Source organism: Leptospira soteropolitanensis, from assembly GCF_026151655.1.
Taxonomy (GTDB): Bacteria; Spirochaetota; Leptospiria; order Leptospirales; family Leptospiraceae; genus Leptospira_A; species Leptospira_A soteropolitanensis.
Genome location: NZ_JAMQPN010000002.1, coordinates 461,073 through 518,743, shown reverse-complemented (window position 1 = coordinate 518,743; position 57,671 = coordinate 461,073). Strand labels below are relative to the sequence as shown.

Sequence of the window (57,671 nt, the reverse complement as noted above, 5' to 3'; positions counted from 1 at the left end):
TCGCAAGAACTATTCCTGCATCTTTAGGAACAGGTGCTTCGTGTTTATGAAATTCTAAATCAGGTAAATGGCTAAGGTCAGGGAAAACTTCACGGATGTGTTTTCCGTTTACTTGATTGGAGGTAACATGCACCAACTCAAAACCAGGATGGTGAAAAAGAAGTTTCGTAAGTTCTTTACCGGTAAGACCACCAGCACCAATGATTGCAATTTTTGTTTGTTTCATAGAGGGAACTAAGGTCAAGATTTTGAGATTGATACGTGTTGTCAAACGGCTCTATTCTAGAATTGGGTTGATTTTTGAAAAACTTCCCGTCTGATCAAAGAGTTTTTTGAAATATCAGAACTATCGTATTTACAGTTGCAGAAAAGAAAAAAAGGACTAAGATTTTGGCGAGGGTTTTTTAAGGATGAATGAAATTTCGAAAATAGCCGTGGGCACTATCATACCGGTTTTATCTCTTTTGGTAAACTTGGGTTGTCGAAAAGCGGATTATGAAGGAATGGCTCTTGAGATCACAAAAGAAGCCAAAACCAATTTGGTCCAGAAATTAACGAACGCAATTGCCGAAGGTGGGACAAAAAATGCCATCCCATTTTGTAAACAGAATGCAATGTCTTTTACTAGTAATCTTGGATCGAAAAAAGGTGTTCTCTTGCGTCGAATTTCTGATAAACCAAGGAACCCTATGAATTTTGTTTCGGAAGAAGAAAGGAAAATATTTTTAGAGATCAGTGAAAACCCTACAAAGGAAGGTGAGTATCCAGTGAAGACTGTTACTACTCGTGATACGGTAACCGTTTATGTTCCGATTCCCACTGCAGGTTTGTGTTTACAGTGTCACGGGGAACCCAATGTGGACATCAAAAAAGAAACCTTAGAAGTTTTGCAAAAAGAATATCCGGATGATCAGGCCCGAGGGTATCGAGTGGGAAATTTACGAGGTCTTTTTTCTGTACAGTTTGCACGGTAAAATTACTTTCAAATAAAGAACACGATGAATCCAGTTTCATTAATTTCGGATAAACAAGAATTATGCGACCTTGTATTGGAATATGGTTTGCATGGATTTTTGGTGTGGGATACATCCATTGGAGTGGTTTATCCAAGTCCCGTAGCTTCTCGGTCAATGGGACGATTCAATGAACAATCTTTTCCTGTGGAATGTATTCTGACTCATTCAGGTTTTTTATTAAATACCGCTTCCGTAAAAAAAGAAACTTTTTTGGGTCGGATTTGTTTTGATCCCAGTAATAGTGCAGGTTTTCCTTTTCGGTTCCATTCCAAAGAGTTTATAGAGTCTGGAAAAAAATACATTCTTCTGGTTTTGGATACAACCATTGATGATTCTATAGGCCAAGATCCTCATATCATACAATCGACCGAATTTTCTAGGGATTTGTTTTCATCTTCTTTTCGTAATTCTAGTATCGGTATGGAAATCGAAAACCCTCATGGAGAAGTGGTTGAGGTAAATTCAACTTTCTGTCAATGGCTTGGTTATACGGACAGAGAGTTAAAAACAAAATCAATTTCCGATATTACTCATCCTGAGGATTTAGATTTAGAACTATCTCATTTAGAGAAGCTGAGTCGAGGATTGATTCATAATTTTCAGATTAAAAAACGTTACATTACTAAAGACAATCGTTTGATTTGGGCTGTGTTGAATAAATCGATCATTCGGGATCATTTAGGAAATCCTGTTTATTACCTTTCACAAATTCTAGATATTTCGGAATCCTTACAAGCTGAGATGGAGTTACAAAATATATCTAGGTTACTCGATCAAGTTGCGGGCATTGCAAGGATCGGTGGTTGGGATTTGGATTTAAGGACGAAAAAAGCAAGTTGGACAAATGTAACAAAACAAATTCACGAGGTAGATGATAATTTTATTCCAAGTGTGGAAGGTGGACTTCAATTCTTTCCATCAGAAGTAAGCAAACAAAAGATAACAAATGCAATTTCCCTACTTTTAGCGGAAGGAAAAGAATATGATTTAGAATTGGAAATGGTCACTGCGAAGGGAAACCAAACTTGGGTAAGAACCATTGGCCGTGCTGAATATGAAGAAGAAAAAATAGTTAAAATTTATGGTATCATCCAAGATATCAATGAACGTAAAAAATGGGAAATGACGTTAGCTGCACAAACATCGATTTTGTGGTCTTTTGTGGAGCATGCTCCTGCGGCCGTAGCTATGTTAGACCAAGAAATGCGTTATGTAGCCCTCAGTCAGCGCTGGATTGAAGATTATAAAATTCCCTTTTCCAAAGAAGAGATCATCGGAAAAAGCCATTATGAAATCTTCCCAAATATTAGTAAGGAATGGAAAGAGATTCACGCACGTGGTTTGCGGGGTGAAGTTTTAAAAAGAGATGAGGATGTATGGAGGCCCCCTGGTTGGGATAAAGACCAAGTGATTCAATGGGAAATTCGGCCTTGGAGCCAACTGAATGGTGGTATCGGTGGGATATTGATGTTCACAAGGGATATTACCGAGGCTTATGAAACCAAACTAGAATTAAAAGCAGCGAAAGAATTTGCAGAAAAAGCATATAGCGCTAAGTCAGAATTTTTGGCTAATATGAGTCATGAAATTCGAACTCCTCTTAATGGGATTATTGGTTATTCCGATTTACTTGCTGAGACATTAGAGGATTCCTCTTATAACGAATATGCGCAAATAGTAAAACAGTCTGCACATGCCTTGTTAAACATAGTCAACGACGTTTTAGATTTTTCGAAAGCAGAAGCTGGTAAGTTAAAACTAGCAGAAGAACCATATAATTTGAAAAAATTAGTTTTAGAGGCAATCAAAATTATGAATATCCAAGCGCTCATTAAGGGACTAGATATTCACTTTCACATCGATGAAAACATTCCTCCTCTTTTAATGTTTGATTCAAATCGATTAAGGCAGATCCTCTTAAACTTACTCGGAAATGCAATCAAATTTACCGAATCAGGTTTTGTTGAATGTGATGTAACGAAACTAGAATTTACAGATGCGAAGTCGGTGAAAATTAGAATTTCAATCAAAGATACGGGGATTGGTATCGCCAAAGAAAGCCAAGAAAAGGTATTTGATTCCTTTACACAAGAGGATTTTTCCACCACACGAAGGTTTGGTGGCACAGGTCTTGGTCTGGCAATTTGTAAACAGTTACTTGCCCTGATGAAATCCGATTTACAATTAAAAAGTGAATTAAACCGGGGAAGTGAATTCTTTTTTGAAATTGAACTTCGGGTTCCTGAAATTGATCCGCAACTAAAACCAAATGAGTCGTTTACAAATGATCAAGGTATGAATTTACAGGAACAAATTGTAGGAAATTCAAAAATCTTGGTTGTGGAAGATAATCCGGTGAATCTTGGACTTATGCGAAATTTTATTAAAAGAATTCTCCCTGAAGTAAAAATCTTAGAGGCTCAAAATGGCGAAGAGGCCATTCAAGTTTTTTTAGAAGAAAGTCCTGCGCTCATTCTTATGGATATACAAATGCCTGTTATGAATGGATACGATGCAACCAAAGAAATTAGAAAACTTCCTAGCGGTAAAGATATACCAATCATTGCCGTTACTGCAGGGATTATTGCAGGGGAAAGAGAAAAATGTCTTATGATGGGAATGAATGATTACATTAGTAAACCCGTACAAAAAGAAAATTTAAAGCAAACTCTCTTAAAATGGATAGGAACTTAAATAATCTTTCTGGCTTAAAAATAGAAGTTTAAATCAACGCAAGGACAAAAGTTTCTTTTGTTCAGAAGTTAAATCTTTGGCTAAAAAACATTTGTCGGTTTGGTAAATTACGACAAAGAAATGACACAAATTCCTTTGAGGATACCGTGTTTACTTTTGTTTCGACCCTTTATGTTCAGAAATTCCTATCCATACAACAAAATCTGTTGTTTTTCCTCTGTTCCAATAAAAACTGACTAGTTAGTCAACATTTTTGGGAAGTAGCGAATGCAGAACATTGCCAAATTCATTACCGATAAAACTCTTATCGTTCAGTTCATTTTAGTCCTCCTCGTTTTGATCGGACTTTCACGTTTAATTTCCATGCATAGGGAAGCTTTCCCAAATGTTGCGCTTGATAAAATTGTTATCGAAGCACCACTACCTGGTGCCACTCCTGAAGAGATTGAGAGACTAGTTGCGATTCCCATTGAAAAGAAGTTACGTGCCGTTGCCAAAATCGATAAAATCAGAAGTTATAACTTAGAAAATGTTAGTGTGATTATGATCTTCATTGTAGAAGGGACAAAAAACACAAAAAAAGTTTTGGATGATGTGAAAGACGCCGTAGATTCTGTGCGGCTTCCCGATAACGCACAAAAACCTAAAGTGCGAGAAATTACCACTGAAAAACAGGAAGTTATCAGCCTTTCACTTACTTTAAAAGATAACTCCAAAGATTCAATCGCCGATTACCGCGTGTTACGTGATACAGCCAAGGCTTTTGAGGATAGATTTTTCCAGGTAAAAGAAATCGCCGAAATTGAAAAAATTGGATATCGGAACCGTGAGTTCCTTGTAGAAGTAGATCCAAAAGTTTTAAACGCAAAAGAAGTTGGTTTGAATACGGTTCTGAATGCCTTGGGTTCACGGAATATAAACATTCCTTCTGGAAGACTTAAAGTGAATGGAACCGAATATCTTTTGCGTACCCGAGGGGATTTTGAAGAAGCGAAAGATATGCTTTCTGTTCCGATTCTTGGAAATGAATTTGGTTTTGCTACCGTTTTAAAAGATATTGCTAAAGTCGTAGATGGTTTTGAAGAAGAAAAAACTTATGAAAAACTAAATGGAAAACACAGTATCATTTTGAGGGTTTGGAAAACAGACCAAGCGGATATCATTACCACTGCCGATACAGTAAAAACTTTAGTAACTTCGATGCAGGGAAACTTCCCAGATGTAGATATTCAAATCTATGATGACAAAAGTAAGGACGTTCGTCGCCAACTTGGAGACTTAATTTTAAATTTTGAGACAGGTCTTGTTCTCGTACTTTTATCACTGATTTTTATTTTAGGAATGAGATTAAGTTTAATGATTAGCGTTGCGATCATATTTATTTTTCTCATAGCATTTATTTTTTTGAAACAGTTTGGTTTTACGATCAATACGATTACGATTTTTGGAATGGTAATGGTTTTGGGTATGATGGTAGACAATTCCATTGTTGTAGCTGAAAACACATACCGGCTCATGCAGGAAGGAAAGGAAAGGCGAGAGGCCATCTTACAAACATTTAAAGACGTACTCGTGCCTCTTTTAGTATCGTTTTTAGTCATTTCTGCTGCTTTTTTCCCACTTTTGTTTATGAGTGGGGTGATCGGAAAGTTTATTTTAGGAATTCCAGCCGTTGTTCTTGTAACGCTTGCTAGTTCTATACTTTTTGCTCTAGTGTTTTTACCAAATTGGCTGAATTTATTTTTGCCGAAATCATTTCAAGGAGCCGTCAAAAAGAACGAATCAATCGAAGAGAAGGAAGGGGCATTTGGATATGTCTTTTCTGCTTACAAACGAACTATGGGTTTTGCTCTAAAACATAGAGTTTTTGTTCTTGCTATTTTTACTTTTATCTTTTTCTTCACTTTGTTCCTTGCGGGAAGATTTTTACCTTTTGTGATGTTTCCGTCTGGTAGCGAAGAAGATATCGAAGTTAAAATTTGGATGCCAATCGGAACCACACTTCAGAAAAACCTTGATATCATTGAAAAAATGGAACCTGTGATTACTACAATGGCAGGTAAAGATTTTGTGCATCTTCGTAGTCGAATTGGAATTCATGAAAATCCGATTACAGATCCAAAACCTGGACAAGAGGTTCATAGATCTCACCTAACAATGAAACTAGTCACTGCTGCAGATAGGAAAGAATGGGAAGATGCAAGGGCTCTTGTAAAAAAAATTCGCGATTATATTGAAGAAAACAAAGTATCGGGAAACTTCCCTAAAGACATGATTTATGATGTGAATGCCAAAATCAAAGGACCACCCGTTGGAAAACCTGTGAGTTTGGAGATTCGCGGTGCTGAGTTTGGTGTCATTCAGGAGATTGCAGATCTTTATACCAAAGAACTTAAAAAAATGGAAGGCGTTTCTGACATTCGGATCGACCTGGAACTTGGAAAAGAAGAATACCGATTCTTTGTTAAAGATGAAATTGCTGGTAGAACAGATGTAAGTGCAAGAGATATTGCAAGATCGGTTCGCACTGCCTTTAACGGTGAAGTTGCCTCTACGATTAGTAAAGGGGAAGATAGAATTAATATTTTAGTGAGGTTCCCTGAGAAAGAAAGACAGTCGGTTTCTAGTTTGAATTCAGTAAAAGTGGAAAACCGAAACAGAAGGTTGATTCCTCTAAACCAAGTAGCCTATTTTGAAAAGGATCGCGATTATTCGATGATCAACAGACAGGATTTACAACGTGTCGTTCGTTTGGAAGCTTCTGTTGATACAGATAAAACGACTTCACTCTTTGTGAACCGACAACTAAAGAATCTTGTGAATATAGATAAATATACTGCGAAATCTTATTCGGTGATTTTTGGTGGGGAACAAGAAGATGCGGGTAAGTCATTTCGTGATTTAGGAATTTCCATGTTACTTGCAGTGGCTGTAATTTTTGGAATTTTTATCGTGTATTTTAATTCCATAGGAACAACGACAGTGATCATCGGTTCCATTCCTTTTGGAATTGTGGGAGTTCTTTTTGCTCTTATGACACATGGAATGCCACTTAGTTTTATGAGTACTTTAGCCATTGTGGCACTTAGTGGATCGATTGTTGCCAACACTCTTATTCTCATTACCTTCATCGAAGAACTTAGGTTACAAGGAATGTCGATTGAAGATGCGATCATCAATGGTGGAGCCATTCGTTTGCGTCCCATTTTTTTAACTACCATTAGTACAGTGATTGGTCTTGTTCCAAGTGCTTACGGAATTCCGACTTTGGATCCATTTGTCCAACCGTTATCACTTGCTTTTGGGTGGGGATTGTTTTTTGCCACAGGTGTGACTTTGATTTTTGTTCCGGTGTTGTACAGAATCAAAGAGGATTTTAAACATATTTTTTCTAAGATTTCTTTTGCTAAGTTTGTAAGAAAAGTTTAGAATCTGATTGGTAAGAGAAAATGACTTAGAGAACTAGTCCCTTGTTTCTTTTCTTTGGTGAGAAGAAAAGGGGACTATTACAATAGAATTTATTTTTCTTTATCTTCCGAAAGAGCTTGGTCTGCCTTCTCATAATGTTCGGGTTTTAGTTGGGATTTGATGAGTAAAAGTGTACTTGCAATCACTCCTGCATCGTCCGTATAACCTAAAGCCAAAATGATATCGGGAATGGCATCCACTGGGGAAATAAAATATAACAAAGCGAAGGCTATGGATGCTTTGGCTGTGAGTGAAGTTTTTTCATCTAACAAACAATAGTACATGGCGATCACATCTTTTACAAAGGGAATCTTTTTTCCTGTGTCTTTCACCTTTTTCCAAAAATTGGCTTTGATGAATTGTAGTTTTTGATTTTCGTCCATAAATTCCATTTATGAAATTGGCTTCTCGTTTGTGAAGGAAATTCGGTAATGAAAAAAATTCAAAAAAGAAGGAAGCTTCGAAACGAAAAAAAATCTTTCCATTTGATTTCGGTTCCATGGAAATTTTTGCAAGAGGGATACGGAGGGCTTTAGGTCTGCCTTTAGGCAGACGGGAGCGAACGCGGACCCCGAAGTAGCCCGGTCCCCGCTTGGAAGATTTTTTATTTAGTCAAAGGCTATGAAAAGTTTTCTAAAGGAAACGAATCGGGGACTTGCCCAGAATTCAGAAAAATAGTGTAGAAAAATAATTTTCCAAACAAGGTCATTCAAAGAAAGTGGTGAGGTAGAAATTATATTTTTTGCAAATGAAAAAAAGCGAGGTAGGTCGGAACTTATCTCGTTTCCGCATAAATTCCTCTCCGAATCTCTCACCTGTAGAAAGTCTACTAGCTTCATTACAAAACCCTTCACAAGTAGAGGCTATTAATCATACTAACATTCTAGAGACGCATAAAATAATAAGTGACCACTATAATAATCTCACTTATAACATCTTAAAATCCTTCTATCCTAAGTTCTGTAAAAATCATCCCGACATACACTTAGAACCTTCCAAAGTAAAGGGTAGGCAGTTAATGGGAAAGTGTCCTATCTGCCATAGCCAAAGATCATTAGCGAAGAATACACCACTCCAAGGTTTACATTTACCCCTTAGCTACTTCTCATATATCTTACATGAGATAATACTTTCCTATCCTAATGTTATTACTTCAAAAGCAATTCAAAGAAGGTTAAATCTAAAATCTTATCCCTCAGCGTGGTTATTGAAAAAGAGAATACAAGCTTTTATGAGCCAACTTAATGACAGTTTCTTAAGACAAACTAAAGAAGCCTTAGAGCTTGAAGCTAAACAAAACAATAATGAGAAAATGCCATTTAGAGGAGATGTATCTAAGGCAATAAAACAAAGGGTAATCGTTAATATAGATTCACTTGCTATCTTTTCTGTAGGGGTCTCGGCAAATAAATATAGGTCACGTTATAGACATGGTGGAATTACTTCCTCAATATACAGGTCTGTTAAAAGTGGAGGGGAACAAGTAGGCTCACTAGCTTCTAACATAACGATTAAAGGGTGTCTTAGCTTCTATGAATCTCACCCTCTCACTACTTCAGATTATGCAATAAGTCACCTCTCTAAAGTTCTTTCTCCTTATAATGTGTTAATGGCAGATGAGGCTTATAGTTCTCTTTTTGGGAAATATAGAAACGTAAGGTTAATTAATCACTCTCTAAAAGCTAAGAGGAAAATACATACTTTCTCAAGGGAGAGGTGGAGTAAAGAAGGGGTTAACAGTAACGCTGTAGAAGGTGCTAATGGTGTCTTAAAAACAGCCATGAGGCAATACAGATGGTTTAATTGTAAGTACTCTCAGTTATATTTGAATGAATTTGCGGTGGCTAAGAATCTAAAGTTCTTCAAAATGGAAAAAAATATAATTTTCGGTGTAAATTCTGAGAGGGATTTTTGCGGAAATAGGATAGGAGAGATAGAACATAAAAATAGAAAAGAATTACTGAAAAGCTTCCTTTATACACCAATTAATTATTCAGAACGAAAGTATCTCGAATCTTCAAACCTTAAAAACTCACTCACTCAAGACGAATTAAACAAACTTCCTAAAGTATTACAGTCAGCGATTAAATTAAATGATTATTCAGTTAATTACTTAAGAGGTCATAGGCTAATCAGAGAACGGAAATATAGATTTATTTATAGAAAGGTATATAACTACCTCAATAAAAACCAATGGACTGACTTAAATAATGTATCAGATGCCATTGGAATATCTAAATCTGAATGTTTACATATCATTAAGAAAATGACTCTAGCGAATTTATTGGAGACAATAGTATACGATGAGAAGGGTAGGGATAAGGTAAGAATTAAATTAAGATATGAATCATTTTACCAAATTCTATTAACCAGTGAAAAAGAAGAATTAGGAATCATAGAAAGTAAGTTTAAGAATAAAGCGAAATTTAGGAAGAAAAAATCCAATTATACGGGATTTAAAAGAGGATCAAAATATGAGTAAGAAAGTTCAAACTAAAAAATTTACGACAAAGTTTATAAGGGAAAAGTTAGAGGAACAAGATTTTAAATGTTTTCTTTCGGGTTTACCTTTAGAACCATTTAACACGGAAGCCTCCCACCGAATCCCATTAGGAGAAAAGCATAGAGGGAAACATGAGCCTGAAAATATCGTTTTTATTCGAAAAGAATTGAAATCACTAAAACGAGAATGTTCAATCGAAGAGATAGTGTCAATATGTAAGGCTATAATAAAAATTCATGGATAAGAAAGATTTTCATGTTCAAATTCTGAAAAGGCAATTAGATATTCGATCCTATTTAATTCGTCGAGGTAGGGTTCAGGGATACTATACTGATTGGAACGAGTTTATTAATAAGAAATCATTTACTTTGAGCAATTTTAAACCTTATTCCAAAGTAGATGAATTTACTACCTTTGTAAGATATGCAAGGACTTGGTATCTTAACCAGGGATTACAATGGGAGAATCGATTATATGAGTTTTTTCATTCCTTAAATTATCCAAAAAAGAGGAAGGAAAAGGTAGGGTATATGTCCTCACTGCGATCATTAACAGATTACTATAGGAATAATCATGATTTGGAGATTCTTCTATATTCTAAACTTAATAGAAATAGAAACGTAGAATAGATGCTATTTTTTCTTAAGCTTCTTTAGAAAGTCATCCATTGATTTTTGTATTTTTCTACCGTCGTCACCTGAAAAAACAATGGTAGCATTACAATGAGGGCAAGTCATACTTTTCCCTGGAATTAACTTTTCTACTTTGGTTTTGGTCTTCTTTTTGCAATTTGCACACGTTACATCTACATCTAGTTTCATAAGCAATTAATGGCAGTTAGATTGAATTTTGTGAAGCATTTTTTTGACTTACTTTCCATATTAATGATAATGTCTCGTTATGTCTCTGTGTTAGGTGTTGACATTTTAGTTAAATGGAGTATAATCTAAAGTTTTAAGAGGTGATCTATGTCCGAACTTTTACGAACTGATCTTCAAACTATTATAAGTGAAATTGAAAGTAAATTTGAAGTATATGATAAGATAGTAATTTTCTATTTAATTTTAACTCCCGATTTAGGAATCTTTAACGGTAACTATATTTTTTCAAAGTCTATTTTTAGAAAAATACCTTCGTTTATAAAAGCTATTGATACATCGAATGCAATGGTTAGAATAAATGTAGAGTATTTCGTTCGAGGGAATAATTACATTGAGTTATCAGAGCAATTTGAAAAAACCATTACTTGAAATACATCTTGTTAGAGTCGATAGAGAAATACATCTCTTTAGTTTATTGGAGGAGGGGGTTATACGTTCCTACTGTGGATTAAATTCTACTCCAGATTACACCAAGAAAAATCTTAAAAATATATTCTATAATAAAGTAGAACTTAGTTACTTTATTGAAAACGGACAAAATATAGTATTATGTGACTTTTGTAGAGTTAAGTATTATAATGAGCCATAAACTATACGCTATAACTCATTAATCGACTTTTTAAAAAGGTGCCCCTTTTTTTCGTGGTTTTTACCTCCCAAAATAAAATAGTTAAACCGTCAAAAAAAAATTGATACACATTCAGAAATCCCTCATACTGACGGTTAGAACGGAGGACATTATGTCACAAGTTTGAAAATTCAGTATAAGGAGGAAGTGAAAAAATGGTGCATAGAATCAAAACTAAGACCAGACGGATCACTTTGAACCTGGACAAGTTGGTGGATTTTGCTACAAAACTACTTGCTTTTCTGGTTCAAATAACACCCCTAATTCTAACCCACTGCTTCAAGTAGGCTAGAATTAGAGCAAATGAGAACCCTTCAGAATCGCTATCTTTAGGATGGGATGCGGTTCTGGAGGTTACACACCCATAGATGTATAACAATGTTTTACAATGTCAACAGATTTTAAAAAAATTTAAAATCAAAAATCGGTATAGATTTTCGTTTCTAAGCTCGTTTTTTGATCTCAATATCAAATGGGTTAGGTTCTGGAAAGGTCTTTCCTAAGCGATCTTCAATTCTAGTGCCATTCGCCTGTATAATATCTTATTGGTTCATAATGTGAATCAATACAGAGCCGATACCCTATCTCTATAAGAGATGTATCTTTTAAGACTAACTAGAGCTGTATCGAATTCCGCATCGTCATAGAAATCGTCCCTAAAGATATATTTTTTGAATTTTCCCTTTAGAATCCATCCGATCCGTATCCAGGAAAGCTAATAGCTGGAAAATCAGTAAGAAGAATGTTTTTGAAATAATAGTAGGTGGCATTCATTCCGCTATAGAAACAAGGAATCCAAGCAAAGGATTGATATTTCATTCTGATAGAGGATCTAATTATTGTTTTGGTGAAGTCCGCAAAGTATTAGCAAACAATTGGATTAGGAGAAGTAATAGCCGTAAGGGAAATTGTTGGGACAAGGCTGTTACAGAATTCTTCTTTTCTACTTTAAAGAGAAAAATCGAATTCAATGTATTTCAAAAACTAAAAGATGCCATAAACAATCTCTCTGAATACATTGAACTATTTTATAATCGACAGAGATCACATTCTCTTCTAGGTTATGTGAGTCCTGAAAAATTTGAGTTAAATTGAATTAGTAAAGTGCCCGAAAAAACGTGATCAAGCTAAATTAATCATTAGTCGATATTCTCGATTATTCTCATTGGCAAAATTTCCTCTGCTTTAATAAAAATTCTGCTTGTCTGGCAATGCTCTTCGTAGGCATCTGTTTTACAAAAAACTGTAGTTTCAAAAATTAGTTCAACTTAGATTACTTTTCAAATTTAATTCAAGTTTTAATTATGCTGTTTTCTTCTTCTCTTTCCATCTAGGCTCTATGTATTTGCGGTAGATGAATTTCCTAATATCATCAATTTCATCTTGAACGAAATCCAATTCATACGTAAAATCGACTATTGATTTCCAGTAATATTTTATTCCATTTTCATCCACTTTCACAACTTCGCTTGCGAGATAATTATCTATTTGAATTTTATAAAAACCTTTTGCCTTTGCATATTCTTCAGTTACCAATTCGTCCTCATGGTGACCCTCTAATACATGAATAAAACTTCCCATCAAATGTTTCATATTTTCAAATTATTCCTTTTTCCATATGCTTATTTTGACGTTTGGAAAATTATAAAAAACTGAAAAAACTTCGATTTTATTAGGAAAATATGAGTTTTTTCTAATTTAGTCTTTGTTTCTGTAAATTTGTTCTTAGATAGCACGGGTTATGTTGTTTATGTCTCAACTGTTCTACTTCGTCATGAATTCTATTCATTTTCATTTGGTTAATTTATTGAATTCACAAAAGGAAAGGTTATATTCTTTTTTGTAACCCTTATTTCTTCGAGTAATTGGCTTCTCTTATGGTTTTAAAAATCCTTCAAAAACTAGAATAGAAGTTTAATCGAATTTTTGATATGCAGATACTGTTGTATATTGAAGAAATTTACTTGGATGCGTTTAAGTAAGGAAAACTCTATTAGACTTCTTCCAAATTTTGATTATCAAAATCTAAATTATTCTGTCTTGCATAAGATTACAAAATTATATGATGAGGCAGAATTTGCCTCATTAATCCTAGATATTCATTATGGTTAAGTAATTTTTAATTACTATTTTCTCTAAGTGAATTTTCATATTGCTAAGCCCATTTGACAGTTTGATTCAAGTGATTTGATTTCTCTTGAATGTTTAGATTCGAGTTTCTGTTGTAGTGAGTTATCTATTTTTGATTTCTTGTAAATAAGATATTTGCGTACACCTTTTTCTCTCATTTGAAAGAAGCCTTTTTTCTTCATAATTTTTCCGACTTTATCTATCGTTAGCAGTCTTTTAACGGTTTCGCTTTCAATCTGGTCGATAATTTCAGAAGCTCCCAAAATTTCCTTTGTATCGAAATTTACGTCTTGTTTATTACTAAAAAATTCATCGACGTATTCTTCAAATGCTTCTATTTTTCTGAATTCTTCGTTTATCTCCTCAAACATTCTTACTTCTTCTTCGCTAAACGTAGTTGGCTCTTGGATTATTTCCGTAATGAATTTTATTTCACCCCAAATTTTCACGGTATCTAGAAGAAGGAGTTCATTTAACATTATTGATTTAAGTCTAAATGTTGGAAATCGTCTGTTTCCAGAATCGTCCATCAGAATTGATGTATCAGTATTGATTGAGGCAATGAACGAACATCGACGTTCTAATTGAGTATCAAGACGACCATAAGGGAGGCGATCAGTAAATTCTTTGGAAGTGATTAAACTTTTTAGGGACGATGTATCACTTTTTCCAGTCGTACTGTCGAATTCATCCAGGTGGATTACTGCCATGGTAGCCACCCGTTTTCTTGAGTCCTTGTTATCCGCTTGAATTGCACCTGTATAAAAATATTCTCTAGGTATTGTCTCGAAAAGTTTATCCAAAAATCGATTTTTTCCTATTCCTTGCTTGCCTGAGAGAACTGGGCAGATTTCGTTATGCTTGGTTCTTTTTGCCAATAAGGAATAGGTTGCGACTAGCCAGCGTCTTATAACCTTTTGAAATAGATGACTTTGTTCTGGTTTTTCTAAAACAAAATAGGAAAGGAATTTTTCTAATTCGGATTCCTCGCCTTCTTTTACTTCAATGACAGGAATGTTCTGTGTCCAGTCAATGAACGGGTCATAATCATTACCTGAGATTGACTCCATAGAAGCTTCAAGAATATCTTTCTTTATTAATCCAATTGAATCGTTTAGATTTTGGTTAATTTCCTTCCATATTGTTAAAAATAATCGATCAGTAACTGGTAACCATTCTTCTGAATCTAATTTTCTTATCTCAGCTCTATTAAGCACAACATTATAACGTTTTTTGTATATATGCTCAAATACAAGATCCAAGGCAGTGAATTTATCCATTCCTATAGTTAATTTTTTAATATTCTTCCAGGTTAGGGAAGAGTCAGAATTTTCAAATTCCTCTGATTTCTGTTTTTCAATGTTACATGCACTTATTAGGTCTTCGAATGATTTGCCTGATTCGATCCAGTTTTTCACATCTTGTTTTTCTGAAATTAATTTTCCATTCTTGATTATTGCAAGTTCCTTTAATCCTGGCAATTCGACAATATATGAATCGATTTTTGCTTTCCGAAGAGATTTTAAAACTTTCTGAGAGAATTTGGAACCTGCATCATCATTGTCTGGAAAAATATATACTGTTTTGTCTTTTAGAAAACTAATAGATTGGGCTTCAATTTTGTTTGTCCAGGACTCCGCACCTCCACTTGTTGTTGCAGAATAGTCTGAGTGAATGCATATATTTTGTACACACTCTGCATTCCCCTCACCCTCGCAGAAGAAAACGATTTTGGATGGAACCACCTTGTGTAGATTATAGAGGGTAGGTTGAATACCATTCTTCCCTTTTTCCCATGTTGCACCATTATCTTTAGAATGTTGCCAAATGAATTGTTTATTCTCCGTAACGTTTCTATTTCTTACTAAGCGTAACCCTAAAAATTTCAAATTTTCGTCATACCATTCATCGTAATAAAATATATTGCTCTCCAAACTTTGAGGAAATGATTCACCGTAAACTATTCTACAGGCTTCCTTCTTTGTAAAACCTTTGTTTACAAAAAGATCAATTATGCTTCCGCCTTCACTCGTTGCGTGATCTATGTAGCATCCTTTTGAAGCAGAAATATGGAATGAGCCTATGTTTTTATCGAGACGCAAGGGATTCAATGTATAATACTCATCTTCTCTCCAGTATGAATTCGGAGTGCTGAAATATTGTTCTATAATATATTTATCTATTTCAGGCATTTTGATAACCCTCTTTTGATGCATTTTCTGGAGTTATCTTCAAATAGAGTGAAGATTTGGATTTATCATTCTTTAACGTCTCGATTCTGATTCCAAAACTGAAATCGAATGCATTTAAAGTCCCAATCCATTGGTTCTTGATTTTGGCTAACTGCATTATCTTTGTTTCGTTATCCATTCCCAATTCGATACAAGGATGTAAAAGGATATCCCCTAAATTTAAGTAATCTTTTACTAATGTCTCATCTAATTTTATTTGTCCTATAGTAATGGTTTTACCATCGTCTATAAGCTTATATTGCAATCCTTCCATTGAGGCACCGCCTAAAGTTATTAGCCAAAAGTCTGAATTTTGGCTTAATTAGTTAGTAGAGGCTCAAAAAACTATTTTCACTTTAAGTGACAGGGATTATCCCATCTATATATTCATATTAGGTTTCATATACTTTTTGGGTGAAAATACCACCTTCTTCCACGTCTGGCAGGGATATCGGTAATTGATTTGAAGAGTATCATAACGAAGTTATGAAGTAGATATATACTTTTTAATATTAGAGAAAAGGTGGTAAAGGTGGTATATTATAATGTAACCTTCGTCTTAGTACTAAATAATTGAGGATATCAAATTATAAAGTTATTCCTTTCTACATAAATTTACAGATTTTCTTTAATCTCGACCCTTCGTTTAATTTCTGATTCCTAAATAGGTTACACAACTAGTAATTATGTAACCTTAATATACAATAAGAATTAGATAAATTCTTGACAAATGTTCAACATTTGATAAAAACAAGTCATCGAAACATTAAGAAAACAATCTATAAAACTTCCTGCTACATATCAATATCGTGTTGGAGTAATCAGATTCCAGGAATGGATTGGTAGCAAACCAGTCACTGAAGATATCCTAAGGGAATATTTCCAAACACTAAAGAAGCAATACTCTCCAGCTACGATTCGACTAACAAAAACTTCCATCAAGTTGTGGATACTAAAGAATCATCCACAGAAAACGGATATTATCTTCAGGAATGGTATAGAGAGCGTATTTAGAGACATTAAAGTTCCAAAACCTAATATATCTATGACAGATTCCAAATTTTTAAGTGAAAAGGAGGTTAAAATACTAATCGATAAACTACCAGGCAAATATAGTCTGATTCTACAGGCACTTTATGCTTCTGGTTGCAGGATTTCAGAATTGTTATCCATAAAACTAAAAAATTGCAAGATATTGAAAACCCATATTGAGGCTAAAGTTTTAGGTAAGGGGGGGAAAGAAACTAGTCTAATTCTCTCGAAGGTTCTTTATGCTAAAATAAAGACACAATTCAATGGAGATGTGTATTTGTTTGAAAATACAAATACTGGGAAGCCTATTACTAGACAGTTAGTACATAGAACATTGCAAAAGATCGGGCAGTCTGAGTTAAACAGAAATGTTCACCCTCACCAGACTAGGCATAGTCGTATCTCTCATCTATTGAAAAATGGTAAGCCATTAGATGCCGTCTCTCGTTTTGCTAATCACTTTGATCCATCATTCACTGCAAAAGTTTATGGGCACAACAGACTAAGCTCAAAGGAAATCTTGGAATCATCGATAGATTAGAAAATTAATTTTTTAAAGTTTTTTTCACATCGGCTTATTTGCTCCAGATTGATATTTTTATTATCCATTTCATTTACCCCGAAATCCTAGTTTAGATTTTAAATCCTTACTTAAATTAGTAGTATTCTGAAAAAATGTTGACAAACGCCTATTGGTGATATATTGAGCCACAGAATTAAATTTTGTTTATAAGAGAGGTGATGCTGTATGGAAATAGATTGGGATGAGGCGATCAGACTAGATAATGAAATGAAGGCTACGGAATATTATAGGAGAGTTCAAGAAGCTCGCCAGAAGAGATTGGCTGAAGAAAAAACTGAAGATAGACCTGATAGGGAAGAAAACTAAAGTTCGTATTAGTATTGAGACTATCAGAAATAATGAATTGTTAACAATTGTATGCGGGGAGATATAGCGTTTTTATAGTTTAATTAACAAATTGTACCGTTTATACGTTAGGAGGTGACACCTATGAAAAAAATTATTACATCTTATGGTTTTATTAATTCAATAAAATGGAATGGAGAATGGTTTTCTGATCAGGAGAAAGGCTTCTCACGTGTAATTTTACCCCAACAATTGATTAAGCAAAGATCCCTTGATGAGTTAGGTCTTCTCTCGATTATTATAAAGAATTGTATTTTTTTAAAAACCCATAAGGAAGATTCATATATTTTTGATTCTTCTTCCTCTGTTTTGAATTTAAATTCAAAATTTCTTGTGCTTGATAAACCAGAATTTAAAGACTTGGGATTTCTTTGGGCATTTAAAGAAGGGAAAATATCATTCATCAAATATTTCACTTTAGAGGAGGTAAGTAAACTATCAAAGAACTAAATAATACTGAAAATCTCTGTGAAAAAGATGATTTGAAATATGAAAAAACAATTGCAATTGGCGATGTCCATGCTTGTTCAATTCAACTTAAAGAGCTATTGTTTAAATTAGAAATCATTCCTGACGCACTTCTTCTCTTCATGGGCGATTATATTAACTATGGAACGCAAAATAGAGAGACTATAGATATCTTGCGGTCTCTGAACAGAAAAGCAATATTTTTGTTTGGTAATCATGAGGAATGGCTCTTGAAATTGTGGGAGGAAAATGAAGCTCATCCAATCAAGAGAAAGCAGATACTAAAATATTACAATTTTACTGAAGTTCATTTGAATTGGTTCAAAGAAAACTTAGTATATTCCTATGAAAATGATTATGCTTTCTTCAGTCATGCAGGTATTGACGATCGAAATAGTTTAAAAGAGCAAACAAAATACGACCTATTGAATTCAGCATTTCGAGAAAATTTAGATCATGTGACCTCCAAATTAATCATTCAGGGGCATATCCCATTTAATAAAGTAGTAAATTATGGAAATCATTGGTTTTTAGACACCAAATGTGGGTTAGGTGGTAAATTGAGTGCTCTCGTTGTGCCTAGTATGCAGGTAATAACAAGTTGAAATAATTAAGTGAAGAGGTAGGAGCTTATGGAAATAATAATAAATAATAGTGCAGGTGTATTGCGAATATTCGTTACGAGAATAGATCCAGAATATAGGAGAATAGAGTATTTTCTAGATTTGAATCAGGACATAGATTGGGAGAAGGTTTTTTTGAAGTTGGAAGACGTTCCTCGTAACGATTTAATTTATCACTGGGTGAAAGGCTATCAAGAAAAACTTGGCATAATTCGATTTGACAATGGGAATACAGTGTTTTCGGGATTGAGAGATCTTGCGATTTTCACAAAGAATCTTAAAGGTAATATTAGCGAGGAATTCGGGGATGAGTATTTTCAAACTTATTTGGATTCATACATACATCGAATGATCTATTTAGAAGAAATTATAGATTCTTTAAATTTAGAATGCTAAATTCGAGGAGAACAAATTATGCAAAAACTTAGAATGAAGACTAAGAACCTGGATGTATTAATCAGATACATTGAGTCGGCAGAAACTAGGGTCAAGGGGCAGTGGGAAACATTGTTTAACGGAATTATTACCTTTAAATTAAGGTATCCCTATTTAAATGATAAGCTTTTGCAGAAATATAAAGAGAAACTTATTATCGAATTTCAAGAAAATCAAAACTCTGTATATTTTGCTTCTTCACCCAATATAATGCTAGCTTCTCGAAAAGGGGGGGAATATAAGTCAACATTCGTTCATCCAACGTATGAGGATGATATTGTTGATAATATGAAAAGATATGTTGATCTTCTGACAGATCTAGATGACCTAATTAATAAAGGATTTATGGAACTTTCAGCTAGTGAAATTTCATTTTGAGAATTTGTCTTTTAGGTAATTCAAATAATCAATTCGTAAAGTATAGGGAATGTTCGTCTGTGTAAGATTATCGAAAAACTGTTTTTCATGGGCGAAAATTTCATATTCTAAGTCCTTAATAAGTTTATTGATTGGCGTTATAGTTCTTTGGTATTCGATCGGACTTATGATATGAGATTTCATTTTTCGCTTCTCATCAGCTAATGATCGCTTGCAATCTATAATGCGGGAATGCAATTCGTTTCGTTCTCTTATGAATGCGGGATAAAAACGGTCAATCTCATCAGATTTACTCTCTAGGTTACTCAACTGCTCGTATAATTCGATTAATAATGATTTGGCATAGTCCAATCCTTCTTCATCCAAATACGAAGTTCAAGGATCAGCAAAGTAGGGTTTATGAATTCCTGTTTTAAGACCATTGTATGGCGAGTTCATTTCAATCACCAAATCTCGTTTTGTTCGAATTAAGATTTTGCCTATTTTTTGATTGCCTTTGTAGTTACACTGGATCGTGTCGCCTGCTGGTTCAATGTTAGAGTCTGATTGGGTAAGAGAATTCATCAACGCCTCCGTTTTAGCAGTTTATTTAATGACGTCTGCAAGTAGGGGGGTAATCCCATAAATCACGTCTAGCTGTAGGATATTAGACTATGAATTATACAAAAAAAGAAAATTACGATATTTTAGTTCGAATTTATTTCTAGTATATTCATTGCGTAGCAAATAATCAGAAAATGATTTGAGATACTAAGTTTTCTTTTGAAATAAGACTCTGTTATTTACTAGACCAATTTTGTTATGAAAAGAGTCTTTTAATAATTTTTGCAATCATTAATTTATCTAGGCTTATATATTTGAAAATGGAAAATTTTAATACTATTAATAAAAAAAAATTCTTCGAATGTAAAAATTTCAAAAAAAAATGTTTTTTACCTTTTATCAAAAATATTTCGTATAACGTAAACAAATGGTTGAAAATTTATTCTTTATATTTTATACAAAATAATTAACTAAATACCAAGTATATCATGATATTGCTTATATACATTATTTATATTGATTTAGGCTAATTTTAGAAAAAGTATAAATTGTAGAAAATTGTTTTTTTGAGAATAGGGGAACAGGATGTCTGAAAAAGTAAGAATGACACTTTTTAGCGAAACTACAGGCAAAATCATTACCATTTTTGGATTTGCATGTATTATTGCCTCCATCGTTGTATTTCTTAGTTTTGGCAGTTGGAAAAAATCAGCCATAATAGACGAAGAGATTATTGGACAATTTGGCGATTTTATCGGAGGTTCCGTAGGTACATTATTTTCGTTAACAGGCGTAATACTTTTCTACGTTGCATTAAAAGAGCAAAGGAGAGACATAAATATCAATCAACAAAATCTCGGATTACAGACTCAAGCTTTACATAGTCAAATTGATGAATTTAAAGCACAAAAGGAAGAGTTAGAAGCAACTAGAAAAATTTTTGAAGAACAGACAAATTTGATTCGAGAGCAGATAAAGTTATCAGTATCTCAAAATGAAGAAGTTCGAGAGCAATCTGCCATAGCACAATTGAATTATTTTAATAGTAATTTTTACGCATATTTAACTCTTTTAAACAATTCTAGAGAATCTTTGGAAAATGACAATATAATCGAAAAGATAATCGAAGAACTAATTATTAGTACAACTAAGGAAGATCCGATTAACGTAACATTGGAAAAACTTAAGAATAAATTTCTTGAACTTTTTGAATTAAATCGAGAAAAATTGTCTATTTATTTTCGAACCCTTTATAGAGTGATGCTACTAATTGAAAATAGTGGCATTGATATTAATAAAAAAAAGGAATATTTTAAACTCTTGAGATCTCAAATAAGTGAAAAAGAATTGGTGATGCTTTATTACAACTATATATCGAATTTAGGTATTAAAGTTAGATCTATAGTAGTGAAATATCATTTTTTGAAGCATTTACGAAGTGTGAAAAAAATTGAATTTTTTCATGCCTTGAATAAATTAAATATTAATGAAATTAATATTTTTTTAGAATATTTAAGTTCTTCGCTTTATAAATTTATAAATAGATTATCTGACCTAGAGGAAGAAGATAAATATTTTTCTGAAAAATCATTTTTATTTGGAATGGAATTTCTAATCAAAATATTTTATGATGACAAGGTAGTCATTGCACTCTCCTTTGATGAAATTGAATTTAATAAAGCAAATATTCTGAATCATTCTGAGATGCAAAAATTAGTAAATTTAGAAATCTATTCTACTCTTTTTGTTTCAATATTTAGATCTATTATTGGCAATGAAATCGTAAATTCATTAAGTTCTGACGAAGGCAAACTTGAGTTTCGTTTTGAAATAAATTACAGTTTTTAAGGGCTTAACAAATGACATCAAACGGTAAGCAATTTATTCAAATTTTTAAAAATAGTTTAAAAATAACACCTCGCACTATTTCAATCAAAACACTTTTAAGTGAACGAAACTTAAGAAGAATTGATTATAAACCATATTATCAAAGGAATTATGTATGGGATAATGTAAAACAATCGTTCTTTATTGAGAGCGTTATCTTGGGTACTGAGATACCTCCTTTAATATTGTTTAAATCAGGCACAAGGGTAGAGGTAATTGATGGAAGGCAAAGATTTGAAACCTTAAAAAAATTTATCGAAAACGATATATCATTAACTGAAAAAGGATTATTGTCATTACCAGCTCTAGACAAACAAAATTTTAATAAACTGAAAGAGGAAGTTAAGGATATTTTTTGGAATGCAAATATTCGAGTTTTCGAATTCGAAGTTTTGGTTGGAATTGATACTACAATAGAAGATAAAATAAAAAAGGAAATATTTAGGCGATATAATACTGGTATTACGCCACTCACTTCAATTGAAGTTGATTCGGCGAAATATGATAATGATGATCTGTCCGAAATTATTGAAAAAGAGTTAACTTTTAATGTTCAATTATATCAAAAAATAAGAAAAAGTTTTTTTCCAAATGAAGTAGAAAGTGAAGATTTAAAGGAAAAAATAATTGATATTTTGAGAAAAGTATATGTTCTTCCGAAATTTCCAATTTCCAGATATGCAAGAGGAGCACAAAGAACGGAGATATTTAACATACTATATGAAACAGCAGTTAATAATAGCGATGATTTAGTTTCAGATTTTCAAAGGCTAAAAGGATGCTTAAATGTTCTTTTTGATCTTCAGTCTTCTATTGAGGAAAATATTCAGATATCAGGGAATAAATTATTGAGTGAATGCCTTTTGTGGGCAATATTGATATTGGAAAATGAAGGGAAGTTAATTGATTATACTAATTTTTTGAATCAGATAAATGAACATTATAAATTAAATTATATAAAATATTCGGATGAGAATTCTTATTTCTATAAAGCAATTATTACAAGATTTGAAGACACGGCAGAATTATTCTCTAAAATTAGTGGCTTAAATTTTGATATTTTTTTAAGAAAAAATGATTTTGTACACGATTTAAAGAAAATAAGGCAATCTGATAGTGATGCAAAAGATATTATTAAAATTCTCGAGAGCTTAAGAATTAACAAACCTTCCCCAGTGTCTAGACCTATTGAGGAAATTCTTTCGGATGTAATAACAAATAAATATTTAATTAGACCTTCGTATCAAAGGCAAGAAAAGATTTCAGAAATAAAGGCTTCTTCAATCATCGAAAGTATTCTTTTGGGAATTTATTTACCTCCTTTATTTATTTTTAAAAGAAAAGATGGAACAAAAGAAGTAATAGATGGTCAACAGAGGTTGCTTGCCATAATTGCTTTCGTTGGTAAGCAATACCGAAATGAAAATAATTTATTAACATATTCAATGAATAATAATTTCAAACTTAAAAAATTGAATATTTTGGTTGATAGCAACTCATCTAATTATAATTCTTTGTCAGAAATAGAAAAGGATAAAATCCTCGATTTTGTTGTTGATGAAATTATTATAGAAGAAAGTTTAAATGAAGGATTCGAGCCAACGGATCTCTTTATTAGATTAAATCAAAAGCCTTACCCAATAAACAACAATTCATTTGAGATGTGGAATTCTACAGTGGATAAAGAAATTATAAACAGGATTAAGGATGTAACTGGAAAATATGTTTCCTGGTTTTATAGTAAAGAGAATGTTGATATTAGGAATCGAACCGATCGAATGGAGAATGAAGAACTTGTTACAATATTGTCTTATATAATACATGTAATAAATAAAGAAGGTTCTTACGAAAAAGCTTTGGGGTTATTTCTTAGGAGTGATAGAATTACGTGCCGTTTGAAGAATAAATCAGCAATCACGGATTATTTAAATAAATTAGAAGATAATTATCATGAAAGAGAGAGTTTTTTAAAAAGTATTGATAGAACGGAAAGTTTAATTGTTAAGTTTGGCGAAATGATTGGGGGTGAGTTGAGTAAGGAAGCTGTAAATACTTTCTTTAATGTGAAAAAATCCAAAACCTTTCGTCGATCGTTTCAAGATTTCTATATAACTTGGTTGATTTTAGACTCCTGGGAAAAACGTAATAAAGATGGTAATCTAGTTGATGTTAGAACTGATATTAGGGATTTGCTTGTTTTATTGAAGAATGTAGATTCGGTAAACGTAGACGAAAGTTATTTTAATAGTTTTATTATTAAATTAAATAGTAAAACCATTTATTGAAGTATATTCTTGATTAAGATCTCTAAAGCTTACAGTCTATGAGTCTTGGTATATTTTGTTTTTAAAGTGGAACTTTATTCTTGATGGCTATGCTTTTAAATTTTCCTACGCCATTTTTGGAAAACTTCATGAGCAGTTTTTTTTCGGTGTCAATAAATTCTTGAATCATCTGCCTTAAGTCATACCATTATTCAAATTCTGAATGAATATATTTAACATTATTTTGGCAAATTTGTTTAAAAATCTCTCATCATTCAAGAGTTTTGCCGAGATGTCTTTATTTGAATTCATCGTATTCATAATTGCTTCTGTTAAGGCTTTAGGATAGTCTCCGAGCATAATTTGTTCAATAGAATTGCCCGCCTTCATTTGATTTTGAACTTCTTGGTTTTTTAAAACTTCATTTTCTAAAGACATACCGAAGTTATACATTTTTTCGACAGCATCTTCTTCAGATACTCCTTCGCCAAAAATCTCATTAATACTATCGATAATATCAGATAAGAGTTCCTTTTTCTTTTCCATGATACCGCTTCCGATCACAACTTTTTCTGGATCAAGAATGGTTTCTGTTAGGGTTGGATTATGTACTTTCTTATTATAAATTTTGTAGTGGGAGAGTTCAAGGGATAGAGTAAGCGATTCAGAAGTATCTTCTACTTTTAGAACTTCTTTGAGATGCTTTAGAAATACATAGAGTTTTTCTAAGTCTTCATCTTCATAATCAACGATATTGCTCATGAAATCGTAAAATTCTGTAAACTTGGTTACTCCTGCTTTAAAATGATCTAAGTCGGCTTTAACCTCTTTAGCTGAGTGTAGATTCTTTTCTGCCTCTCGAATACTTTGATCAATCTTCGATTGTTTTGCTTGAGAGAGAATTTCCATAGCATTGGATATGATTGAGACAGCAATTTTATATCTTTGTTTAAAGGTGTTTTGAGGAACTGAAACGATGGAACTTAACTTTTCTTGGGTAATTTTAGACTGTTTTTTGTTTTGGATATTGGCGAGTTGTTGAAAGTATTCTTTTGAAAACTCTTCTACATGATTCATGCTAAAGATTTGGGCATCGAGAAGTTTATTCTTAATTAGAAATATATCATTTGGATCAGAGTTATTCGAAAGATTTGTTACCTTATAAAAAGGAGAGAATGCTTCGATAATCTCTTCAACTGTATTAACAAAATCCAATATAAAGGTTTGGTCTTTATTTGGATAAATTCGATTTAATCGTGAGAGTGCCTGAACACAATCGACTCCAGATAGTTTTTTGTCAACATACATGGCACAGAGTTTTGGTTGGTCAAATCCAGTGAGAAACTTATTGGCAACGAGCATGATTTGAAATTCGTTCCCATCGAAGGCTTCCCGCAAATCCTTACCATCAAGATTTGGATTCATATTTTTTTCTGTAAAAGGTTCAACCCCATATTCTTTGTCAATTATCTCACCAGAAAAAGCCACTAGTGCGTGAATATCAGGGTATTTCTTTTCTTTGATGTATTTATCAAATTCGAATTTGTATCGGACTGCCTCTTTTCTAGAACCAGTTACCACCATTGCTTTGGCAGTTCCATTTAGCATATGTCGAACATGTTTTCTATAGTGTTCGATGATGATGCTAATTTTTTGAGATATGTTATGTGGATGGAGTCGAACCCATTTATTAATCTTATTTTTTGCTTTTTGGGTATCTACTTCCTTGTCCTGGCTTAAGTTTGCAATTTTATATGCCACGTCATACGTTATGTAGTTCTTTAGAACATCTAGTATGAATCCTTCTTCTATGGCTTGTTGCATTGTATAGGAATGGAAGGGAACAGGGGTGTTCTCTTTAGATTTAGGTTGATTTGGGAATTTTAATCTACCAAAGATTTCAAGAGTCTTCGGTTTTGGTGTAGCCGTAAATGCAAAGTAACTTATGTTTTTTGAAGATTTCCTACTTTGTAAGCTACTAGCGAGTAAGTCTTCAGCTGTGAATTCCTCATCATCAGATAAATCGGTCTGAAGAACGTCCTTTAATTTTGATGCCGTCTTTCCTGTTTGAGAGGAGTGTGCCTCGTCGGCTATTACAGCAAAAGTATAAGTTTTTAAAGAAGTTTCGTTTTGGATTGCTTCTAGAATAAATGGGAAGGTTTGGATTGTAACAATAATGATTGGTGAATTTCCAAGCAGAGCATAGGCTAATTTTTGCGATTTTGATCCAATTCCCTCATCTCTGGAAATCCTTTGAACTACACCTGCTTGGTGATCAAATTGGTAGATGGTGTCTTGTAATTGACTGTCTAAAACAGTTCGATCCGTTACAACGATTACATTTCGAAAGAGTCGTTTCCCTTGGTCTTTGCCTTCTGGAATGGTAAGAGAAGCTAGTTGGTGACATAGCCAAGCAATTGAATTGGATTTTCCTGATCCTGCACTATGTTGGATGAGGTAGTTGTGACCCGCTCCTTCCATTTGTGCTGTTTGTACAAGTTTAGTAACGCAATCCAATTGGTGGTATCTAGGAAAAACCATATAATGATCTTCTGGCTTTAGTTTTCGCCCATCTTTATCTTTATCCTGTAAATGGATGAACCTTCCTATGATTCTAAGCAGAGTTTCTTTTTCTAAAACTTCCTGCCATAAATATGCTGTAGCATGACCATTTGGATTTGGAGGATTGCCAGAAGCCTCGCCATTTCCTTTATTGAATGGTAAAAACTTTGTTTTCTCTCCTTCTAGCTTAGTAGTCATGTAAACTTCTTCATTGGAGACAGCAAAATGAACGAGTGTCCGCCTATTGAATGCTAGGATTGGTTCTGGTTTTTTTGTGACAGAATTGATAGGATAACGATCAGCTTTATATTGTTTGATGGCATGATGAACGGATTGAGTGAAATCTGTTTTTAATTCTAAAGTTGAAATAGGAATTCCATTTAAGAATACCACCAAGTCGAGGATTCCACTACCATGACCTGTCCGTTCTAGCATCTCATGGTGAAATGGTGAGTAACGAATTTGACGTACAACTCTAAGGATATTCGCATCATATTGCTCTTTAGCTTTCTGGTTAGATTGATTGTCAGGTTTGAAATAAGCTAATTTGAATTTTGATCCAACAAACTCGATACCTTTTCTAAACGAACGAATGGAACCATTTATATCAAGATACTTCGCTATTTCACGAGAAAGAATTTTGTCAGTTTCAGTTCCATTTTTCTTAGCTAGTTTTTCATATTCATCTAATTGAGTCGTTTTGATAAATGAAATCAAATCTTCAGGATATAATCCTAAATCAGCATCGTATTGGTCTGGATCACCTTCTTGGTAAGGCTTGGAAAATAAGGTTGGGGTAATTGAGGTAAGGTCTCGGACAATGTCATTTTCAAATACGATTTCGTTATGTGGTCTCATATTTTATTTTCATAGGAACGAATTCCCAATCCTTTGCAATGTGTGCTTTTAAAAGAATGAATTCTATTTTTAATTTTCTCTTTTATATTAGAAAAGGTGTTGGAAAAACTTTGATGATTCTTTTGTGTCACATCACCCTTGATTGCTTTTTCCATTTCTATCAATTTATGATTTAATCTTCCTAGAGTTTCTTTGATCCCGACAGCTGTATGTAGTTTTTTTTCATTGATCATTTCATTGGAAATCAATTCTAAAAAATGTATTGCAAAGGAAAGTAGCTCTTGAAAGTTTTCGAAACTCGAAAAAACAAAAGTTTCGTTTTGGTATGCTGTTAGTTTAGTTTCTTTTTTTGAAGTAATTACATTGCCTTGAGAATTTGATTTATCAAAAGGATACTTCCCCCAATTAGTGACATGGTTTAAGAATTCAACGATATCTTGATGATTTTCTTTGGAGAAGTGTAATTCAGCTTTTTCAAATAATTCTTTCTTCAGGTGGATTTGATATTTCTTATCCAATTGAGTTAAATTCTTTTTAACAAGAATGTAGCCTTTTAATAAATTTTCCAAAAAATACGCAAAAAGAAGCACAGTAGGTCTGGTTATCGTAGAACGATTCGCTTTTAAATGAAAATCTAGGAGATTTTTAGAATCTTTCAGATACTCTTCAGCAGTTATCAGCCATTTCCGAACAGAAATGATCTGCTTCGATTCTTGATCCATCACACTAGCTCCCTTACGTCAATCTTACCCGTCACAGCAGAAGAAATCAATGCAGATCGTTTCTCATTGAGAAGTTCGATAACAGAAAATGCCTTTTCTTTTAATAAATCGATTTTTTTTGTTTGTGCATCGAGATATTCTGCAATTGTTTTTTGTTCTGTAATCGCTGGTAAAGGTACTTTTAAATTCTTAACGGTTTCTCCTGTAATTAATGGTTGTGCTGATGTACTTGCTAGTCTGTTTAATTTTGCTGAGTAAATTAAGTAAAAAAAATATAGATTTTCAAAATCGTTCCATTTGCTAATCTTTAAGGCATTATCTGTTATCCATGCAGGATAATTAATAAAATGAACATTGCCACAGAGTGCCCCTACACGTCCTATTGCAAAAGCATTTTTCAATGTATTTGGTGAGAGAGTATATCCCATTATCCCATTCCCTCCGATAGAAGGTATGCTGTGTGTTTCACTCTTTTGTGCTTCGACCAAATGATTAGAAATTCCATCACCACTAGCAATTTTTATTTTTAACCTAAGACTAACAACCTCCCATCCCTCAGGAATCTCTCCTAACCATTCCACTCCGCTGTCTTTCATTTTCGCCTTAGGATCAAGACCTTTCGTAACAGCATGAGAAATCAACGCCTGTCTCTTTTCTTCGAGTAAAGCTATGAGTAGCTCTTGTTTGGCGATGAGGTTGTCTATTTTTTTCGTTTCTCTGTCTAGGAAAGTTGCTATTGCTTTCTGTTCGTCTAGGGGGGGGGTGCTGACCCTAAGTGAAGCAAGTTTTTCTTGGTTAACATTTGGTTGACCTCCACCAGAAGAAATTCTTATTAACTCATCTCTAGTTGCATATAACCAATAGAATAAATATCGATTAAATAATTTAGTTTTAGAAAATAATGCTAAGCATGCTTGGTTAGAAACTGCTTCTTTGTTCAGCATCCCCAATCTGCCTATAGTAGCTCCATACATTGCAATTAATACAGAACCTTTAGGATGGAAACTTAATGCAGAATACGTCCTAAGAGCTTTTTCGTTAACTTTTTTCGCTGTATCTTCTATGAAACTTTCTCGAAGTTCACCAGTTGTTACCCATAATATTGAACCGCCATAAAATTCCTCTGAGCTACTTTCTGGAGTCGTACCGCTTTTTATGTATTCACATGCATGTCGAATTTTTAATGTCTTCCATTCTGTAGGAATTTCTCCTATCCATTCTATTCTGCTGTCTTTATATTTTGGGTACGGTTTAAACTTGAATTGAATAGAATTCTTATCTTTTTGTTTCATATTTATAATCTCTTAATTTGCTAACTGCTTCATGTAATCAAGTTGATTCAATAGCCATCTAAAAATATCATCAGAATTTATGACTGTTATCTCAGTATTTTGATTTGATAGTTTAGGATTTGAAGAGATATAGACTAGATTTGATTTATACTGAGCTAAACTTTGTAATTTATTTTTATCATCACCTAAGTGTGTTACTTGAACAAAGACTGACTCATTATTCGTGTTAAGTGCATAGATATCGATATCTTTCATGGTTCTTCCTATTGGCATGAGTAGATGCTTGATTTTCCAGCTATTGATGCCTACATTTCGAAGATATTCATAACTTACAATTTCCTGAAGGTCTGGAGTCAAATCAGTCCATTCTTTGATTTCTTGTGATATACCTTGATCGATAACCTTTGTCAATTTTCCAAAGCAATTTCTCCATCGGACAAACGTTCCTTGTCTGGGTCTTCTTGCCTTAAGCATCAAAAGTTCTTGAGGGCTAATTTCAAGGAATTTAGAGAATTTTAATGTCTTTAGAATCAGCTTTCCATCTTTATTATTTAGATCCTTATTTGGATCGAGACTAATGAGTTCTATTTGGGTATTTGGCTCAACATAACCGATCATTATTTTTTTGATCAAACTGTATTCTGCCCAGATATAACCGCCATTTTTTGCAATATCAAGTAGATACCGAATTGCAGTTCTTCCTTGCGGAGTGCTATATTTCTTTTCTTCTAAATAGTCTTTTTTGTCTTCAAAATTGGATTCAAAGTGAAATCCAAATCTTTGATCATCAAAAAGAGCTTGGATTTGTGAATGATTCAATTCTAAAATCTCAGTATGTCTAATGAAATATTCTAGAGATTTCTCAATCATAAAATTATTCACTCCATACAATCCAGTAAAAAGGGAGAATCATGAATGAACCTCTTGGAGGAGTTCCAGAATCTCTTTGGTAACCTTATCTAAGTCAGCATCGATTTCTTTTAAATCTCTTGGTGGTTTGTATTCATAAAAATGTCTGTTGAACGGAATCTCATAGCCTACAATCCCGACTTGGTTATCTTTCTCGTCTTTTTTGTCTCGGTCAATCCAAGCATCTGGAACGTGGGGCAATACTTCACGAGCAAAGTAGCTATCGATGTCCTCACTAAGTGGAACGTTCTCGGAATCTCGTAAGTCCGAATCTGCTTCGGTTTCCCCTTTAGCATTCTTACAGTTATTAGCTGTTTCATCTTGTTCGCCGATGATTTTAACCAATAACTTTTCGATAGCGGGAGTAAGTTTACGTTTGGCTCTAATTTCGTTTAGGAATACTTCTCGATCATTGTATTTTGATTTGAGTGATGACAGCATTTCGAGGATTGACTTTTGCTCCTTTGTATCAAGTTTAAGGAATCCTATATCGTCTTTTAATAAACTTAGCTTGATTTCATCATGAGGATGAAAGGATAACTTCAAAGGTCTTTCGACTGTAATACGGCGATACCCAAAGTCTGTAGTTTTGAAAATCTTACTCGTTTTATTCTTAGCCATAGAACCATAGAGCTTCACAATTAGTTCGATATGAGCTTCGGTCAGATATTTACGCTTTGATCCAAGAGACTTTCGCATTTTATCGCAAAACTCATCACTATTCGCATTGATGAGTTGTACCTTACCTAAGCGATCTTTATCTTTGTGATTGGAAAGAATCCAGATATAGGTAGCAATACCCGTGTTATAAAACATATCCGTAGGAAGAGCAATAATTGCTTCTAACAAGTCTTGTTCTAGAATGTATCTTCTGATTTCAGATTCACCAGAACCAGCACCCCCAGTGAAGAGAGGTGAACCATTTAGAATAATTCCAATACGACTCCCACCCTTACTTGGATCATTCATTTTTGAGATGAGATGTAGGAGGAAGAGAAGACTTCCATCTGATACTCTTGGAAGTCCCGCACCAAATCTCCCCTTAAAACCTTTCTTCTTGTGTTCATCTACTATTGCTTTTTCTACCTTTTTCCATTCTACACCGAAAGGAGGATTCGATAACAAGTAATCAAATTTGTCGTCTGGATGCTGGTCATCACTTAAGGTATTACCCAATTTGATTTTCTTTACATCCTGTCCTTTGATTAACATATCCGCTTTGCAGATAGCAAACGATTCAGGGTTTAGTTCTTGTCCGAAGTTTGCAATTTTAGCCTTCGGATTCAATTCATGGATATATTCAGTACTTGAGGATAAGAACCCTCCCGTTCCTGCTGTCGGATCATACACTGATCGAATAACTCCAGGTTTGGTCAGTGCATCATTGTCATTACAGAATACGAGTGAGGTCGTTAGTCGGACAATATCACGTGGAGTGAAATGTTCCCCTGCAGTCTCGTTACTCGATTCTGCAAATTTCCGAATCAGTTCTTCAAAGACGAGACCCATTTGATAATTATCTACTACATCAGGATGAAGATCTATACTCGCAAACTGTCCGCAAACTTGGAAGAGTAGGTCTGCCTTATGGAGGCGATCTATTATATCTTGAAAATTGAAGTTCTCGAAAATGTCTGAAACGTTTTCGCTGAAAGATTCGACATAGTTTTCTAAATTGGATTTAGTGTCATTCGTTCCTAATCTATCGAGTGCCATATTCGAAATGTTATAAAAGCCGAATCCTGACGCTTTCTCCAGAAATGGTTGAAGTGGAACTTTACTTCCCTTATGTTTCTTCTTTTCAAGTAGAACTGCCTCTCTCGTTTTCTCTAAAACACATTCTAAACGACGTAAAACAGTGAAAGGCAATATGATTCGACCATATTCGGACTGCTTAAAATCACCTCGTAAGGTTTCTGCGATTGACCAAATAAAAGATGCTAAAGATGAAAATGATTCGGGTTTGGAAATTGCCATAAACTTTGGATAATTTTAATAGATGGCTCGGACAAAACAAGAGTATTTGAAAAAAAATAATAAATCGAGATTTCTTAGAGTAAAAAATAGCAGAATATATTGGGAGGGTAAGGGCAGATATTTAAAAATAAAAAAACATTTTAAAACCTTAAATTTGCAATAAAAGTAAGAATTTGATCAATATATTTATTAGGTTCATCAGCATTCTCTTATTTACTTATTCGAAAAAATGAATGATGGAAATTCTAAATTAATTAGGATTTATTGTGAGATGATAAAATGAAAAAAAGTGAATCTGGCTGTTGGCTCACACCTAAGAGATTTTTCAAGGGAGTAGTTGTTATAATTGGTGGTCTATTTTTTCCTCCTATTGGATGGATAATTTCAGTTGTAATAACTTTAATTCTTATTCATCAAATCAAAAAATGCTTAGAGTATGAGAAGATGATTTAGAGGATAATTTATTGATTGGTTCTTGAATTAGTTTCGATAACAGAAAGTTTTATCTTTCGAATATGTTTCACTTTTACTTAAAATATTTGTCTTTAATTTTCTTGAATCCTAAGTTAAATATCTTCGAACGTGTGCCATCAAAATAGGTAATAAGTTTTAGAAGTATTCTACCTTAAGTGTGGTAGCAGTTTCTGGTTTATGAAGTTTTGAATCTGTTCATCAAAATAACAGTGCAATAATTTCACACCATTGTTATGACATAGATTTAGTTTTATTACATCTCTTCTTATTTGCTTTTTGAAAGACTTCTTGCCACCGAAAAAATCGGTAGGTCGGACATGCTGTGCACCTTGATACTCGATTCCATACCGTTTCCCATCCAATTCAAAATAGAAATCGAGTTCTAGTCCACCTAACCACTTGGGTCGATACCACCTTTTGATTTTGGAAGGATCAATAACTTTGGTTAACTCCCTGTATAGGTTATGTTCTTGGATGTTCCCTTCGCCAATCCTTTTGTATCCCAATTTTTCTCTCAGTTGGTTTTCTGATTCTCGTAGACAGTCTTTTATTTTTTCTCTTAAGAAGAGGTAGTGGAAATGTTTGTTATGTTCAAAAGAATTAAGTTTTGGTGCTAAATATTCGTCATCTTTGAATTCAAGTGCGTAATGATTGATTAAAGGAGTTCTATATTGCGATTTGTATTTAGGTAGGTTCTTCTTGAGGATTCTTATGAAATAGTCAATGTTATTGATTACAATATCCGAAAGGTGGTAGTGGTTTTTAAATGAAAATAAAAATACTTTGTAATCGATATCTTGTTTTTTTTTCGACTGCTTTTTTATAAAAGAAAATCCAGCAATATTTAAAGAATTTAGACCTACCTTGCCTTTATTTAAAATATATTTGTAAAGATAGTCTTCCCAAAGTTTATTTTTAAAGTAAGGTTTTAAAGTCCTAAAAACGTGATAGATAAATTCTTCTTTTGGTGATAGCTCAAATTTTCTCAGGTATATGTTGAAAGAATTAATTTGTAAATATAGTAACTGGTTGTTCCAGGATATATTTTCTGGAATGTTTTCAGGTTCAATTTTGTATTCGTTGATTTTATAAAATGCAGTGTTGAATTCTTCTTTGGTATTAGAAGCTGATAATTGCTTTTTGAGTTCTGATTTAATCCGATCTAATTTTTGTTTTTGAGAATAGTTTTCGATTAGAATACCCTCGTAAAAATTAGTCTTATTATCTGCTATAAGCCTTATAAGCGGATAGAGATAATATCAGGATAGTTAAGTTTTTGTCAAGTTTTAGATTTAAAATCATATTTAAATAGAATTGTGCTTGTTTGAATATTTAGTTCTTTCTTCTTTATTTTAATCTATAATCGAATGGAAATACATTGCTATACAGTGTATCCGATTTATTTAAGGAAGAAGCTAGAATCTAGAATTAATCCTGAGATGGGTTATTGATAATCACTGATAATCATAAATCTATCAATTACCGACTTTGTTTCCCTATTAATATCTATTTCTATTTTATTTTCAAGATTCTCGTTATAGATTTCAAAGCTTGGCTGAACCATGGTACAAACGAAGTTTTTATCATAGTCAGCTATTTTTGTAATTGAGTATTCAAGTTTTCCTTCGCCTTCATTAAATACATTGAATTCTTTTGCATGGCTCGTATCAATAGTTACGTCAAACTTGTTTTTTATCAGCTCTCTTAACGTACTTGTATTTAATACCTCTACTATAAATACATTTTCAACTAAGACCTTTTTAATAACACCAAGAAGTTTAAATTTTTTATTATATCGACCTATTTCTATTCTGTCTTTAATGTGAGAAACCAATTCACCTTCTTTGAATTTTTCCAGACTCCCAAAATAATACAAATGAGGTATTCCAGTATTTTTCCTTTCTCCTTCGATAATATCTAACATTATCGAAAAAGTATTCATTCTTAAATTATTAATAGCTTGTGATTTGATATTGTTCTTGAATTCAAGATTATCTATATTAGATTGAAAAACTTTTCTATTTTTCCAAGTTCTTATTCTTGATAATAGAATCTCGGTTACATCTTTACATAAATCAAAAATTATTTTACCAGCATTATAGATTATATTTGGTATTGTAATCGCCGAAAGTACAGGTAGCCAGAAATCACACGACCAAAAATGAAAATTACTTACAAAAATCTCAATTGCATCTATCTTATCTTCAGTGAATTCTTCTCCAAGTCCAATAAATAGCTTTGTTAAATCTTCAAAATTATAAAAATAGAATGATAATACAAATGTTCCAATATAAGGATGGTTTAATTTATCTTGCAAAAATTCTAAGAAGAAATTCTTACTTTCTTTTTGCAAATTATTAGGATCATCTTCAGCCATATTTTCACCTCTCAAGACATAAAAAAGCGAGGGTTTTATTCCTCGCTCTCAATCAGCTAACATAGAGTTAATTCTGTCTAGTTATTATTGTAATCTAAGCCTAATTGGATATCCAAAGATTCTGCTTCAGCTCTCCTCACTTTCTTTTCCAGTTTTAAGATTCTACTAGGGTAATTACTCCAAAAAGAGGTAACTAAGAAAGGAATGGAGTCAATATAGATTTCCTGTCTGTTTTCAATAGCTACTTCATCATAATATACAGTTTGACTCTTATCTGTGATCCTGACTTTCAACTTGTGATTGAATCCTCCAAGTAAACTTTCTCCTTTGGAAGTCTTTAAGCCTAAATCGATCAATACAGAAGGGTTCTCCATAGATCTCCTCAGCCATGCCTAGAAGCTTTAGCCTCGAATACTTTGGTTAATGGAGCGAAGTCGTAACCTTCTCTGTATACGAAATCATAAGTCTGATTAAGCTTGTAATCTTCGATTCCATAGGAGGAGATCTCAGTTTTAACCGTTGATTGGCAGTTAAAAAGTAAGGTTAAAGTGATTAGTGTAAGTAGTGTTTTCATAGGTAATTAGTGGCTCTCTTGTATTTGGTCGTTACAGTAACAAGTGTAAAAAGAACAATACGGATGTATCGTGCAATACAGGTGTGTAGTATTATTCTTGAAAATGGTTATCAAATGAGTAGTGGAATTGAGGGTAAAATGACTCAAAAAACTTGACTTATTTGTCTTTCTAATCAAGAAATCTTAATTATGTCTCGTTCTAGATTGGCTGAAATAAGGGTAAAAAGTGTGATTCCTGACAATGATACAGGGAAAACAGATTCTTGTCTAAATGACTCAAGGAACTTATCTCGTTTCCGCATAAATTCCTCTCCGAATCTCTCACCTGTAGAAAGTCTACTAGCTTCATTACAAAACCCTTCACAAGTAGAGGCTATTAATCATACTAACATTCTAGAGACGCATAAAATAATAAGTGACCACTATAATAATCTCACTTATAACATCTTAAAATCCTTCTATCCTAAGTTCTGTAAAAATCATCCCGACATACACTTAGAACCTTCCAAAGTAAAGGGTAGGCAGTTAATGGGAAAGTGTCCTATCTGCCATAGCCAAAGATCATTAGCGAAGAATACACCACTCCAAGGTTTACATTTACCCCTTAGCTACTTCTCATATATCTTACATGAGATAATACTTTCCTATCCTAATGTTATTACTTCAAAAGCAATTCAAAGAAGGTTAAATCTAAAATCTTATCCCTCAGCGTGGTTATTGAAAAAGAGAATACAAGCTTTTATGAGCCAACTTAATGACAGTTTCTTAAGACAAACTAAAGAAGCCTTAGAGCTTGAAGCTAAACAAAACAATAATGAGAAAATGCCATTTAGAGGAGATGTATCTAAGGCAATAAAACAAAGGGTAATCGTTAATATAGATTCACTTGCTATCTTTTCTGTAGGGGTCTCGGCAAATAAATATAGGTCACGTTATAGACATGGTGGAATTACTTCCTCAATATACAGGTCTGTTAAAAGTGGAGGGGAACAAGTAGGCTCACTAGCTTCTAACATAACGATTAAAGGGTGTCTTAGCTTCTATGAATCTCACCCTCTCACTACTTCAGATTATGCAATAAGTCACCTCTCTAAAGTTCTTTCTCCTTATAATGTGTTAATGGCAGATGAGGCTTATAGTTCTCTTTTTGGGAAATATAGAAACGTAAGGTTAATTAATCACTCTCTAAAAGCTAAGAGGAAAATACATACTTTCTCAAGGGAGAGGTGGAGTAAAGAAGGGGTTAACAGTAACGCTGTAGAAGGTGCTAATGGTGTCTTAAAAACAGCCATGAGGCAATACAGATGGTTTAATTGTAAGTACTCTCAGTTATATTTGAATGAATTTGCGGTGGCTAAGAATCTAAAGTTCTTCAAAATGGAAAAAAATATAATTTTCGGTGTAAATTCTGAGAGGGATTTTTGCGGAAATAGGATAGGAGAGGGTAGGTCATGTCCCGTCCTTTTAAAGTATTAGGAATCCAACAAGTTGCCATTGGTGGTGAGTCAAAAGAAAAATTATCCAAGTTTTGGGTAGATGTTATGGGACTTACGAAAGTTTCAGATTACAAAAGTGAAAAAGAAAATGTGGATGAGGACATTTTGTCAATGGGGAATGGTCCATTTAAAGTAGAGATTGATCTGATGCAACCCATTGATCCAAACAAAAGCCCTAAAGTACATGATCCAAAACTCAATCATATTGGTTTGTGGATTGATAAATTGGAAGAATGTGTAGAATATCTCACCAAACAAGGCGTTAGGTTTACTCCTGGTGGAATTCGTAAAGGTGCTGCAGGATATAATGTTTGTTTTATTCATCCCAAAGGAAATGAAGAGTTTCCACTTTGTAGTGAAGGGGTTCTTGTGGAACTTGTACAAGCACCGGATGATGTGATTAAGGCTTTAAGTTAGGTAGTTAATTCGCAAAATGATTGCAACTAATCGGTAAAATATCCGATTGATTGTGCATATTGAAAGTAAGATGTTTCCACCCCATCGGAAGAAAATCTGATCTAAAAAAAAGCCAAAGAAAACCATCTCTCTTGAGTGAGGGATGGTTTATACTAAGGGAATTAGAATCTTTTGACTTTGGATTTTTTTCCTTCTGTCCACTTCCAATAAAAATAAGCCACAAGGGCTAAACTCGTGGTAATGATAAACTGTGTTAGGTGAACCACTGTAGCATAGACGAGTCCTTCGCCAGGGTCTCTTCCAAGGATAATAAAACCCGAGATGATTGCTGCATGGAAAACTCCAATCCCGGATGGGGCCGAAGGGATGGCGACTCCCATTCCTCCCAGGAACATAAAAAGTAGGGCCTCTGGGAATTTAAGTGGCATGTCTATCAGTAAACCAGCCAGATAATAGGAAATGGCATAACCTAAAACCCAAGTAGGAATAGAGTAGAGGACTGGTTTTAATAATTTGTCACCTTTTAAAAAAGAGGAAAACTCAACTAAATGATGATCTAATTTTTCTTCATATAATCCGTGTTTACCGATAATTCCAAAGATTTTTTTGGCCAATTGGCGTAAAGGTTCTAAAAAATAACGAACTAAGACAAGGCCCACAATCATTCCTAAAATGACCAAAGTGGAGATAAGCAAAAGACTTAAGTTTTTAGATTGTCCGAGTCCCATATAAAAAAGGGCGGTAGCTCCAATCACAACAACAGATCCCAAATCCATTACCTTCTCTAGAAAGATACGACTGAATAAATGCGTGAGTGGAAGTTCTGTATCTCGTTTGTTCATAATCAGTCGGACAAGATCACCACCTCTAGCAGGAAGCACCATATTGAGTCCCACTCCGATGATGGCTGTGGTGAAACTTTCAGAAAAACTAATTTTTTTCTCTAATAGATAATACCAACGGATAGAGAAGGGAACAAACGCCCATAAGTTTGAAAGAAAGAGTAATGGAAAAATCCACCAATTGATTTTTCCTTCCAATCGTTCAAATTCAGTTAGGTCAAAGTTTTTCGAAAGGAAATAAATCGCAACGCCCGAAACTATGATTCCAAATATTAATTTTCTCATTCTATCCTTTTAACCTGGTGGCCATTTTAGATGTCGACCACCTAGCAAGTGAAAGTGGATATGGTTTACCGTTTGGCCACCGAAATTTCCACAATTGTTTACTAAACGATATCCTTTTTCTAAAATTCCATTTTGTTCTGCAATTTTGGGTATGGTTTGAAATATTTCTGAGAGTATTTTTGGATCCAATTCTCCAATTTGATTCATACTCGATATATGGACTTTGGGAATGAATAGAACATGGAACGGAGCTTGCGGAGTAATATCATGAAATACTAATATATTTTCCGATTCGTATTCTTTTTTGGTTTGGATTTCTCCACTGGCAATTTTGCAGAAAAGACAATTTTCCATTCTATACTTTCTCCTTTGAAAACACGAGAGAAGCGGCACCTAATGCACCAGACAAACTCCCTCCCGGACCAATTTTTAATCTTTCATTTAATACAGGAAAGATGGAGGATCTGATTTCGGATTCTAGTAATTTTCCAAAAAGATCGTAAGATTTTGTGATTCCACCAACAAAAACAACTGCTTCTGGGTTTAGTAAATGGATTGCGTTTCTTACCGCATGGGCTAAGGCCAAGGTTCCAAAATCCAGAATTTCTTTTGCTATTGGATCATTTTGTCTGACCAAATGAAAAAATTCCTCCGCATTTGCCAAGGTTCGACCGGACTTATCTTTATACCTACCAAGAAATCCTTTGGTAGAAAAATAACTTTCCACACAGCCACAAACCCCACATCCGCATAAGGCTCCCCCAATGACAGAAGTGGTATGACCTATTTCAATTCCATTTCCAAGATATCCAGAATACAAAATTCCTTTGTTTACAAAACCGCCACCAACACCAGTTCCTAAGGTAAGGATCAGTTGCGATTCAGCATCTTTATAATCACCGAAGTATGCTTCACCTAAGGCGGCACAGTTGGCATCGTTTTCATACCAAACGGGCAGGGAAAATTCTTTTTTGAGAGATTCGGAGATGGGGAGGTTTTTTAAACCTTGCATATTTGCACTTGCAATCAAAACCCCGCGTTCATTGTCTAGGGGACCGGGCGAACCTACACCAATTCCAATTCCATCTTTTGCGAGAGGACGAATGGTATCTTTTAGGATTTTTAAAAAACTTTCGTTGTCTAAATGAATCGGTGTAGGAGAAACTTCTGTTTCCAGTTCCTTTCCTGTTTCATCGAAGAGACTAACCCTTATACTTCCCCCTCCGATATCCACTCCCAATGCTTTTCGCAAATTCATTCCCCTTTAATGACCTGCGCAAACTTTCCATTTTTCATTTCGTAAACAGTTTGAGCATCGAATGCTAGTTTCATATCATGTGTGACAAGGATGATGGAATGGTTTCTTTTATTATACTCAGCAAGGAGGAGTTGGACAAGATAACTGTTTTCTGGATCTAAATCTCCCGATGGTTCATCGGCAAAAAGAATTGCCGGATCGTTGATGAGAGAACGGGCGATGGCTGCCTTTTGGATTTGTCCCCCAGACAAGGTTCGAGGAATGGCATTTTGAATATCACCTAACTTTAAATGTTCGATCAAATAATCACATTTGCGAATGTAGTCTGCATTGGAAAACTTTCGAGTGAAAAGTCCCGGTAAAAGAATATTTTCTCTGATTGTCAGATTTCCTACTAATTCTGAAAACTGAAAAACAAGTCCGAGGTCTCTTGCGCGAATTTCCGCTAATTCTTGTTTGGAGATTTGAGAGAGTTTGATTTGGTCATAGAGAATGTCGCCTTCTGTGGGAGATAACATTCCAGTTAACATGGATAACAAAGTAGTTTTACCCGATCCAGAAGGTCCAATGATAGCAACATAGTCGCCTTGGTTTACGTCGAAACTGACAGAACTTACTGCTTCGTCTTTGCCGAATCGTTTGGTTAAGTTGTGAACACGGAGTAACATTATTTCTGTCTCCGTATGGATTTATAAGGATCGATATAGGAACTGATTCCTATAGTGGGAACAGAAACCAAAAGTCCAAGGGCAATAAAAAGAACCAAACAGGTTGCTATGGATTTTAACTCGTTTGTGAGCCCAAAGTTAGCAGGTGGGTTCATATATCCAATGTTAATCATGATTGCCAGTAGGAAACTTGGTAAAAATAGGAAAAATAAGGACAAAGAGTGAAGCCAAATGCAACCCAATCGGTTTCCGCCTATGGCCATCATCACTCCGATATCACCCAGTCCATGTAGGCAATGGAAGAAAAAGAGGGTCATCAGTGCAAAACTCGTGGAATAAAAAAGAATCTGCGGAGATTGGTCAAAGGAAACGATACTAGTAAGGGACACCCCAGAATACAAATGGAAGTGGATCCTTATAGCGAGTAAAAAGAATGTAAAAACCAGGGCACCGACGAGGCCATAGGCCACCGAGTAAAGTCGATCCCGGAAGAGAAGTCGTAAAGCAAATGAAATGTAGGTGAGTTGTATCACTTCCAGGACAGAATTGACGTAAGACTCTTTTTTACCAACTAAAATAGGAAAATAGGAAGTAGGCGAATTTGGCATTTTTTATCTTTGTAGGAGCAGCAGTGATTATGCTCGGGTTTCTCTTGACCTTCATTGTCGGTCAGAGACGAGATAGTTATGCCAAGGCCTTGAGCCTTGCTACGCTCGGGAATTTTTTAGATGCAAGGGCTCTTGTTCGGGAAAAACTCGAAGAAGACCACCAAAATCCCTACGGTCACTACGTCATGGCAAAGATTTACGCTATGGAGAATGACCCCTTAAATGAAGCCAAACACCTAGAAATTATAAAAAAAAACAACCGGTATACAAAAGAAATCGATGCCGTAACTGTTTCTAACCGCATCGCAGATATTTATTATAATAAGGATTTTTTTGAAGAAGCTTTCTTTCATTATTTGGACACCATCCAAGTGGATCGGTCAAATCCCGTGGCATGCCTGCGTTTAGGGTTTATGGCTCTCGGACAAAAAGAATTCAAAATAGCAGAACATTTTTTTTCCCGGATTCCAGAAGAGAAAATTAATCTCTCTGCTTACTTCATTGCCCGAGGTGTGATCTCTGGTGTGACTGGTGGGGGAAAGGAAAGAGAGTATTTTGAAAAAGCCTACAAACTAGAAAAATCTCCTGTTTCTGGATTTTTATATGCTCTTTCTCTTTCGAGGGAGAACAAACACAAAGATGCTGTGAAAACGGCTGTTGCTGTCAGCGAACAGATCGAAGACGAGTTTGTTCGCTTTACTCTCTTTCAGTTTTTAATGACGGAAGCAATTCTTATGCAGAACTTTCCAGAAGCGTTAAAGTATGGACGCCTTTGTATGGAGATGGCAAGACTCAATGCTTGGCCAAGCGAAATTATAGAAACAAGCATTCACTTTGCAATGATTACCATTTATATGGGTAGGCTCGATGATGCTTCCGAATATTTGATTGAGGCAGAAGCGGAACGTTTGGATGACCCAGATGTAGTGGCACTTGCGAATTTAAAATATAGGTTGGAACGAGGGACAGGTACTGTAGAATCCTTAACCCATGAATACGACCTAACTCGAGAACTTAATTTGTTATCAGTGAATTTATTTCCCAACTCTCGTTATTTTGAGTTAAGTGGTATGCGTTCCTCCAAACCCTTTAATATCAAAGGTATGGTGGATGACAGTGGAAAAAAACTTACCTCTAAACTTGATATGTTGGGATTGGATAAATTTGAAAAATTCATTAGCCTTCCTGGAACCAATTTTAAAAACCAAGCCACTCGTATGGTCATGAGTATGGGATATAGAGTCACAAAAGAAATTTCAAATCCCGAAGCCGATGGAGTGAATTTACTGGCATCTTCCAAGGAAGATGTAAACAAAAGAGCACTATTTAGAGTTCGTAAATGGAAAGACGCAAAAGTTTCAGACGTATTTCTTCGAGAGATGACAAACCAAATGGAAGAGTTAGGTGCCTCCAAAGGATATGTGGTTGGAAATTTTGATGTCACGGAAGCTGGTAAAAAAATCATAGCTGCAAGTAATGGTGCCCTCGAGATGTATAGCGGAGATTTGTTTGAGGATCTTCTCAACAAAACAATGTAATGGGATTTCAGAACAAACGAATTTGTTATTTGGTTTTATTCATAGTGGTTTTCTACCATTGCCAAATCCAAACAACTGGTTCTGAGCCAAAAGAAAACAAACTTTCACAGAAACTTGAAACTAGAGACTTAAGTTCTTCTCCAATTTCTGAAACGAAAGAACTCACTTGCCCCATTCCTCTGACAATGGGAAAGGTTTATGGTACAGGTCTTTCTAAATTTGACCAAACTCAAATTTTATCCGAATTAAAGGTTTTACTTGGAGATCTTTGTGAAAAGAAGTTTGACCATCTAGTTTCTCTCATCCATCCAAACCTAGGTTTGTATGTGGATGCTAAAGGGTATTGGACCATTGAGGATGTAAAAAAAGACCTAAAAGATCCGAATGGGTATTTTCAGGTTTATTACTTCGACTCAGAGAAATTGGACCAGAAGAAGGGGAGTTCTGGAAATTTAACTGTCCGTGCTGTATTCGCTTTCACAAAGCAAGTGTTTGTTGATATTTACGTAGCTTCTATTGAGGAAGTAGAGATAAAGTTTCGGTTTGAAGAAAATCCGAAATTAGAAAGGTATTTAATTAACCCAAGTTTTATGAAATCGGAGGGGAATTGGTATCTCCTCCGTATGTTTTGATTTAGCGACTTCCTGTAATCACTTGTTTGACTATTTCGGAAGCAGTTGCCAGTGGATTTATTTTTTTTGCATCTGATACTTGTTTTGTGGCAGTCTTCTCGTCGAATCCCAGTTGGATGAGGGCAAGGGTTGCTAAATCCGTTTCTCTGTCTTCTCGGTCTGGTTTTTCCGATTCATCACTTAAAAAGATTTCTAGTTTTTTAAGGTTTTGTTTGATTTCAAAAAGAATTTTTTCAGAAGTTTTACCTTTCACTTTGGGAATTTTTTCCAAGGTCTTTCGGTCATCCTCTTTTGCGATTTTATACAAATCATCGGCTTGAAAAAAAGATAATATTTTTAAGGCGGTAAGTTCTCCAATTCCATGTAAAGATTTGATGAGTTGGAAAAGTTCTCTGTCTTTCCTTGTGGAAAAACCAAATAGACGTTCTCCTCTGTCTGTGATGGAATGAAAGATATGTATAAAAACCTCTTCTTTCATTTTATTTTTACATTCTAAATGCAAAGGAAATGGAATATGGACTTCGTATCCTACACCGGCGACATCTAGGACCAGATGATCCATTTCTAATTGAATTAATTTCCCTCGTAAACTTGCAATCATCGTATTGGTTCCACTTCCAAATTCTAGGAATCCACCTCTTTGGCGACAACTCTTTTGTTTCAATTCCTCTAACTAGGAAAATCTACTTATGAATCATTATATTTGGTCTGTTTTTAAAAAGAAAAGGAGGTTGAAATTTTGTAACCATTTAGTAAAACCAATGAGGTGAAACGAATTCGGTTATCGAAAAATCCAAGTCTTTCGCAGTATCTCACTTTGGCTGATCTGTTCAAAAATTTGCCGCATACCGTTCTTCGGGAAATGAAAGACCATACCGTTCGGGAATTTTTAGTGGGAGGTGAGGTTTTATTCGAAGAAAATTCAGATGGTAATGATTTATATATATTAGCTGCGGGTAAACTTCGTTTTGAAAAGAGGGGGAATGACGGATCCATTCGCGATGTTGGAGAATTCAAAAGGCTAGACATCATTGGAGAGCTCAGTTTATTCACTGGGGAAAAACGTTCGGCAACTGTAAAGGCAATTCGAGATTCTGAACTCATTCGGGTTCCGAGAGATGTGGCTTTGTCAATATTACTCAAATACCCAGAAAGCCTTTTGCAAATCACAAAAATTATAGCGGAACGTTTGGCTCATGCGAAAAAAGAAACTAAAGGTTTTGTTCCTCTTTCTCGTACTTATTCAATTTTGTCTATTCTTCCTAAAAGTATTTTAGATGAAATCATTCATAACCTAGGACTTGTGTTTCTTAGGTATGGCTCTTTTTGCGTTGTGGATGAAAAAGTTTTTTTAGATAGAACAAACGAATTGCAAGCGTTAGCTGAAAATGATAGAGAACCTTGGATCATTCGCTTTTTTTCTCAAATTGAAGCAGAATTTGATTTTGTTTTTTATCTAATAGAAGACAAAAATGAAATTTCCACTTGGTCAGAGAGAGCACTTAGGCAGTCCGATTCAATTCTATTTATCAAAGAGGCTACGGCAGATCCCAACTGCATAGAGTTAGAATCTCTTCTAGATAAAAAACAAATGAAAGATAGAAATCAAATACTGATCCTCCTCCAACCAAATCCTGAGGAGGTGGTTCCAGGAACCATCAAACATTTGCGTAAAAAAAATTTCCATCGCCATTATCATGTACATTTTGACCGGTTAGACACTTGGGAAAGATTGGGAAGGGGACTTCTTGGAAAATCTATTGGCCTAGCACTCGGAGGAGGTGGAGCCAAAGGATTTTCTCATTTAGGAGTTTTGCGGGCACTCGAAGAAAACCAAATTCCCATCGATATGGTTTCTGGCACAAGTGCAGGTGCTATATTTTCTGCGCTCATTGCTATGGGTGAAACGAGCGGAGGCAGTGAAGAAAAAGCAAAAGCATTTTGGATCTCCAAAGACTTGTTAAACGAATATACAATCCCCGTTTTATCACTCACCACTGGGAAAAAATATACGGAAGCCATTCGGAAATTTTTTGGATCCATTCAAATCGAAGATTTATGGATTCCATATTTTGCAATTGCAACCGACTTATCACATTCAGAAATTCGTGTGTTTGACAAGGGAGATTTGTGGAAAGCAATTCGAGCCAGTACATCCATTCCAGGTGTAGTCCCTCCATTTGTGGAAGAAGGTGTGGTATATGTGGATGGAGGCGTACTTGACAATGTTCCAGGAATTGAACTGAAAGAACGTGGTGCTGGGAATATTATTTCTGTCGATGTCTTTGGTGATATTTACCCGGACCAGGACCGAGAGTTATCATCCTATTTTGATAAAACAAATCCTGGAGTCATGGCAAACCCACTCACTCAAATGACTAATTTGATTAACTTTAATGAAATACTGAGGCCAAAGTTCCCTCCTATAGGGGACATTATCATTCGTTCGGTTCTTGCATCTAGCAGGGAACGTATTCGTCAAACAGAAAAGATATCAGATCTATTTTTGCAAATTCCGACCAATAATTTTGGCCTTTTGGATTGGCCTGCTTACAAACGTCTTATTGAACTCGGATATATTTCTTCCAAAGATAAAATCAATCACAATAAAGAGAAATTTCTAAATCCTACTTTACAATAGATTCGATTCGTTATCATACAAAGTATGTTTCAGAAACTTTGTTTTCGATGGGTTTTTATTTGTATTTTCTTTCTTTTGTCAGTGAGTTCTATTTCATCACAAAACATAGATTCGCTTGTGGAATCAGTTTATAATAAACAGGAATCTCTTCTGATCCGAAATGAAATTCGTAAACGTATGGGAGACCGAGCAAACGACCCCGCTATCAAAGAAATTGTAAAATCCTTACGAGTTTGGGCGGCTTTTGAATCTATGCCACCAGAAGAGTTTGCAGCAGAAGTCGAAAGGTTTGTCATTCTAAAAGATTATGGATTTAATTGGGAAGAAACAGAGGAATTAATTCCTTATTTTATCACAGCAAAACCAAGTAAAAAAGACATTCCTTACCTGGGTAAGTTCTTTAAAGAAATGAATCTTTCAAAAGTTTCTGAAGATACCGTACTCGAAATTTTAAGAATTGCCAATTTAAAAAAATGGAGTGGTGCCTCCGTTCTTGTGGCAGGACGTTTGGTAGTATTGTCTAGAAAAAAAGAATCCAACTCGAAACTCACGCTAAATAATTTGGAATCTAACCTTCCCAAACAATTTGAAAATCTAAGTGATGAGAAAAAGAACAAATTTTTCAAAAATTGGTATGAATCTTCATTAGGAAAAATTGACGAAACACATTGGGAGGCAATCAAAACCGATAGCATGCAACTGAGTTCTAAATCCGTTCCGATGGAAAACTTTCAAATCTCAGAAAGGCGAACAGAGATCATTTGGAATGAACAAGGGGAATGGGTGACCAAGGAAAGACCCAAACTTGACCCCAATGTTATTTTTATGGAAGAACAAACTTTAGACCCCAAGATCAATTCCTCTAGTGAAAAAGATAAACGAAAATTAGTCGATCCAGTGGGACGTCAATGGATTGGAACACCTTACCTTTATGGAGGTTATTCGAGAAGGGGGGTGGATTGTTCTGGACTGACAAAATCAATACTTACCGATTCAAAAATAGGAATGAATGAAAGGATGATTCCACGGTCAGCAAGAGACCAAGCACAGATTGGAAAATCTGTTTCAAGAGATCGTCAACAGATTGGAAACTTGGTATTTTTCTCTGCATCACCAAACACTAGTAAAATTACTCATGTAGGAATGGTTTTAGACAATGGTAACTTCATTCATGCCTCCACAAGCCGGGGAGTGGTCATCCAATCCCTAAATGAAAAATGGTGGAAAGAAAGGTATGTAACTGGCAGAGATATTTTTACGGTGGGAAAATAGTATGGGGAAAAAAAGAGCATTGGTATTGTCTGGCGGTGGCGCAAGAGGAGCGTACCAAGCAGGTGTTTTGCGGTATTTAGAAGAAATTCATTGGAAACCAGACATCATTTGTGGGACTTCTGTTGGCGCTATCAATGCCTGTGCTATTGGTTCGGGAATGAATTCGAGTCGTTTGGCTGAGTTGTGGCTTAGGCTCAACCAACGAAATATCATGCGATATTCGATTTGGAATATGTTAAAAGGATTATTTAGAAGGAGATACTATCCTTTGGTGGAAACGTATCCATTAAAAAAATTCATTCATGAGAATTTGGATTTTTCAAAGTTAAATGAATCCAAAACAAAAATAATTATTTCTGCTGTGAATATTTTAACCTCAGAACTTAAATTTTTTGAAAATCCAAATTTAAGAATAGAACATATTTTAGCATCTTCTGCTATACCAATGATCTTTCCTTGGCAAATGATTGACGGTGAACCTTATTGGGATGGGGGAGTGATGGCTAACACTCCGATCCTTCCGGCACTTACGCATGAGGCATCAGAAATAGTAGTAGTTTTACTTTCTCCTGTTGGAGGAGTGCAGATGATGGATGTTCCAGAAACAAAAGACGAAGCTTTAGAGCGTTTATTTGAATTGTATCTTCTTGGTTCCTATAGAAGCGTAGAACAAGGGTTAGAATATAGGAAATCAGTCATGAAAGGCCTTACGCCAATAGAAAACTTTTTGTTGGGATTACGAACTCAGTTTAAAAATGCAAAAATTTCAGTGATTGCTCCCAAAAGAATGTTGGGACTTGTGAGTATTCTTAATTTTAAAAAAGAACAGGCTGAAGTTCTACTACGTCATGGTTATGAAGATGCCAAAGAATTTTTTATGTTGAACCCAAGTTCAAAGTAAAACTTTTGGAAAAGTTAATACAAAGGTAGATCCTTTTCCAAGTTCACTTTTTACTTCAACGGATCCGTTCATGGCTTCAATTTGGTGTTTGGCTAGAAATAATCCCATTCCTTTGCCTTCAACGTCCTGTCGCAAACGGAAATTCATTTTGAATAACTTTGTGCCATGCCGATTGATATCAATTCCTGTCCCATTATCACTGATTGCAATTTTCAATAAATCCTTAGTTTCTTCATGTGAAACTGAGATTTTACAAACTTGATTTGGATTCGAATACTTGATTGCATTACTTAGAATATTGCTTACGATACTATCGAAGTAGGCTTGGAATCCTAAAAGTTTTATTTCTTCTGGGATTTGATTGATAAACTCTATTTCTCGGTTGGCACCATTCTTTAAGAGTAAAAGTTGTGAATCGATACTTTCTTTGATTAAAATTTTTGATTTGGGAAGTTCTTTTGTATCTTTCTCAATATTTAAAAGTTCATTTAAGTTTCGAATGATTTGATCTAGTTGGTAAGATGAGGACTCAATTAATCCAAGTAGTTCCATATTAGTAGGAGTTTCTTTTAACATAGTCGTAAGACTAATTAAGTTGGCAATCGGTGCCCTTAGGTTATGTGATGTAATATAAGTATATTCTTTTAGTCTTTCGTTTTGTTTTTTAGTAATTTGAACTAAAGATTCCAATTCTTTATTTTGGGCCAAAAGTAATGTTTCTTTTTCTAGCAGGGAGTCTTGAATAAGTTTTTGGTCATGTATGTTTTGAATGGCTCCATAAAAACCAATACAAGTATTTTCCAAAAATTTTGGTGTTGCTATGATTCGAATCCAAAATTCAAATTCTGATCCAGCACGAACGAGGCATTCTAAATCAAAATTTTCCTTTGTTTTGATACAATGTATTTCTTTTTGTTTGATGATGGAACTAAACTCTTCTATTCCAAAAAAACTTAAATCTACCCCCTCAATATGATGGGAGGATTGGACTAAAATTTCTGTGGCCACAATGGAAAGAGTGATTTGTTTTTTTGTTAAATCATAATCAAAACTTCCGACTTTTGCCAGACGATTGGTTCTGAGGAGAAGTTCTTCCATCCTCTTTCTATCCGAAATATCTCGGTTTTGAATCACAATTCCATCGTTAGTGGGAATGACTTGATGGTAATAATATCCCGGTGCTACATAGCTACCTGGAATTTGGAATTCTTCCTCTAAGGCAACTTTTGTTTCTGCCACTTCTTTATATTTTTCAAAGAAACCATTCTCTCTGTTGACTGGAAATAGTTGGCAAATTCCTTTTCCCAGTAGTTCCTCTTTTTTCATCCCAAGTTGTTCTTCTGCTTTTTCATTTACGTCGGAGATGATGAAATCAATGATTTCTCCATCTTTGTTTTTAGAAGCAGCTAAAAAGTAAATAGCTTCTAAGGCAGACTTCATTGCAGCTTGGTATCTTTGGCTACTGGATAAGTATTTTAATTCTGTTTCTTTTTCAATTGTGATGTCTTTGACTGCACCAATGATGGATGTGATTTTACCATCCCCGCCTGGAATAGGACGAGTGTAGTCACGCAACCATTTGATTTTTCCTGATTTGGTTCGGATACGGTATTCTACCACACCCGTTTCTCCCTTTAAAATTTTTGTCATACGTTCGGCTAAATTGGTTAAGTCCTCCTTTAGAATGATATTGAACCAACCACCTAACTTACCTATTTCTTCAATAGAATATCCTGATGTAGTTGTGAGTTCCTTAGAACTCCATTCTGCAATCACTTCGCCACTCGTTATTTTTGCGGTATAAATATAGTCAGAGGTTAATTCTGTGACTAATTGCAATCGATCTTCCAAAACCAATGTTTCGGTAATGTCTCTGGATACCCCGACGATTTCTTTGATAGAGCCTTGCCCATCTCTAATTGGATTTTTTACAGTCTCAAAAATTCTTGTGATATTATTTTTATTGATATTAGGTTCTTTTCTTATGTAACTTGTGATTCCCGTATCAAAAACCTTTTTGTCTTCTAGATGATATGCATTTGTGTATTCATTTTTATTATAATCGACATCTTGAATTCCTATTAACTCTTGTTTGCTTACTCCATAAAAGTCAGCACAAGCTTTATTGGCATAGGTGACCTTAAAGTTTTTATCCTTACAAAAAACTAAATCAGTAATTGAATCTAAGATCTGGGAAAAGTAGATTTCTCGTTCCTTTTGATATTGTTCTAACTCTTTTGTTTTGGTAAGGTCTGAGAAACTAGCAAGGAGGTGAGTTATATTGCCTTGTTTGTCTTTAGAGCTATAAGCAGTGACAGCTATGTCGAAAGTGGAGCCATCTTTTCTTTTGGCAGTCAATTCACCTTTCCATTCTGAATGGGTTAGTATTTCGGATAAAATATGTTTTGTTTTTTCAACTTCATCGGTGAACTTGAGTGAGTTTTGACCGATTACTTCATCCAAATGTTGATAACCCCAAAGCGAAAGGAAAGCCGGGTTTACATACTCAAGGTTACCTTCTAAATCGGAGATCACAATCGCATGAACCGATTGTGATAAAATGGTATTGATTAGTCTTTGGTCAGTAAGTTCCAACGCCATCACCTTAAAATTGGGAGATGGATACAATTGGACAAGTAAAATATATTAATTCCTAGAACTTACCATAAGGTAAATGGAATGAGCGCTGTATTCAAATGATTGTGCAAGTGAGTTAGGATCAATACGAGAATTTCCATATCCTACTTCTCTGATATAAGTTACAGAGATGGATGACTTGGATGTGACCCAAGAAAAACCTAAACTTAGCCCTTTGTTTCGGGAATATTCATTTCTTGGATTGGTTCCTGACCTGGCTACTTTGTAAATCACACTCGAGTCGCCGGAATTTGCCTGCACTTGGTTTCCGTAAGTGTTTTGTAAATACAAATCGACTGCCGACTCTGTCCAAGATATTGGTTTTGTATTGGGTTCGTTCGTGTATATGCCACTTAACACTGAAAATGTGTCAGTAAGGTAGTATTCCATACCTGCAGCAAAATTGGTGGTAGATACTCTTGTCAATTCCCTGACTTCGGTATCATTTATGGTGTAAGTAACTCTTCTTCCAAATGAACTGATTTCATCTTGGTTCCTTCGCGATTTGTATCCAGTGGTATGAATCATATCAAAGGATGCTAAAAACCGGGAAGTTGGAAAGAAGGCAACTCCAAACCGTAACTCAGAAGTTTGCGGAATGGATGTGGTAAGTTTCGGTCGTTGGTTTAAAACTCCGGCCTCTATAGCGGAGGCACCATCTCCTGTACCCTCAATAAAATCGATGGCGGAGGTTCCGGGTCTTCTTGTTGAGTCAGCATATACTTCGTTGTAGAGACGGTTACCTCCCGTCACAAAGGTTCTGCGGTAACTCATTCCGAGAGAGAGTTTTTGGATTGGTTGGTATTGGATGCCAAGCACTGGCATAATGGCAGATGTTCTTCGATTGTCCACATAAGAACGCATTACATAACTTAGGTCGGAGAATTGTTGGAATTGTGTTCTCGAAACTTCCTTGGTATCATTCACGTAATAAAGTGTGGCACCAAGCGATAGTTTGTCGGAAAGTAAATAGGCAGCACTTGGTCCAACAAGCAGTTGGTTGTATCTTTCTTTGGTATAGTTTCTTGTTGAATTGATTGTGGGAGATATTAGTGGGTAGTTGACTTGGTCCACACGGTTATAAGAGTAATTGTATGTGTTTACGATGGAGAAGGCAAACTTCCAACGATCAAAGTTTTTTAGTAAACCAATAAAGTTTGGATCAAAACCTTGGTGTGTTTGGTTATAAATTTGTCCTGGAGTATCTATGTTGATATAACTGCGTTTTACGTCTTTGAAGTTGCTTGCGGAAATAGAAATTCTATCGTTGTAAGTAAATCCAAGTCCAGCCGGGTTATAATAGGCACCAGAAGGGTCATCGGCAATAGCTGTAAAGGCACCACCAAGTCCAGCTGCTCTTTCTCCGTAGAATCCTTGGATATTATGAAAAGGTTCCGAAGAAAATAAAACACTAGGACTAAACAAGGATATGGATATAAGAAGGCTATAAATTTTAATTTGTTTTTTTTCTAACATATTGGGTTTCAATTCTATTTTAAATTTGTACTACTGTATTACTTGCTGCGACTGAAACATATTGTTCGTTTCCACTGGAATCGATATAATACCGCCAAACTTCTGCAGTTGGAATTTGATCAGCGGTTCCGTAGAAATCTATGTAATAGACGGGACCTCCACTATTCACATTGTTAAAAAACTCCCCCCAACCAATGTATTCGTCAGGATAAATATTGGGATCTACGCCAGCTGGCATCAAAACGTAAGCGTCGTATTCATTGAAACCCGCATCAATGCCAATTCCTGTAGCTCCAGGAATAGCACTTGAAAAATCAACAAAGGCATCCCATTCAAATTGGTAAGCATTGGTTCCACTTTCATAAAACTGACCATAAAGATCAGAATCATAATATCCTAATTCTTCATAATCATTTGTTGAGTTTCCAACATCATAATAATCTACAGCAAAATAACCAGTGTCACCATTTTCATCATAGGTTTCTTCTAGGTAGTATTCTTCTTCATTATAATTATCGATGTATTCTGTAGTTACATACCCCCCGAAATCATTGGTTTTTCCTTTGACTGTCGTTGTAATTTTATCTCCTGAACTTGTATCATACACGTTACTATAACTAAGTGTTACGCATTTATTAGTATTAGCATTGGTATCATTTTCGCACTCTTCAAAGGTAAACCTAGTTGTAGATTTATCAACATTCCCCGAACCTGAAGTGACTTGTTTGATATTTAAAATGGCTTTGTCTTTTTTTCCTTCTTGGGTAATGTAGGTAATGGATGCATCCACACTGAGAGAAATTCCAAAAACTTTTAAAGAGCGGGTAATGGAGCTAAAAATTTTTGATTTATCCGATTTGAATTTGATACTCTTTTGAAATTTATTATTAGCCGGACAAGGCTGAGGTGTTCCAATGGAATCAGCAAAAGAATAGTCTACTTGCACATCATACTCATTGGAAAGTTGGCGATATACCATTGCTGGGGTTGGTACCGCTTGGCCAATAAGAGGTAGAATGCCTTCATTTTGAAGGCTTATCAGTTCGCCTCTTGCTTCGTCAGCACTTAGACCCAACCTTTCCATTCCCTCTAAGAATTCGTCTTCCATTGATTGTGTGATTCGTACAGTAGAAGTTCCACCGGGAATACAAACACCTGGTTTAGATTTTGCAGTTTTGTAAGCACCACTGATGAGAACTAAGTCTCGTTTGGAATCTCGTAAGATTTCTGATACGATGGATGTACCTTCTGTAAGAAAGGCTTGGCCTGTAAATCCTGCGTCAAAAGTATCTTGAGCCACTCCTTTTGTTTGTGAGAGTGATTTTACAGATTTGGGTGTTTTACCAAGGGAAGCTCCAAGCCCAGAAGAAGGTTTTCGAATAGAACGAGGAACAGCTACACTCAAATTGGAAGGAAGTTCTGAGTCGATATTGGAGTTTAATAAACTTCGGATTAGAAAGCGAGTGATTAAAGCTTCTAAGGAATTACTTTTATCTTTCTCTTTTTTACAGCCAACAAAAGCAAAGGAAATGAAAAAGAGAATTAGAAATAGACGATTCATCTCGCGATCATTTCATGTATTCGAAAGGAAATGTCAATTCTAAAGTCTTTCTATAAAAAAAGAGTTTCCAAACTGCTAGGAAAAAACATAATTTCTTGAATGAGAGCGCTATCTCACTTCTTTTTGATTCTTATTTTTGCACATTCTGTTCTGTCCAAGGGCAATGTATACGTACAAAGCACAAAGGCAAAACTTCTTTCTCAGCCAAAACTGAATGCAGATGGTTCCCCTTTGCAAATGGGGGAGAGTCTATCACCGGTCAGCGAACAAGGGCTTTTTGTTCAGGTACGAGCGGAAGGGAAGATGGGTTGGGTATCAAAATTATTTGTTTCTCCACTTCCTCCAGGAAACCAAATCAAATTGGGAGTTACATCCAATTCTTCTGAAGCAGTCGTTGCAAGACAAAGAGCCTCTGATTTTACAAAAACTGCTGCAGCAAGAGGGCTTTCGGAAACCCAAAAAATGCGTGTTCGTGGGGAAGGAGATCTGTATGATTTCGAATCCTTACGTTGGTTAGAGTCCGTACCTTTTGACACAGAAAATACAAACACAAATGGGGGATTTACTAAGTTTGAAAATTCGAATATCCGAAATTTCTTTTTTAGTAATTCTGAGCCAGAGGTCCTAAAAGAAACAAAAGCGGAAGTTAAACTAGGCCGATCTCTTGCTGCTAGACTTTTAAAAAAATACACTCTAGTGAAAGATGAGGAGTTAACCGGCTATTTGAATGGTATCACCTCCCAATTAGCGGCCGTTTCTTCTAGAAGGGATTTGAACTTCCGGGTGGGAGTGATTGAGTCCTCAGAAATCAATGCTTTTGCTTGTCCTGGAGGGTATATTTTTTTAACCACCGGAAGTCTTAAAAAAATCCATTCAGAAGCTGAACTTGCCGGAATCATAGGGCATGAAATGGGACACATTGTACTCTTTCATAATGGAGAATTTCAAGGATCCAATGAATTGATCGATGTCATTTCAAGCCTTCTTGCTCCACCAGGGACAGAAGTCATCAATGCGGCAACTTCTTCGCTTTTGGACGAAATGGAAAAACAACTGTTTGAGACAGGACGAGATATGAAATTGGAATTGGAAGCCGATGAAGCAGCGGTGGGTCTAACAAGCCAAGCTGGATTTTCTCCAGTAGGGTTATCGAGTTATCTTAACACTTTGTCCAAATCAGAAGGCACAGATTCTTTTAAAAAGACCCATCCTGATACTACAGTTCGCATCGCCAAATTAGTGTTTTTCGAATCTTCGACTTCTGCAGAGAGTCGCGTTAATGTAAAAGATCGTTGGCAAGAATTCAAATCTAAATTAAAACCATGAAACATAAAAAATTTCTTTTTCCATTTTTCTTAATGGTGATTGTACCTGGAATCATTTTAGGTATCATATCTTTACTCGGTTTTTCCCAAACATTAAATCGAAAAATATCCGACTCTTTTTTTCATTTACTTCCCTCTCATCATAATCTTTCTAAAGACGTTGTCATAATTGATATTGATGAACAAAGTATTGCCAAATACGCAGACCATCCTGAGCTTGGGCAGTGGCCTTGGAAAAGAACGATTTATCCCACACTTATCGGTTATACCAAACTCATCACCCATCCCAAAATTACAATTATTGATATTATGTTTACGGAAAGGTCAGACTACGATGATGCATTAGTTGCAGCAAACATCAATTTGGGTGAAATCTCCCATGCGGCAAATTTTAGAGATGGTGGAATCGTTATCCCAAGAAAAAATGAAGAAGATTTAAGTGAAAGGTTTAATGTTCCTATGCCTTTGGATATCCCTTTTCCAAGGTATGAAAATGTTTCCTTTCCGATTGGAGAAATTGGGGAATCGTCTCCAATGATTCATGTTGTGAATGTCATTCCTGATGGAGACGGAATCCTTCGAAGGTTTACTCCATTTATCCGTTGGAAAAATAAACATTTCCCGACGGTTGCCGTGCAGGCGTTTGTTGCTGGTGAACCATACAAAACGGAATGGAAAGACGGTCGTTTTTTTCTCGAAAAAGGAGATATAAAGAGGGAAATCCCACTCGGAAAAGATGGGCTCGTTCGAGCGTATTTTTATACAGAACAAGAACTTCGAAACATTCCACGTTTTTCCGCTGCAGGTATCATTGAATCATTAAACCAGTTGAACGCAAGTGAGGTGGAGGACCCAGAAAAACTCCTTGTACCACCTTCTGTTTTTGATAATAAAATTGTTTTAATTGGAACCTCTGCTGCTTCCACTCATGACGATGTGGTGACACCCCACGGACTTTTTCCAGGTGTGATAGGACAGGCTGTCTTTGCTTCCAATATGATTGAAGGGCATATGTTACGGGAGTTACCGGAACTATATGGAATCGCATTTACTTTGTTGGTTCTTTTTATCGGAGTTCTTGTTTTATTTATCAATCAATGGCATCTATTAAAGAATTTATATCCCATTTTTGCTGTATCGGTGTTTGTGGGTGTATTCTATTTTTTATATCGTATGGATCTGGTTCTTGCTAGTTCTTCGTTTGTGATAGCTTTTCCTATTTCTTACTTACTCGGATTTGCATATCTCACGTATACAGAAGGAAAAGAAAAAAGAAAATACAACAGTATCTTAAGAAACCTAGTTGATCCAGGTGTTGTGAGTGAAGCCTTAGAAGATATGGATTCCTTAAAAAAAGGAGGAGAGTGGGAGATTACTGCTTTTTTCTCCGATGTGGCTGGGTTTTCATCCATCAGCGAAGAATTAAGTGCAAGTGACCTTGCTCGTTTGTTAAATGAATACCTTTCTGCCATGACAAAAATTCTAAAATCCAATTCTGGAACTTTGGACAAATACATCGGAGATGCTATTGTTGGGATCTTTGGTGCTCCCATCCAAAACGAGGACCATCCTAGGCTTGCATGTAAAACCGCATTAGAAATGTTAGCTGAATTAGAAAACCTCCGATTTAGTTGGCAGGAAAAAAAGGATTATACGGAGCAAGCAAGAAACATGGCTTTCCGTATTGGTCTCAATTGTGGACCAGCTAAGGTTGGTTTTATGGGAACCGATAGTTTAGCATCCTATACTATGATGGGTGATACGGTAAATTTAGCCGCAAGGTTAGAAGCAGCTGCGAAAGATTATGGTGCTTCTATCTTGGTCTCCGAAAGCATTGAATCAGTTTGTAAGGGTGAGTTTCATTTCAGGTTTTTAGATTGGATTCGGGTGAAAGGAAAGGAAGCACCTGTAAAAATCTATAGTTTGGTTTGTTTTTTATCGGATATGAGTCCAACCATGTTCGAGGCAGAAAAAATCTATGAAGAGGGATTTCAATATTATTTGAACCGAAATTGGGAAAAAGCCATTCATTCTTTTGAAAAAGTGTCAGAAATTTATGGACAAAGAGATGAGGCAAGTAAACTCCTCATCGAACGATGTAAGTCTTTATTTAAAAATCCGCCTGCAGTGGATTGGGACGGTGTTTTTACCAGAACCTCAAAATAAATAGAATCGTTCTAAAAAAAATAAATAGAAAAGAACTAAGATTTGAAAAGGAAATTAGCACAATGGATGAAAAGGAAACAAACTCGATTTGTTG

At 34.9% G+C, this 57,671-nt stretch carries 47 protein-coding genes and 1 pseudogene (2 of these 48 cut by a window edge); 25 read left to right on the top strand and 23 right to left on the bottom strand.

What is annotated here, in order from left to right; translation table 11 throughout:
* A protein-coding gene (gene argC, locus ND811_RS07145; protein ID WP_265351394.1) for an N-acetyl-gamma-glutamyl-phosphate reductase crosses the window boundary here: on the bottom strand, positions 1-226 show its start. 797 nt of this gene lie to the left of the window's left edge; only the first 226 of its 1,023 coding nucleotides appear in the window; its start codon is at positions 224-226; the stop codon falls past the left edge of the window.
* 184 nt (positions 227-410) lie between these two features.
* On the opposite strand from argC, the gene ND811_RS07140 reads away from it, so the two are divergent.
* The 3 genes from ND811_RS07140 to ND811_RS07130 all read left to right on the top strand — a co-directional run bounded on the left by ND811_RS07140 (position 411) and on the right by ND811_RS07130 (position 7,139).
* Positions 411-974 (top strand): Tll0287-like domain-containing protein, encoded by a 564-nt coding sequence (locus ND811_RS07140; protein ID WP_265351393.1) that lies wholly within the window; start codon positions 411-413, stop codon positions 972-974.
* A gap of 24 nt (positions 975-998) precedes the next feature.
* Positions 999-3,710, top strand: coding sequence for a PAS domain S-box protein (locus ND811_RS07135; RefSeq protein ID WP_265351392.1), 2,712 nt, complete (start codon positions 999-1,001; stop codon positions 3,708-3,710).
* Positions 3,711-3,977: 267 nt separating this feature from the next.
* Positions 3,978-7,139, top strand: coding sequence for an efflux RND transporter permease subunit (locus ND811_RS07130; RefSeq protein ID WP_265351391.1), 3,162 nt, complete (start codon positions 3,978-3,980; stop codon positions 7,137-7,139).
* Positions 7,140-7,228: 89 nt separating this feature from the next.
* Here the strand turns inward: ND811_RS07130 and ND811_RS07125 are convergent, their stop codons facing one another.
* Positions 7,229-7,561: a YkvA family protein gene (locus ND811_RS07125; RefSeq protein WP_265351390.1), complete on the bottom strand. Its 333-nt coding sequence runs from the start codon at positions 7,559-7,561 to the stop codon at positions 7,229-7,231.
* A 635-nt stretch (positions 7,562-8,196) separates the two neighbouring features.
* On the opposite strand from ND811_RS07125, the gene ND811_RS07120 reads away from it, so the two are divergent.
* The 4 genes from ND811_RS07120 to ND811_RS07105 all read left to right on the top strand — a co-directional run bounded on the left by ND811_RS07120 (position 8,197) and on the right by ND811_RS07105 (position 12,285).
* Positions 8,197-9,660 (top strand): hypothetical protein, encoded by a 1,464-nt coding sequence (locus ND811_RS07120; protein WP_265351389.1) that lies wholly within the window; start codon positions 8,197-8,199, stop codon positions 9,658-9,660.
* Positions 9,653-9,925 (top strand): hypothetical protein, encoded by a 273-nt coding sequence (locus ND811_RS07115; protein WP_265351388.1) that lies wholly within the window; start codon positions 9,653-9,655, stop codon positions 9,923-9,925. Before ND811_RS07120 ends, ND811_RS07115 begins: the two co-directional genes overlap by 8 nt.
* A 724-nt stretch (positions 9,926-10,649) precedes the next feature.
* On the top strand, positions 10,650-10,931 hold the full coding sequence (locus ND811_RS07110) for a hypothetical protein (RefSeq protein ID WP_265351387.1): 282 nt from the start codon (positions 10,650-10,652) through the stop codon (positions 10,929-10,931).
* 934 nt (positions 10,932-11,865) lie between these two features.
* Entirely contained in the window at positions 11,866-12,285 is a 420-nt protein-coding gene (locus tag ND811_RS07105; protein ID WP_407658928.1) for a DDE-type integrase/transposase/recombinase, read from the top strand.
* A 207-nt stretch (positions 12,286-12,492) separates the two neighbouring features.
* Here the strand turns inward: ND811_RS07105 and ND811_RS07100 are convergent, their stop codons facing one another.
* The 3 genes from ND811_RS07100 to ND811_RS07090 form a co-directional block, all read right to left on the bottom strand.
* Positions 12,493-12,783, bottom strand: coding sequence for a hypothetical protein (locus ND811_RS07100; RefSeq protein WP_265351386.1), 291 nt, complete (start codon positions 12,781-12,783; stop codon positions 12,493-12,495).
* A gap of 554 nt (positions 12,784-13,337) precedes the next feature.
* The gene (locus ND811_RS07095) at positions 13,338-15,512 is read right to left on the bottom strand and encodes a VapE domain-containing protein (RefSeq protein ID WP_265351385.1); all 2,175 of its coding nucleotides are present in this window, start codon (positions 15,510-15,512) and stop codon (positions 13,338-13,340) included.
* Complete coding sequence (locus ND811_RS07090) at positions 15,505-15,825, bottom strand: hypothetical protein (RefSeq protein ID WP_265351384.1); 321 nt, start codon at positions 15,823-15,825, stop codon at positions 15,505-15,507. The genes ND811_RS07095 and ND811_RS07090 overlap by 8 nt, the downstream gene beginning before the upstream one ends.
* 669 nt (positions 15,826-16,494) lie before the next feature.
* Here ND811_RS07090 and ND811_RS07085 point away from each other — a divergent pair.
* The 6 genes from ND811_RS07085 to ND811_RS07060 all read left to right on the top strand — a co-directional run bounded on the left by ND811_RS07085 (position 16,495) and on the right by ND811_RS07060 (position 19,415).
* Positions 16,495-17,124: a tyrosine-type recombinase/integrase gene (locus tag ND811_RS07085; protein WP_265351383.1), complete on the top strand. Its 630-nt coding sequence runs from the start codon at positions 16,495-16,497 to the stop codon at positions 17,122-17,124.
* A gap of 207 nt (positions 17,125-17,331) precedes the next feature.
* Positions 17,332-17,472: a hypothetical protein gene (locus ND811_RS07080; protein WP_265351382.1), complete on the top strand. Its 141-nt coding sequence runs from the start codon at positions 17,332-17,334 to the stop codon at positions 17,470-17,472.
* A 123-nt stretch (positions 17,473-17,595) separates the two neighbouring features.
* Positions 17,596-17,961: a hypothetical protein gene (locus tag ND811_RS07075; RefSeq protein WP_265351381.1), complete on the top strand. Its 366-nt coding sequence runs from the start codon at positions 17,596-17,598 to the stop codon at positions 17,959-17,961.
* Positions 17,962-17,993: 32 nt separating this feature from the next.
* Positions 17,994-18,584 carry a metallophosphoesterase gene (locus ND811_RS07070; RefSeq protein ID WP_265351380.1) on the top strand — a complete coding sequence of 197 codons (591 nt, stop codon included), beginning with the start codon at positions 17,994-17,996 and terminating at the stop codon, positions 18,582-18,584.
* A 27-nt stretch (positions 18,585-18,611) separates the two neighbouring features.
* Positions 18,612-18,998, top strand: coding sequence for a hypothetical protein (locus ND811_RS07065; RefSeq protein ID WP_265351379.1), 387 nt, complete (start codon positions 18,612-18,614; stop codon positions 18,996-18,998).
* Between the two features lie 18 nt (positions 18,999-19,016).
* Positions 19,017-19,415 (top strand): hypothetical protein, encoded by a 399-nt coding sequence (locus ND811_RS07060; protein ID WP_265351378.1) that lies wholly within the window; start codon positions 19,017-19,019, stop codon positions 19,413-19,415.
* Positions 19,416-19,790: 375 nt separating this feature from the next.
* On the opposite strand, the gene ND811_RS07055 is transcribed toward ND811_RS07060, so the two are convergent.
* Positions 19,791-19,979, bottom strand: a complete 189-nt coding sequence (locus ND811_RS07055; protein ID WP_265351377.1) for a hypothetical protein — start codon at positions 19,977-19,979, stop codon at positions 19,791-19,793.
* 564 nt (positions 19,980-20,543) lie between these two features.
* On the opposite strand from ND811_RS07055, the gene ND811_RS07050 reads away from it, so the two are divergent.
* Both ND811_RS07050 and ND811_RS07045 read left to right on the top strand, forming a co-directional pair.
* Positions 20,544-21,806 (top strand): putative phage abortive infection protein, encoded by a 1,263-nt coding sequence (locus ND811_RS07050; protein WP_265351376.1) that lies wholly within the window; start codon positions 20,544-20,546, stop codon positions 21,804-21,806.
* An 11-nt stretch (positions 21,807-21,817) separates the two neighbouring features.
* The gene (locus ND811_RS07045; RefSeq protein WP_265351375.1) at positions 21,818-24,130 is read left to right on the top strand and encodes a DUF262 domain-containing protein; all 2,313 of its coding nucleotides are present in this window, start codon (positions 21,818-21,820) and stop codon (positions 24,128-24,130) included.
* A 174-nt stretch (positions 24,131-24,304) separates the two neighbouring features.
* Here the strand turns inward: ND811_RS07045 and ND811_RS07040 are convergent, their stop codons facing one another.
* The 8 genes and pseudogenes from ND811_RS07040 to ND811_RS07005 all read right to left on the bottom strand — a co-directional run bounded on the left by ND811_RS07040 (position 24,305) and on the right by ND811_RS07005 (position 35,654).
* On the bottom strand, positions 24,305-24,547 hold the full coding sequence (locus tag ND811_RS07040) for a hypothetical protein (RefSeq protein WP_265351616.1): 243 nt from the start codon (positions 24,545-24,547) through the stop codon (positions 24,305-24,307).
* 780 nt (positions 24,548-25,327) lie between these two features.
* Positions 25,328-27,529, bottom strand: a pseudogene (locus ND811_RS07035) (type I restriction endonuclease subunit R); the annotation flags it as partial.
* On the bottom strand, positions 27,526-28,251 hold the full coding sequence (locus ND811_RS07030) for a hypothetical protein (RefSeq protein WP_265351374.1): 726 nt from the start codon (positions 28,249-28,251) through the stop codon (positions 27,526-27,528). The gene ND811_RS07030 and the pseudogene ND811_RS07035, both read right to left, overlap by 4 nt.
* Positions 28,251-29,543, bottom strand: coding sequence for a restriction endonuclease subunit S (locus ND811_RS07025; protein ID WP_265351373.1), 1,293 nt, complete (start codon positions 29,541-29,543; stop codon positions 28,251-28,253). Before ND811_RS07025 ends, ND811_RS07030 begins: the two co-directional genes overlap by 1 nt.
* Positions 29,544-29,555: 12 nt before the next feature.
* Positions 29,556-30,413, bottom strand: a complete 858-nt coding sequence (locus ND811_RS07020) for a hypothetical protein (protein ID WP_265351372.1) — start codon at positions 30,411-30,413, stop codon at positions 29,556-29,558.
* A gap of 39 nt (positions 30,414-30,452) precedes the next feature.
* Positions 30,453-32,429, bottom strand: a complete 1,977-nt coding sequence (locus tag ND811_RS07015) for a type I restriction-modification system subunit M (RefSeq protein WP_265351371.1) — start codon at positions 32,427-32,429, stop codon at positions 30,453-30,455.
* Positions 32,430-34,347: 1,918 nt separating this feature from the next.
* On the bottom strand, positions 34,348-35,280 hold the full coding sequence (locus ND811_RS07010) for a hypothetical protein (RefSeq protein ID WP_265351369.1): 933 nt from the start codon (positions 35,278-35,280) through the stop codon (positions 34,348-34,350).
* A gap of 77 nt (positions 35,281-35,357) precedes the next feature.
* On the bottom strand, positions 35,358-35,654 hold the full coding sequence (locus tag ND811_RS07005) for a hypothetical protein (protein WP_265351368.1): 297 nt from the start codon (positions 35,652-35,654) through the stop codon (positions 35,358-35,360).
* A gap of 389 nt (positions 35,655-36,043) precedes the next feature.
* Between ND811_RS07005 and ND811_RS07000 the strand changes: the two genes are divergently transcribed.
* Entirely contained in the window at positions 36,044-37,330 is a 1,287-nt protein-coding gene (locus ND811_RS07000; protein ID WP_265361134.1) for a hypothetical protein, read from the top strand.
* Positions 37,306-37,767: a VOC family protein gene (locus ND811_RS06995; RefSeq protein ID WP_135744085.1), complete on the top strand. Its 462-nt coding sequence runs from the start codon at positions 37,306-37,308 to the stop codon at positions 37,765-37,767. Before ND811_RS07000 ends, ND811_RS06995 begins: the two co-directional genes overlap by 25 nt.
* Before the next feature lie 161 nt (positions 37,768-37,928).
* On the opposite strand, the gene ND811_RS06990 is transcribed toward ND811_RS06995, so the two are convergent.
* The 5 genes from ND811_RS06990 to ND811_RS06970 are packed head-to-tail and all read right to left on the bottom strand — an operon-like array spanning position 37,929 to position 41,428.
* The gene (locus ND811_RS06990; protein ID WP_265351366.1) at positions 37,929-38,894 is read right to left on the bottom strand and encodes a lysylphosphatidylglycerol synthase transmembrane domain-containing protein; all 966 of its coding nucleotides are present in this window, start codon (positions 38,892-38,894) and stop codon (positions 37,929-37,931) included.
* 9 nt (positions 38,895-38,903) lie between these two features.
* Positions 38,904-39,248, bottom strand: a complete 345-nt coding sequence (locus ND811_RS06985; RefSeq protein ID WP_265351365.1) for a histidine triad nucleotide-binding protein — start codon at positions 39,246-39,248, stop codon at positions 38,904-38,906.
* Between the two features lies 1 nt (position 39,249).
* Complete coding sequence (locus ND811_RS06980; protein WP_265351615.1) at positions 39,250-40,146, bottom strand: ROK family protein; 897 nt, start codon at positions 40,144-40,146, stop codon at positions 39,250-39,252.
* Between the two features lie 2 nt (positions 40,147-40,148).
* Positions 40,149-40,820: an ABC transporter ATP-binding protein gene (locus tag ND811_RS06975; RefSeq protein ID WP_265351364.1), complete on the bottom strand. Its 672-nt coding sequence runs from the start codon at positions 40,818-40,820 to the stop codon at positions 40,149-40,151.
* Entirely contained in the window at positions 40,820-41,428 is a 609-nt protein-coding gene (locus ND811_RS06970) for an ABC transporter permease (RefSeq protein ID WP_265351363.1), read from the bottom strand. Before ND811_RS06970 ends, ND811_RS06975 begins: the two co-directional genes overlap by 1 nt.
* Here ND811_RS06970 and ND811_RS06965 point away from each other — a divergent pair.
* Positions 41,422-42,966, top strand: a complete 1,545-nt coding sequence (locus ND811_RS06965; protein WP_265351362.1) for a tetratricopeptide repeat protein — start codon at positions 41,422-41,424, stop codon at positions 42,964-42,966. The two genes, ND811_RS06970 and ND811_RS06965, sit on opposite strands and share 7 nt — an antisense overlap.
* On the top strand, positions 42,966-43,598 hold the full coding sequence (locus ND811_RS06960; protein WP_265351361.1) for a hypothetical protein: 633 nt from the start codon (positions 42,966-42,968) through the stop codon (positions 43,596-43,598). Before ND811_RS06965 ends, ND811_RS06960 begins: the two co-directional genes overlap by 1 nt.
* Position 43,599: 1 nt before the next feature.
* Here the strand turns inward: ND811_RS06960 and ruvA are convergent, their stop codons facing one another.
* On the bottom strand, positions 43,600-44,199 hold the full coding sequence (ruvA, locus tag ND811_RS06955; protein WP_265351614.1) for a Holliday junction branch migration protein RuvA: 600 nt from the start codon (positions 44,197-44,199) through the stop codon (positions 43,600-43,602).
* Positions 44,200-44,364: 165 nt separating this feature from the next.
* Between ruvA and ND811_RS06950 the strand changes: the two genes are divergently transcribed.
* Genes ND811_RS06950 through ND811_RS06940 form a run of 3 tightly spaced genes read left to right on the top strand, consistent with a single transcriptional unit; the run spans position 44,365 to position 48,412 of the window.
* On the top strand, positions 44,365-46,239 hold the full coding sequence (locus tag ND811_RS06950; protein WP_265351360.1) for a patatin-like phospholipase family protein: 1,875 nt from the start codon (positions 44,365-44,367) through the stop codon (positions 46,237-46,239).
* Between the two features lie 24 nt (positions 46,240-46,263).
* Entirely contained in the window at positions 46,264-47,511 is a 1,248-nt protein-coding gene (locus ND811_RS06945) for a C40 family peptidase (protein WP_265351359.1), read from the top strand.
* Between the two features lies 1 nt (position 47,512).
* Positions 47,513-48,412, top strand: coding sequence for a patatin-like phospholipase family protein (locus ND811_RS06940; RefSeq protein WP_265351358.1), 900 nt, complete (start codon positions 47,513-47,515; stop codon positions 48,410-48,412).
* Here ND811_RS06940 and ND811_RS06935 read toward each other — a convergent pair.
* The 3 genes from ND811_RS06935 to ND811_RS06925 are packed head-to-tail and all read right to left on the bottom strand — an operon-like array spanning position 48,404 to position 54,086.
* Complete coding sequence (locus tag ND811_RS06935; protein WP_265351357.1) at positions 48,404-51,013, bottom strand: PAS domain-containing sensor histidine kinase; 2,610 nt, start codon at positions 51,011-51,013, stop codon at positions 48,404-48,406. The two genes, ND811_RS06940 and ND811_RS06935, sit on opposite strands and share 9 nt — an antisense overlap.
* A gap of 45 nt (positions 51,014-51,058) precedes the next feature.
* A complete protein-coding gene (locus ND811_RS06930) occupies positions 51,059-52,525 on the bottom strand; it encodes an OmpP1/FadL family transporter (RefSeq protein ID WP_265351356.1) in 1,467 nt (488 codons plus the stop codon).
* Between the two features lie 19 nt (positions 52,526-52,544).
* The gene (locus tag ND811_RS06925; protein WP_265351355.1) at positions 52,545-54,086 is read right to left on the bottom strand and encodes a hypothetical protein; all 1,542 of its coding nucleotides are present in this window, start codon (positions 54,084-54,086) and stop codon (positions 52,545-52,547) included.
* A gap of 99 nt (positions 54,087-54,185) precedes the next feature.
* On the opposite strand from ND811_RS06925, the gene ND811_RS06920 reads away from it, so the two are divergent.
* The 3 genes from ND811_RS06920 to ND811_RS06910 form a co-directional block, all read left to right on the top strand.
* Entirely contained in the window at positions 54,186-55,412 is a 1,227-nt protein-coding gene (locus ND811_RS06920) for a M48 family metalloprotease (protein ID WP_265351354.1), read from the top strand.
* Positions 55,409-57,577: an adenylate/guanylate cyclase domain-containing protein gene (locus tag ND811_RS06915; protein ID WP_265351353.1), complete on the top strand. Its 2,169-nt coding sequence runs from the start codon at positions 55,409-55,411 to the stop codon at positions 57,575-57,577. The genes ND811_RS06920 and ND811_RS06915 overlap by 4 nt, the downstream gene beginning before the upstream one ends.
* 62 nt (positions 57,578-57,639) lie before the next feature.
* Positions 57,640-57,671: the 5' end (the start) of a methyl-accepting chemotaxis protein gene (locus tag ND811_RS06910; RefSeq protein ID WP_265351352.1), read on the top strand. Its footprint extends 1,774 nt past the window's final position; 32 of the gene's 1,806 nt are visible here — the first part of the coding sequence; it begins with the start codon at positions 57,640-57,642; the stop codon falls past the right edge of the window.

Excerpts from the sequence above, each read along its gene's own strand:
- ND811_RS06960 (WP_265351361.1), top strand. The coding sequence starts at position 42,966 with ATGGGATTTCAGAACAAACGAATTTGTTATTTGGTTTTATTCATAGTG.
- ND811_RS07120 (WP_265351389.1), top strand. The coding sequence starts at position 8,197 with ATGGGAAAGTGTCCTATCTGCCATAGCCAAAGATCATTAGCGAAGAAT.
- ND811_RS07045 (WP_265351375.1), top strand. The coding sequence starts at position 21,818 with ATGACATCAAACGGTAAGCAATTTATTCAAATTTTTAAAAATAGTTTA.
- ND811_RS07115 (WP_265351388.1), top strand. The coding sequence starts at position 9,653 with ATGAGTAAGAAAGTTCAAACTAAAAAATTTACGACAAAGTTTATAAGG.
- ND811_RS06915 (WP_265351353.1), top strand. The coding sequence starts at position 55,409 with ATGAAACATAAAAAATTTCTTTTTCCATTTTTCTTAATGGTGATTGTA.
- ND811_RS07050 (WP_265351376.1), top strand. The coding sequence starts at position 20,544 with ATGTCTGAAAAAGTAAGAATGACACTTTTTAGCGAAACTACAGGCAAA.
- ND811_RS06990 (WP_265351366.1), bottom strand. The coding sequence starts at position 38,894 with ATGAGAAAATTAATATTTGGAATCATAGTTTCGGGCGTTGCGATTTAT.
- ND811_RS07080 (WP_265351382.1), top strand. The coding sequence starts at position 17,332 with ATGGAAATAGATTGGGATGAGGCGATCAGACTAGATAATGAAATGAAG.
- ND811_RS07075 (WP_265351381.1), top strand. The coding sequence starts at position 17,596 with ATGAAAAAAATTATTACATCTTATGGTTTTATTAATTCAATAAAATGG.
- ND811_RS07090 (WP_265351384.1), bottom strand. The coding sequence starts at position 15,825 with ATGGAAGGATTGCAATATAAGCTTATAGACGATGGTAAAACCATTACT.
- ND811_RS07055 (WP_265351377.1), bottom strand. The coding sequence starts at position 19,979 with ATGAATTCTCTTACCCAATCAGACTCTAACATTGAACCAGCAGGCGAC.
- ND811_RS07110 (WP_265351387.1), top strand. The coding sequence starts at position 10,650 with ATGTCCGAACTTTTACGAACTGATCTTCAAACTATTATAAGTGAAATT.
- ND811_RS06925 (WP_265351355.1), bottom strand. The coding sequence starts at position 54,086 with ATGAATCGTCTATTTCTAATTCTCTTTTTCATTTCCTTTGCTTTTGTT.
- ND811_RS07040 (WP_265351616.1), bottom strand. The coding sequence starts at position 24,547 with ATGTCTTTAGAAAATGAAGTTTTAAAAAACCAAGAAGTTCAAAATCAA.
- ND811_RS07125 (WP_265351390.1), bottom strand. The coding sequence starts at position 7,561 with ATGGACGAAAATCAAAAACTACAATTCATCAAAGCCAATTTTTGGAAA.
- ND811_RS07095 (WP_265351385.1), bottom strand. The coding sequence starts at position 15,512 with ATGCCTGAAATAGATAAATATATTATAGAACAATATTTCAGCACTCCG.
- ND811_RS06975 (WP_265351364.1), bottom strand. The coding sequence starts at position 40,820 with ATGTTACTCCGTGTTCACAACTTAACCAAACGATTCGGCAAAGACGAA.
- ND811_RS07065 (WP_265351379.1), top strand. The coding sequence starts at position 18,612 with ATGGAAATAATAATAAATAATAGTGCAGGTGTATTGCGAATATTCGTT.
- ND811_RS06945 (WP_265351359.1), top strand. The coding sequence starts at position 46,264 with ATGTTTCAGAAACTTTGTTTTCGATGGGTTTTTATTTGTATTTTCTTT.
- ND811_RS07100 (WP_265351386.1), bottom strand. The coding sequence starts at position 12,783 with ATGAAACATTTGATGGGAAGTTTTATTCATGTATTAGAGGGTCACCAT.
- ND811_RS06930 (WP_265351356.1), bottom strand. The coding sequence starts at position 52,525 with ATGTTAGAAAAAAAACAAATTAAAATTTATAGCCTTCTTATATCCATA.
- ND811_RS07130 (WP_265351391.1), top strand. The coding sequence starts at position 3,978 with ATGCAGAACATTGCCAAATTCATTACCGATAAAACTCTTATCGTTCAG.
- ND811_RS07025 (WP_265351373.1), bottom strand. The coding sequence starts at position 29,543 with ATGAAACAAAAAGATAAGAATTCTATTCAATTCAAGTTTAAACCGTAC.
- ND811_RS06935 (WP_265351357.1), bottom strand. The coding sequence starts at position 51,013 with ATGGCGTTGGAACTTACTGACCAAAGACTAATCAATACCATTTTATCA.
- ND811_RS07005 (WP_265351368.1), bottom strand. The coding sequence starts at position 35,654 with ATGGAGAACCCTTCTGTATTGATCGATTTAGGCTTAAAGACTTCCAAA.
- ND811_RS07010 (WP_265351369.1), bottom strand. The coding sequence starts at position 35,280 with ATGGCTGAAGATGATCCTAATAATTTGCAAAAAGAAAGTAAGAATTTC.
- ND811_RS06985 (WP_265351365.1), bottom strand. The coding sequence starts at position 39,248 with ATGGAAAATTGTCTTTTCTGCAAAATTGCCAGTGGAGAAATCCAAACC.
- ND811_RS07000 (WP_265361134.1), top strand. The coding sequence starts at position 36,044 with ATGTCTCGTTCTAGATTGGCTGAAATAAGGGTAAAAAGTGTGATTCCT.
- ND811_RS07020 (WP_265351372.1), bottom strand. The coding sequence starts at position 30,413 with ATGATTGAGAAATCTCTAGAATATTTCATTAGACATACTGAGATTTTA.
- ND811_RS07135 (WP_265351392.1), top strand. The coding sequence starts at position 999 with ATGAATCCAGTTTCATTAATTTCGGATAAACAAGAATTATGCGACCTT.
- ND811_RS07060 (WP_265351378.1), top strand. The coding sequence starts at position 19,017 with ATGCAAAAACTTAGAATGAAGACTAAGAACCTGGATGTATTAATCAGA.
- ND811_RS07015 (WP_265351371.1), bottom strand. The coding sequence starts at position 32,429 with ATGGCAATTTCCAAACCCGAATCATTTTCATCTTTAGCATCTTTTATT.
- ND811_RS07140 (WP_265351393.1), top strand. The coding sequence starts at position 411 with ATGAATGAAATTTCGAAAATAGCCGTGGGCACTATCATACCGGTTTTA.
- ND811_RS06940 (WP_265351358.1), top strand. The coding sequence starts at position 47,513 with ATGGGGAAAAAAAGAGCATTGGTATTGTCTGGCGGTGGCGCAAGAGGA.
- ND811_RS07030 (WP_265351374.1), bottom strand. The coding sequence starts at position 28,251 with ATGGATCAAGAATCGAAGCAGATCATTTCTGTTCGGAAATGGCTGATA.
- ND811_RS06995 (WP_135744085.1), top strand. The coding sequence starts at position 37,306 with ATGTCCCGTCCTTTTAAAGTATTAGGAATCCAACAAGTTGCCATTGGT.
- ND811_RS06970 (WP_265351363.1), bottom strand. The coding sequence starts at position 41,428 with ATGCCAAATTCGCCTACTTCCTATTTTCCTATTTTAGTTGGTAAAAAA.
- ND811_RS06920 (WP_265351354.1), top strand. The coding sequence starts at position 54,186 with ATGAGAGCGCTATCTCACTTCTTTTTGATTCTTATTTTTGCACATTCT.
- ruvA (WP_265351614.1), bottom strand. The coding sequence starts at position 44,199 with ATGATTGCAAGTTTACGAGGGAAATTAATTCAATTAGAAATGGATCAT.